Here is a 57,671-nt window from a genome sequence, read left to right as displayed (position 1 = left end):
CTTCAAGCCGACGATCAAGATCGTGCGCCGCTCCAGCTCCAAACTTCGCTAAACCTCAGGCAGGAATTACCGTGCAAACCACCAAGTACGTCATCAAGTACAAGCTCAACGGCGAGCGTCGCTTCGAGTTTGCCCAGTTGCAGTCGGGCTCGGAAGAAGAAGCCCGCGCCGCCCTGGAGAAGATTCACGGCGATGCCGATGATGTGATCACTGAGATCAAGGCCAGCAAGGCGCTGTAACAGTGGACCTGTTCACCGAGCAGGACCTGCAGCAGCCCGCTCGCGTCGAGCGCATCAGCGCCCAGGGGTTTGTGTTGCGCGGGTTTGCCTTGCCCCGGGTCGACGAACTGCTGGCAGCCCTGAGGGGTGTTCTACAGCAATCCCCCTTGCGCCAGATGCAGACCCCGGGCGGCCTTGCCATGTCTGCCCGCTTGAGCAGCTGTGGCACCCTGGGCTGGACCACAGACCGCGACGGTTACCGCTACACCCCCCTCGACCCCCTTAGTACCCGGCCCTGGCCGGCCATGCCCGAGGTCTTCCTGAGCCTGGCAGACGCCGCGGCGAGCGTGGCTGGCTTCAGTGACTTTGTGCCCGATGCCTGCCTGATCAATGCCTATGCCCCGGGCGCCAAAATGTCCCTGCACCAGGACAAGAATGAGCGTTCTTATACCGCTCCCATTGTTTCCGTTTCCCTGGGCCTGCCCGCGATCTTTCAATTTGGCGGCTTCGCGCGCAGCGATCCGACCCAACGTATTTCCTTGTTTCATGGTGATGTGATGGTCTGGGGCGGTGTTGACCGCTTGCGTTTTCACGGCGTAATGCCGATCAAGCCAGGGCGGCACGGGTTGCTGGGCGAGCAGCGAATCAATATCACCTTGCGCCAGGCTGGCTGAGACAACGTTGATCGCTGCCCCCTCCTCAACGGCCACAGGTTTACAAAGCGCTGTAAATATTTATATATAGCGGCTATCTTCCCTGCGCCCGACACACCAATAAAAACGGAGTTTTGCGATGAATTCATGTGCCCGCACCTTTATTCCCACCGCGCTTGCCGCCCTGATCGGTTGTTTCGCGTTCGCTTCGGCCCAGGCCGATGAGGTGCAGGTGGCAGTGGCCGCCAACTTCACCGCCCCCATTCAGGCCATTGCCCGTGATTTTCAACAGGACACCGGGCACAAGCTGATTGCCGCCTACGGGGCTACTGGCCAGTTCTATACCCAAATCAAGAACGGTGCGCCCTTTGAAGTGTTCCTGGCGGCGGATGACAGCACCCCAGAAAAGCTTGAGAAAGAAGGCGATATTGTCCCTGGTTCACGTTTCACCTACGCCATTGGCACCCTGGCACTGTGGTCCGCCAAAGACGGCTATATTGACGGCACTGACAAGGTGTTGCTGGCCAATCAGTTCAAGCACCTGTCCATTGCCAACCCCAAGGCAGCGCCCTACGGGCTGGCGGCCACCCAGGTGCTGGCCAAACTGGGCCTGACCGACAAGGTCAAAGCCAAGATCGTGGAGGGCCAGAATATTACCCAGGCGTACCAGTTTGTTTCCACCGGCAATGCCGAACTGGGTTTTGTGGCCTTGTCGCAGATCTACAAGGACGGCAAAGTCAGCGAGGGTTCGGCCTGGATTGTCCCTGAGGCCATGCACGACCCAATCCGCCAGGATGCAGTGATCCTGAAAAAAGGCGAGCACAACCCTGCTGCCCAGGCCCTGGCCGAGTACCTCAAAGGGCCAAAAGCCACTGCCATTATCAAGTCCTACGGTTATCACCTGTAACCATGCCGCTCACCAGTGCTGACTTCGCTGCCATCTGGCTGACCCTGCAACTGGCGTCACTGACAACAGTGATTCTGCTGATTGTCGGCACTCCCATTGCCCTGTGGCTGGCCCATACGCGTTCGCGGTTGCGTGGGCCGGTCGGGGCGATCGTCGCCCTGCCCCTGGTGCTGCCGCCCACCGTTATCGGTTTTTATTTGCTGCTGGCGATGGGCCCGCACGGTTATATCGGCCAGTTCACCCAGTCTCTGGGCCTGGGCACACTGACCTTCAGTTTTGCCGGGCTGGTGATCGGTTCGGTGATCTATTCCATGCCCTTTGTCGTCCAGCCTTTGCAGAACGCATTTACCGCCATCGGCCCCAGGCCGCTGGAAGTCGCTGCCACCCTGCGGGCAACCCCCTGGGACAGTTTTTTCAGCGTGATTCTGCCCCTGGCCCGGCCCGGGTTTATCACGGCCGCGATTCTCGGCTTTGCCCATACGGTGGGTGAATTTGGGGTGGTGCTGATGATTGGCGGCAATATCCCGGAAAAAACCCGCGTGGTCTCGGTGCAGATCTACGACCACGTCGAGGCGCTGGAGTATGCCCAGGCACACTGGTTGGCGGGGGCAATGGTGGTGTTTTCCTTTCTGGTGTTGCTGGCGTTGTATTCCAGTCGCAAATCGCAAACCAGCTGGAGCTGAAGATGACGTCGCAGATCAACCTTCGCTTGCAGCATCACTATCCAGGTTTTGCCCTGGACCTCGACCTGCAACTGCCAGGCAAAGGGGTGACCGCGCTCTACGGTCATTCGGGCTCGGGCAAGACCACCTGCCTGCGCTGTATCGCCGGGCTCGAACGGGCCAGCCAGGCCTATGTCCAGATCAATGACGAAGTTTGGCAAGACAGCCAGCGTAAGCACTTTGTACCGGTACACCAGCGGGCGCTGGGCTTTATATTCCAGGAAGCAAGCCTGTTCCCGCACCTGTCGGTGCGGACCAACCTGGAGTTCGGCCTCAAGCGCATCGCCCGCCAGGAGCGGCGGGTGGACCTGGCCCATGCCAGCGAGCTGCTGGGCATCACCCACCTGCTGCAACGGGCGCCGCACAACTTGTCCGGCGGTGAACGCCAGCGGGTCGGTATCGCCCGGGCCTTGCTCACCAGCCCCAGGCTGCTGTTGATGGATGAGCCCCTGGCTGCGCTCGACAGCCAGCGCAAGAGCGAGATCTTGCCGTATCTCGAGCGCCTGCACGCCGAGCTGGATATACCGGTGCTCTACGTCAGTCATTCCCAGGACGAGGTGGCGCGGCTGGCGGACCATATAGTGCTGCTGAGTGAAGGCAAAGTAATAGCAAGCGGCCCGATTGGCGAGACCCTGGCCAGGCTAGACCTGCCCCTGGCGCGAGGGGATGACGCCGGGGTGGTGATTGAGGGGCAAGTGGGTGCTTATAACCTCAATTATCAGCTGTTGACCCTGCAGTTGCCTGGCAGCGCCCAGCATCTGAGGGTGACCCATGCCTCAATGGCCATTGGCCGGCCGCTACGCGTCAAGGTACAGGCCCGGGATATCAGCCTGAGCCTGACCCCGGCCGAGCACAGCAGCATCCTCAATAGCTTGCGGGTAGCGGTGGTCAGCGAAACTGTCGCCGACAATCAGGCCCATGTGCTGATACGCCTGGATGCCGACGGCACTCCCCTGCTGGCCCGGATAACCCGCTATTCCCGGGACCAACTGGGCCTGCACCCCGGGCAATGGCTATGGGCACAGATCAAGTCGGTGGCAGTGCTGGCTTGACCCCTTGCTGGCGGCGCTGGATCAGGAAGCGCACGGTCGCAATCGTCAGCCCCAGCAACAGGCCCAGCACCACGCCCAGCCCGACAATCAGTGCCTTTTTCGGCTTGACCGGTTCCGTCGGGGCCTGGGCCTTGCGGTCAATGCTGACCAGGCCAAGATGGCTCATGTCCGTATTGAGCCGGCCAAGGCGTACCACTTCGGCACGCAATGGCTCGATATCCTTGAGGAACACATCTTCGTTCGAGCGCTTACCGAGCATTTCGACCTGGCGATTAACCTCAAGCAACTGCATCTTTTTATGAATCTGCGAAATGCGGTTGTCGGTAAAGTCATCGGTCGTACGCTTGAGCAGGGCTGCGCGCTCGGCTTCCAGGGCCTGGGAGCCCATAAAATACAAGGGCGTGCTTTGCGACGTGATTTCGGTGCGCACCACTCTCGATGAGGCGCCCTGTGCCGCATCGGCCATAGCTGCCGGCGTGGTCGGGCGGGTAATGCCCAGTGACTTGGCAATCGAAATGGCCTCGTTGAGCTGTTGGATTCGCGATTCGCGCTCCATTTTAAGCTGCAGGCGCAACGCCTTCAGCTCATCTTCCAGACGGGCTTTTTGCAGCGTGTCAGCTTCGACCAAAGTTGCGATTTTTCCTTCTTTTTCAGAGTGATAGCTTGATCGCGCAGCATTTATCTGGGTATCCAGTTCCCTGAGCCGGTTACTGATAATAACCTTGAGGTCGGCACTAATTTGCTCACGTTGGTTATTGATCGCGTAGTCAACAAAACCATTGAGAATCGCCACCCCATCAAGCGTGGAAGGGTAAGTAAGTTCCAGCCTTATATAAGGATTGGTTGAATCACCCTTGTTCGCAGCAGGCTGTACCAGGGTAATGGCATCCCGGTTAAACATTTCGAAGCTTTGCTCCAGTGATCTGCCGGGTTGTTCCAGGGGTTTGAATAACTCCGGGTGATCGCGAAAAAAATTCAAGCGGTTTTCATAGGAATCAAGTGCCAGCCCTACTTTACCTAAAGCCTCTGCCGCAGGCAGGGTGTAGACCTCGGAACGATTCAGGGCATCCAGTTCGTTGATGGCTGCAGGGCGCAGCAGGCTGCTGGTTTGATAGATTTTTTGCGCAAAGGAAACATAGCCAATTGCCACTAATCCGGTTATTACCGCAGTGGCTGCAATCAGTTTTTTTTGTCGCCAAAAAGAATGGATCAATTCAAACAAATCGATCTCAGCGTCAACTTTTCGTCCTTTTGGGTACTGATGAATAGTCAAATGAATGCACCTTGTAAATAAAGCTTAGTCAAGCTGGCTGCTGAGGGCGTATCGACCACATGATGACGCAATGTGTTTGACAGGCTATTCCTAGGAAAATTCGCTTCTATATAAATCAAGCACATAGAACAACAAAAGCAAGTAATTAGAAAATGATATCCAACTACTTTATTTAAAATAGGATATCTCCTGCGCTCTAATGAGAATTACCTCACAAAAAACAGGGTAAAGTCACAACGTATTTGCGCCGCTTTCCTGGAAAGCACACGTCACCACGGCACAGTGGCCCGGACTGTGTAATTATTGCCGCCACAAGAAAGCACGCTTACGTGTGGGGTAATAATCAGGATGGATATTTTTCAGGCGATGCGGGTGTTTGTCCGCGTAGTCGAAACCGGCAGCTTCACCGCGGCGGCGCAGGCGCTGGGTTATTCAACGGCGCAAACCTCGCGGCTGCTGTCCGAGCTGGAGTCTTCGCTGCAAGCCCGGCTGTTGCAACGCAGCACACGGCGCCTGGCCCTGACCGAGGTGGGTGCGCGTTATCTGGAACGCTGCCGGATGATTCTGGGCGAGATCGAGGATGCCAATGCCGAAGCGGCGGGTGCGCACCTGATCCCCCGTGGCCATTTGCGTGTGCAGTCCACCACCGGGTTGGGCATCCAGCTGCTGGCACCGTTGGTGGCCCGCTACACCGAGCTGTATCCGCAGGTACATGTCGACCTCACTCTGTCACAACGCCAGCCCGATCTGCTTGAAGAGGGGCATGACCTGGTGATTACCCTGTCGGCCCATCTGCCGGATTCGGAGCTGATCGGCCAGCCGCTGGGCAGCATCTTCAGTGTCATCAGTGCAGCCCCCTCCTACCTCAAGGGCCGGGACATCCCGACGGTACCTGACGATCTGCACCAGCACCGCTGCCTGCACCTGGTCGACCCGTTGTTTACCGACAGCTGGACCTTTCGCGATGATCAGGGCGAACAAGTGATCCGCCCCGGCAACGTGTTCCAGGTCAACGTGGCGGAAGCGATGGCCAAAGCGGCCGAGGCCGGGCTCGGGGTGTGCCTGTTGCCCGATTATGTGGCGGTAGGCTCTTATCAGCGCGGCTCGCTGGTGCGTCTGCTGCCGCATTACCGCCTGCACGAAAAAAGCATCTACGCGCTCTACCCTTCACGGCGGTTTCTGGATGCCAAGGTCAAGACCTGGGTGGAGTTCCTCAAGCAGGAAATCCCCAAGGTGCTTGAAGGGCACCAGGCCATCGTCGATGACCCGGCCCATTGGGCTTAACTGGCTTGCAGCGCGCTGCGCAGTTGCTCGCGCAGGGGCATGGCGGTGCGATCGAACTCCAGTGGTGTGACCGAGATCCCGCCCTGGGTTACCACCTGGGTTTCGGTGTCGATGGCTTCGGCGTGCTGATGGCGGGTGATGCTGAGCCAGTAGTACTTGGCCTCGCGAAAGTCGGTGCGCTCGATGGCTTCCACACCGTCCATGCGCCCGGCCCCCTGGCGGGTGATCTGGATCGGCCCGGCGTCATCGGCAGGTACGTCGGGAAAGTTGATATTCAGGCAGGCCCTTTGTTCCCAGCCCTTGCCGAGCAACTGCCGGATCACGCCGGGGGCCAGGGTGCGGGCGGTATCCCAGCGCACGGCACTGCGACGGGTAAAGTACTGGCTCAAGGCGATGGACGGCACGCCCATCAACAAACCGGTCATGGCCGCGCCTACGGTACCGGAAAACAAGGTTTCAACCCCCAGGTTGGCGCCCTTGTTTATACCTGACAGCAGCAGTTGCGGCGGTTTGTCCAGCAGCTGCTGCAAGGCCATCGCTACACAGTCGGCCGGCGTTCCGGAGACCGAGAAGCGCCTCTCGCCGCGCTGGGTGACGCGCAACGGGTGGTGAATGCTGATGGCTGTAGAGATGCCGCTTTGGTCATGGTCCGGTGCCACTACCCAGACTTCGTCCGCCAGCTCGTGGGCCACTGCCTCAAGTGCGGCCAGACCCGGGGCGTCAATCCCGTCGTCGTTGGTAATCAGGATGCGTTCGAGTCGGGCGTGGGGCATGGAGTTCTCCTTTGGAAGAGGGGCGGCAAGCCAGCACGAGATTGCTTGCCGCCTGCAGCTTAGATGCCCTGCAGCGCCAGATCCATCGCAAAGTAGGTGAGGATCATGTCGGCACCTGCACGCTTGATCGAACCCAGGCTCTCGCGTACCACACGAGCTTCGTCGATGGCGCCGGCCTGGGCGCCGAACTTGATCATTGCGTACTCACCGCTGACCTGGTAAGCCGCCAATGGCAGGTGCGAGGCCTGGCGAATGTCGCGGATGATGTCCAGGTAAGCACCGGCGGGCTTGACCATCAGCACATCTGCGCCTTCCTGCTCGTCCAGCAGCGACTCGCGTATGGCCTCGCGGCGGTTCATCGGGTTCATCTGGTAGGACTTGCGGTCGCCCTTGAGCGCACTGCCGCCCGCTTCACGGAACGGGCCATAGAGAGCCGAGGCGAATTTGGTCGAGTACGCCATGATCGACGTGTCGCTAAAGCCGGCACCGTCCAGGGCGCTGCGAATGGCCTGCACCTGGCCGTCCATTGCTGCCGAAGGCGAGATAAAGTCGGCACCTGCCGCCGCGGCGGCGACCGCCTGCTTGCCCAGATTGATCAGGGTCGCGTCGTTGTCGACACCGTGGTCATGCATCACGCCGCAATGGCCGTGAGAGGTGTACTCGCAGAAGCAGGTATCGCTCATCACCACCATGTCAGGCGCGGCATCCTTGCTGATGCGCACCATACGCGACACCAGGCCGTCTTCGCGCATGGCATCGCTGCCAGTGGCGTCCAGATGATGGGACACGCCGAACAGCATCACCGACTTGAGCCCCGCCCGCGCATAACGCTCGATCTCACCCGCCAGTTTCGACTCAGGTATACGCATCACCCCCGGCATACTGGTGATAGGCACGAAGTCGTCGATTTCTTCTTCGACGAAAATCGGCAGCACCAGGTCGTTGAGGCTGAATTCGGTTTCCTGGAACATGTCGCGAAGGGTCTGGGAACGGCGCAGGCGGCGCGGGCGTACAGCGGGGAACTGGTTAGGCATCATGGTTCCTGATGGGCAGATTCAAAAAACAGACGAGCCTTGGCTCTATGGCGCAACAAATACAGGATTGATCCTGCAATTGCAAAAGATCCGGCCTATCTGCGGCCGCTTGTCACGCCGGGTTTGCGCAGTATGGCCCCGCTTGCCCTGCCCCCGCCTGACACACATCAAAGCCGTGCACTCATACCAACGTTTACGTTAACGTAAGGCATCCTTCATTCCACGGACGATCACGCTATGCCTGAGCTTACCCCTTCGCTACAAGACACCGCTGCGCCGGATGGCGTGTGCTACGGCTGCGGCAGCAGCAACCCCGACGGCCTGCATATCAAGAGCTTCTGGGATGAAGACGGCGTGCATGTGCGCGCCGAGTACCTGCCCGACCCCAAGTACTGCGGCTGGCCCGAGCTGGTGTATGGCGGCCTGGTCGCCATGCTGGTCGACTGCCACTCCAACTGGACGGCAATGGCCTATCACTACCGCATGGAGCACCGCGAAGTGGCCAGCTTGCCACGCATCAGTTGTGTCACGGGAAATCTGGGGATCAAGTTTATCAAGCCGACGCCGATGGGCGTGCCGCTGACCCTGCGGGCCAGGGTCGAGGGCGATGTCGGGCGCAAGACGCGGATCCTCTGCGAAGTGTATGCCGGGGATGTGCTGACAGCGCTGGGCGACTCGATTTTTGTGCGCGTCGATACCGGGCAACTGGCCACTGCTGCCCACGGCCGCGAGGCGGGTTAAGCGCAAACTGGCAGGTACGGCGCGTTCCGGCCATCGCGAGCAAGAACGCGCCGCGCTGTGACTATTTACCCAGTACTTTGCCGTCCCGGGTACGGATTTCCTTGATCACGGCATTGACCCGATTGACCAGCACATAATGCCCGCTGATTTGCACCCATTGTTCATGCTCATCGGGCTGGGGCAGCCCTTTGGCCTTCCAGTCGCTGATCGCAACATCGTCCCGCGTGTATTGATCAGGTGCCTTGTCGCCGTGACCATAGCAACTGCTCAGGTCCATTGATTCGGCCAGGATCTGCCCGGGGTTGCAGTCTGCGGGTTTGGCATCATCGGCCTGCGCGGCATAAGGCGCGACACACAGGAAACCAGCCACTATCGATGCAGAAATCAAGCTGCGCATGTTCACCTCAACGTATGGGAGTACAGGCTCAATGGACAAGCGGGCGCTGCAGTACGTTCCATCGCGATAATCAAAAATATTGATCACCATATCAGCAATGACGATTGGACTGCACCGCCAGCCTGGGGTGAAGTAACCACAGGGCCGGTCAAAATAATAAGCGGCCGTATGTGGAGAACAACATGTCATTCAATATCAGCAGCTTTCAGCTGGAGGGTCGCCGTGCCCTGATTACCGGTTCAGGCCAGGGTATCGGGCTGGAGCTGGCCCGTGGACTAGGCGCTGCGGGCGCTACCGTGGTGATCAACACTCGCAATATCGAAAAATCCCTGGCGGTTGCCGCTCAATTGCGCGATGAAGGCCTGAAGGCTGAATCCGTGGCCTTTGATGTCACCGACCGCGAACAATTGCTGGCTGCGATCAACAGGTTCGAGGCCGATATCGGTGCCATCGATATTCTGGTCAACAACGCCGGTATTCAGCGCCGCGCGCCGCTGGAGGACTTCAGCGCCAGCGACTGGCACGATGTGATGCGCACCAACCTGGACGGGGTCTTCCATGTGTCCCAGGCCGTGGCGCGGCACATGATCGCCCGTGGTCGCGGCAAGATCATTAATATCTGCTCGGTGCAAAGCCAGCTGGCACGCCCCACCATCGCCCCTTATGCCGCCTCCAAAGGGGCGGTAAAGATGCTTACCAAGGGCATGTGCGCCGAATGGGCCCGCCACGGTATTCAAGCCAATGGCCTGGCTCCCGGCTATTTCGCCACCGAAATGAACCGCGCCCTGGTCGATAACCAGGAGTTTTCCGAGTGGCTGTGCAAACGCACGCCGGCAGGTCGCTGGGGACGGGTTGACGAACTGTGCGGCGCAGCAGTGTTTCTGGCCTCCTCTGCCTCTGACTTTATCAACGGTCAAACCCTGTTTGTGGACGGAGGCCTGACCAGCGTTGTTTGACCCGCACCGGCAAAAAAACAATAACAAGGAACACCCATGAGCAACCTTAACGAACAGGCCCTGCCGGCACTCGACCCTGGCAGCGCACAAGCAACGGGCAAGGGCTTCGCGACCAAGCGCTGGCTGTACCTGATCCCGCTGATTTTCATTACCTACAGCCTCGCCTACCTCGACCGGGCCAACTACGGCTTCGCCAGTGCGGCGGGCATCGAGCAGGACCTGGGTATTACCAAGGGCATGTCCTCGCTGATCGGCGCGCTGTTTTTCCTGGGCTACTTTTTCTTCCAGGTCCCGGGGGCGATCTACGCGCAGAAGTACAGCGTGCGCAAACTGGTGTTCTGGAGCCTGATCCTGTGGGGCTTTTGCGCCATGGCCACAGGGTTGGTGACCAATATCCCGATGCTGATGGTTATCCGCGTGTCGCTGGGGATTGTCGAGGCGGCCGTGATGCCGGCCATGCTGATCTTTATCAGCAACTGGTTCACCCGCAAAGAGCGTTCGCGGGCCAATACCTTTCTGGTGCTGGGCAACCCGGTGACCGTGCTGTGGATGTCGGTGGTGTCCGGCTACCTGATCCAGGCCTGGGGCTGGCGCGAGATGTTTGTTATTGAAGGCGCGCCGGCGGTGCTCTGGGCCTTCGTCTGGTGGCGCATGGCGCGGGACAAGCCCGAGCAGGTCAACTGGCTGAGCGCACAGGAAAAAGCCCGGCTGGCTGCCACCCTGGCCGATGAACAGAAAGGCATGAAGCAGGTGCGCAATTACCGCCAGGCCTTCACCAGCCCGGTGGTGGTGCAGTTGTGCTGCGTGCATGCGCTGTGGAGCATCGGCGTGTACGGTTTTATCATGTGGCTGCCGAGCATTATCAAACAGGCGGCCGCTGCGGATATCGTCACCGTTGGCTGGTTGAGTGCGGTGCCTTATGTGGCGGCGGTGGCAGCCATGCTGGTGGTGTCATGGGCCTCCGACAAGACCCAGCAGCGCAAGCATTTTGTATGGCCGCTGCTGGCACTGGGGGCACTGGCGTTCTTTTGCTCGTACCTGCTGGGGTCTTCGCACTTCTGGCTGTCGTTCGCCCTGCTGACCCTGGCAGGGGGCGCGTTGTACGCTCCCTACGGGCCGTTTTTCGCGCTGATCCCGGAGATTTTGCCGGCCAACGTGTTTGGCGGCGCCATCGGCCTGATCAACGCCTGCGGTGCGCTGGGGGCTTTTGTCGGTTCGTGGATCGTGGGCTATCTGATCGGTCTGACCGGCAATCCGGGCGCAGCCTATATCTTTATGACCGCCGGGGTGCTGTCTTCAGCACTGCTGATGGCATGGGTGAAAGTGCGGCACTAGACACCCCGCCGACATTTGCGAATGTTTCTCGAAGGGATGACAGGGCAAAGAGGAATGTTATACAGTATCAATACTATATAACATTCCCTTGCCAGCGATCCCTCAATGACTGCCACTGCCCCTCCCTCACACCAGCGCCTGCTGTCCATCGATGCCCTGCGCGGGCTGGTTATCCTGTTTATGCTGCTGGACCACGTGCGCGAAACGTTTTTCCTGCACCGCCAGGTGGCTGACCCGATGAATATCGAGATCACCGACCCTGCCCTGTTTTTCAGCCGTACCTTGGCCCACCTGTGCGCGCCGGTGTTTGTATTGCTCACTGGCCTGTCGGCTTATCTGTATGGCGAAAAGTATCAGGGCAAACGCGATGTCTCGGCGTTCCTGTTCAAGCGCGGGCTGTTTCTGGTGGTGCTGGAATTCACCCTGGTCAACTTTGCCTGGACTTTCCAGTTGCCGCCGTCGGTGATCTACATGCAGGTGATCTGGGCCATTGGCGTCAGCATGATCGCCCTTGCTGCCCTGGTGTGGCTGCCGAGCCCGGTTCTGCTGGTACTCGGCCTGGTGATCATCGCCGGGCACAACCTGCTCGATACCCTGCATTTTGCCCCGGGGTCAGTGATGCATGTGCCCTGGGCGATTTTGCATGATCGCGGCTGGATTGAAGTGGGTGACAGCTTGCGCATGCGCACCTCCTACCCGGTGTTGCCGTGGATCGGCGTTATCGCACTGGGCTATTGCCTGGGGCCCTGGTTTGCCCGCTCCGCTCCGGCGGCCTTGCGCCAGCGTTATTTATTGCTGGCAGGCAGCGGTGCCCTGCTCGGCTTTGTTGCGCTGCGTTTGCTCAACGGTTACGGCGAGGCGCCCTGGGCCAGCCATGCCGAGACCACACAAACCTTGATGAGTTTTTTCAATATCACCAAGTACCCGCCTTCCCTGCTGTTTCTGGCCCTGACCCTGGGCGTGGGCCTGTTGCTGCTACTGGCTTTTGAGCGGGTACAACAACGCAAGTGGATCAGCACCCTCGCCGTATTTGGCGCGGCGCCGATGTTTTTCTATTTGTTGCATCTGTATGCACTCAAAGTACTGTACCTGGCCTGCGTCGCCCTGTTTGGCCTGAATCAGATCACCTATTTCGGCTTCGACAGCATCGGTGCCGTGTGGCTAACGGCAGTGCTGCTGGCCATTTCGCTGTACTTGCCGGTTCGCTGGTTCGCCAACCTGAAAGCCCGACGCCGGGATATCACCTGGCTTAAGTATTTCTGATTCTGACGGCGGCCCCATTAGCAAACAAGATCGATTATCATCCCGCCGCCGGTCCCCCCACGCGGGGGGTTAAAAGGGAATCCGCAGTGCTGTTACAGCACCCAACGGAACTGCCCCCGCAACTGTAGATGACGAGCCTGCACCAAAATTGCCACTGGGAGCCCCCCGGGAAGGCTGGTGCAGGCGATGACCCATCAGTCAGGAGACCTGCCGGCAAAGTCCAAAAACTAACCGGCGGGGTGTCCGGGGAGGCATCCTGCTTAGTACTGTTGCTGCAGCAGTACCCGATGATGCATTCCCGACCGTGCACCTGTGCCCCGTGTACGATCAAATGGAGATTGCACCATGCTGTTGCACCGTGTTGTTACCCTCATCGCCACCCTGGCGTTGCCGGCACTGGCCCATGCCGCCCCCACACACTACCCCCTGACCCTGCAGAACTGCGCCAGCCCGCTGACATTTCAACATGCCCCGAAAAGCGCGGTAACCATCGGCCAGGCCGGCACCGAAATGTTCTATGCCCTGGGGCTGGGCGACAGGCTGGTGGGCACTTCGCTGTGGTTCAACGATGTCCCCGTGCAATACCAGGCACAGAACGACAAGGTTGAACGCCTGGCCGACAACGACCCGAGCTTTGAAGCCGTCATTGCCAAGCGCCCGGAGCTGGTGGCCGTGCAACTGGAGTGGATGGTGGGGCCGCAGGGGGTTGTGGGTACCCGTGAGCAGTTTCACGAACTGAACATCCCCACCTACCTGATGCCTTCGGATTGCGAAGGCAAGGACAACCTGGTCGGGGCCGACGGCACACGCCTGCAGCCGTTCAGCATAGACAGCGTCTACAAGAGCATCAGCCAGCTGGCCGAGATCTTCGATGTGCAGCAGCGCGGCGAACAACTCAACAATCAGCTCAAGGCCAGCCTGGAAAAATCCATCGCCTCACTCAAGGGCAAGGACCTGAGTTCCACCAGCGCATTGTTCTGGTTCTCCAGTGCGGACATGGATATCGACCCCTACGTTGCCGGGCGCAAAGGCATCCCCGACTTTATGCTCAACACTCTTGGCGTACGCAATGTCGTGGAGTCCGATGAGGAGTGGCCGACCGTTGGCTGGGAAACCCTGGCCAAAGCCAACCCGACGTTTCTGGTGATCGCACGCATGGACCGCCGACGTTTCCCGGCGGATGACGTCGAGAAAAAACTCGAATTCCTGCGCACCGACCCGGTAACCCGCACTATGGATGCCGTAAAAAACAACCGCATCATCGTCCTCGATGCCCATGCGATGCAGGCCAGCCTGCGTCTGTTCGACGGGATCGAAACACTCGCCACTGCCATCCGCCAACACGACTTGCCTAAATGACTGCACGCTTGCTACTGGCCTTGGCAGCCTGTGTTGCACTGTTACTGGCAGTGCTCGCCGGAGTGGCCATCGGTGAAACTCCGATCGCACCCGGGGTCGTGCTGCAGGTACTGGCCAACAAGCTGTGGGCCGCCGGGCATGTGCTGGACCCGATCGACGAAGGGATTGTCTGGAGCTACCGCCTGACCCGAGCCCTGGTGGCTGCGGCCTGCGGTGCGGGGCTGGCCACCTGTGGCGTGGTGTTGCAGTCGTTGCTGCGCAACCCGCTGGCCGACCCTTACCTGTTGGGGATATCCGCCGGTGCTTCGACCGGTGCCGTACTGGTGGCGGTGCTGGGGTTGGGCGCGGGGGCGGTATCACTCTCGGCCGGGGCCTTTGCCGGAGCGATTTGCGCCTTCGCCCTGGTTATTTTGCTGGCACGCGCCAGCGGGCCCACCGGCGCCAGTGCCCAGATCATCCTGGCAGGCATCGCTGGCTCGCAGTTGTTCAACGCAATCACGGCCTTCCTGATCACCAAGTCGGCCAGCTCCGAGCAGGCCCGCGGGATCATGTTCTGGTTGCTCGGCAACCTCAGTGGCGTGCGCTGGCCTGCAGTGTGGCTGGCGGTTCCCGTGGCCGTGGCGGGGCTGGCCGTGTGCCTGTGGCATCGGCGGGCGCTGGATGCCTTCACCTTTGGTGCGGACTCGGCGGCGTCACTGGGCATCCCGGTGCGCCGGGTACAGCTGTTGCTGATCAGTTGTGCGGCGCTGGTCACGGCGGTGATGGTGTCGATTGTCGGCTCCATCGGCTTTGTCGGGCTGGTCATACCCCACGCCGTGCGTTTGCTGGCAGGTACCGGGCATGGTCGCCTGTTGCCCGCCAGCGCACTGGGCGGGGCGTTGTTCCTGATCGCCGCCGATGTACTGTCGCGCACCCTGATAAAAGGCCAGGTGATTCCTGTCGGCGTGGTCACCGCCCTGGTGGGCGCGCCGGTATTTGCACTGATCCTGATCGGCAGGAGACATGCACGATGACGGTACTTAGCTGTAGCGATCTGGGTTACCGCGTGGGTGATGCAAACCTGTTGCAAGGCATCACCCTCAGCGTGCAGCGCGGCGAGACCCTGGGGATTGTCGGACCCAATGGCTCGGGCAAGTCCACATTGCTCAAGTTGCTGGCCAACTTGCGGGTGCCCGGCGAGGGCCTGGTGTTACTGCACGACCAGGCGCTGCGCAAAATAAGCCAGCGCACTATTGCGCAAACACTGGCGGTGGTCGAACAGCATGCCGACACCCATGACGCCATTGGCGTGTTCGATGCTGTTGCCCTGGGCCGGACACCCTGGCTGTCGGCGCTAAGCCCGTGGTCGGCCAAGGACACAGCCATCGTCGAGCAGGCACTGGCCGATGTGGATGCCACTCACCTGCGCGACCGCAGCTGGCGCGGGCTGTCGGGGGGTGAGCGCCAACGCGTGCATATCGCCCGGGCCCTGGCGCAGCGCCCGCAAATACTGTTGCTGGATGAACCCACCAATCACCTGGACATCCAGCATCAGCTGAGCATTTTAAAAACCGTACAGGCCCTGCCCGTGACCACCCTGATTGCCCTGCACGATCTCAACCAGGCCTTGAGTTGTGATCGCCTGGCAATTCTTGAGCGGGGCCGCCTGATGGCGCTTGGCAAACCCCTTGAAGTCCTGACCCCGCAACGGCTGCAGGCCACATTCGGGGTACAGGCGCACTACCTGACTGACCCTTTTGACGGCGCGCAGATCCTGCGCATGCGCGTTTGAACACTATTTAAGAGAGCCCACCATGCGTATTTCATCGCTGACACTGTTGCTGACCAGTGCCCTGCTCTGCACCTCGGCAATGGCACAAACCCACGAAGTCAAAATGCTCACCCGCAGCGCCAATGCCGGAATGGTCTATGAACCGGATTACCTGCGGATTGCCCCCGGCGACACGGTCAAGTTCATCCCCACGCAAAGTGGCCACAATGCTGCGACCCTGCCCGGGCTGCTGCCTGAAGGCGCACAACCGTTCAAGGGCAAGATCAATCAGGAGGTGGAGCAAACCTTCAGCGTGCCCGGCCTCTACGGCATTCAATGTACTCCGCACCTGGCCATGGGCATGGTCATGCTGATCCAGGTGGGCGAGCCTGCTGCCGAGCCCCCGGTACTGCCCGCCACGCTGCCCAAACGCGCACTTGATCGCTTGAATGCGGCACTGCAACAGCAGGTGGCGAAATGAGTGCCGTAAGCACGCGCTCCGCGATCCTGATCGCCCTCGCCAGCCCCCTGGCGTTGGCGGAGTCGGCCCAGGAGCAGGCCAAGGGCTTGATCGAAGACAGTACCTGGAGCCTGGTCAACCGTACAGTTTACGACAACCGTGAGTATCGCCACGGCGCCAGCAACAGCGGCGCTCGCAATGCATACAAACTACGCACCGAACGCAATGGCTATGCCGAAGAATGGGCCTACGGCCTGATGGGCACCTTGCAGTCCGGTTTTACCCAGGGCCTGATCGGTGTCGGTGTGGATGCCCATGCCTATATGGGCCTCAAGCTGGACAGCGGTGGTGGTCGCGCCGGCAAGGCTCGCCTGCTGGGCCTGGATAACGACGGCTACCCCAAGGACAACTACGGCCGCGGCGGCGCGGCCCTCAAGCTGCGGATGTCCAATACGGTGCTGTCCTGGGGCGAACAACGGGTCAAGACCCCGGTGTTCAGTTCATCCGACAGCCGCTTGCTGCCGGAAACCGCCACCGGGGTGTTCCTCACCAGCAACGAGTTCAATGCCCTGAAAATGGTCGGTGGGCATTTCACCGAAAGCACCGACCGCAATGCCAGCAGCCACGACCAGGGGTTCGTGGTCAATTATTCCAATGGCCCCAAGGGCGATGCATTCGACCTGGCCGGGCTGGTGTACACCCCGGGCAAAAACCTCAGCGCCAGCCTCTACACCTCGCGCTACGAGAACACCTGGAACCAGCATTACCTGGGCGCCGTCTTCAGCCACGCGCTGGATGAAAACCGCTCGCTGTCGCTGAACCTCAACCTGTACCGCACCACCGATGAAGGCAAGGCGCTGTCGGGCACTATCGACAACACCACCTGGAGCTTGTTGAGCACCTACGCCCAGGGCCCGCACAGCTTCAGCCTGGGGTATCAGAAAGTGCATGGCGACACGCCATTTGACTATGTGACGCGGGGCGCGATTTTCCTGACCAACGCGGTGCAATTGTCTGACTTCAACGCCCCCAACGAACAATCATGGCAAGCGCGCTACGACCTGGCGATGACCCCCTGGGGCATGCCGGGGCTGGTGTTCAGCGCTGCGTATGTACGAGGCAGCCAGATTGACGGTACGCACGTTGACCCGCGGGGCGGCTATGCGTATCTGGGCTATGGCAAAGGCGGAAAACACTGGGAACGGGACCTGGAAGCGCGCTATGTGGTGCAGAGTGGTGTGGCCAAGGGCACCATCATGTCATTGCGACACAATGTTCATCGTGGCAACACTGCACAGGCCGAACTGGATGCGGACCAGATTCGCCTTGCGGTCGAATACCCGCTGACGGGGCGATTTTGATGATTAACGGCCTATAAAACTGTAGTCGCTGAGGAGCGAAGCGAGGCTGCGACCGGGTGCGCAGCGCCCGTAAGATCGGGCAGTGCGGTACACCGAGTGCTCAGGGTTCACGGGCGCTACACACCCGGTCGCAGCCTTCGTCCCTCGGCAGCGGCTACAGGCTTTTAACCGTGTTTCAGTGCATCGCACCATGGTCGTGGTGCATCGGCATGCTGTTGAGTGCCCGCGCCTCGGCCTTGACCTCAATCAGCTCCTTGACCCCTTTGCTGTCTTCAACAATCAGGGTCAAGGGCACTTGATCACCGGCTTTAACCTGGTTCATCAGGTCAATCAGCATCACATGGTAGCCCTCAGGTTCGATGGCCACGCTCTTGCCTGCAGGCAACGCTACCGCTGCCACCGGCTGCATGCTCATCACATCGTTTTGCATTTTCGACTCGTGGATCTGCACCGTCCTGGCCACCGGCGAGCGGACTTCAACCAGCTTGCTGTCGGTGCTCGAAGTAATGTGCATAAAGGCACCGGTCGAAGGCTGGCCGGCCACGGTGGCGCGTACCCAGGCATCGTCCACAACAGTTTGCGCAGAAACATGCAGACTCATGCCCAGCAGTGACAACAACAGATACTTAACAGGCTTCATAGGTTTGGCTCATTCCAAAGGGCACAGGATCAGCAGACTGACATCACTGTCAGCAGGTCTTCGGCACACTGCTTGGCGGACAGCGAAGGCGACAGGCCAAGGCGCAATACACCACGGGAATCGAACACGAAACTGGTCGCGGTGTGCGACAGGGTGTACGAATCGCCGGTCGGGATTTTCTCGTAAAACACCTTGAATTCCTTGGCCGTGGCCGCGGTTTCTTCCAGGGTGCCGGACAAGGCGATAAAACTCGGGTCGAAGGCTTTTACATAGGCATCAAGCATCGCCGGCTTGTCGCGCTCAGGATCCAGGGTGATAAACACCACCTGCAGGCGGTCACCGTCGGGGCCCATCATTTTCTTCGCCTGGGCGGCACGGGCCAGCGCTGTCGGGCACACGGCCGGGCACTGGGTAAAGCCGAAGAAAATCATCGGCATCATCCCGCGAAAGCTGCCCAGCATCATTTCGTTGCCTTGCGCATCCCTGAGCTTGAACTTGCGCCCGAGGATTTCATTGCTGAGGTCTTTGCCGTATTTGTATGACAAACCGCTGCCGGGGTCGCAACCTGCGATCAACCCCAGGCTGAGCAAGCCAAGACCGGTGACTACGCGGCGGCGAGTCAGTAAATCATTCATGTCAGGTTCCTTTAAGCGGCCTTTTCCAACGAACAAGGCCTTTAACCTGCGCACTGTCAGGCAGGTGTGTACGCTGCCCGATGCCTGGAGTGACCGGCTCGGCGCGCACGATTGCTGTGGGGTAGACGTGTTGCATGGGCATGGAATTTACCACTGTCGCAGGTCTGTCGCACGGCAGCCATGCCCCTCAATGGTGCATGGCCACGCCGCCAGCCCGTAAAACCGCGGGGTACAGCAAGACCTGCGACAAATCGACACAGGCCTGATTTCTGGCGGATTCAGCGCTTTGCGCTATGGGCAATCACCTGCTGTACCGTAACAAACAGCAACGCCGACAACACGGCATACAGGCCAAAGAGCCAGGCGGCAGCACTGGCGGCCCCTGTCACGCCACCTGGCGTGGTTAAACCGGCCATATTGGCAATCATCCCCGCCAATGCTGCACCGATCGCCGTGGCGATCAGTTGCACGGTGGTAATGGACGCACCGGCAATGTCCTTTTCACTGTCTGGCACATTGGCCAGTACGCGAGTGAGCAGATGAGGCCACGCCAGCCCGATACCTGTACCGACCCCCATCATTGCCAGGCACACGCCGGTCAGGCTGAGCAATGAACTGCCGCTTAGCGGTACACAGACAGCTGCCAGCGCCAGCCCCGACACCACAAAGAGCGGGCCGCAACGGATGGCCCGATTCGCCGATGCCGGTGCCAGGCCGCTGCTGTACAGCGCGCCCAAGGTCCAGCCAGCGGCCATCAGGGCTGCAATATAGCCCGCCACCAGCGGCGTTTGCAGATGCAGGACCTGCAAGAAGTACGGAACAAACACTTCGCTGGTCATGCCAATGACCATCAGGCTCATCGACAGATAGATCGGCAACAGGGCACTGCCAGGGGTCAAGCTGTGTTTGGGCAACATGCGATGCCTGTCGCTGCCTTCGACACGGTACACGGCATACAACAGCACCAGCCCGGACATCAGGCCGAGCGCGTTATACAGCGGCGATGGCGTGATGCTGCCCAGGGCAATCGCCAGCACCACGCCGGTCAACAGCACCAGTTGCAGCCAGGGCAGGATCAGACGAGGGGGGGCCTCGACGCTTTTGCCGGGCAACATGGCCCAGGCCAGCAGCATAAACATCAGGGTCACCGGGATCAGCGCCCAGAATGCTGCACGCCAGGCATCGTACTGCGCAAATACCCCGCCCACGGCCGGACCAATCAAGGTCGCGGCGCCCCACATACCTGAAATCAGGGCCATTGCCCTAGGCCACAGGCCTTCGTCGAACACCAGGCGAATCATTGAATACGGCAGGGCAAACAACAGCCCGCCACCCAAGCCTTGTATGGTTCGCCCCAATACCAGCACGGCCATGTCCGGGGCGCTGCTGCACACCGCGCAACCCAACGCAAACACCAGCCCGGCGAGGCTGTACGCGAGCCTGGGGCCAAGGGCCGAGAGGCATTTGGCCGATAATACCGAGCCGATGATCGAGGCCACCACAAACAGCGTGGTGTTCCACGCGTAATAGTCCAGCCCGCCGATATCCTTGACCACCGAGGGCAAAATGGTTGTCACCAGATAGACGTTGATGGCATGCAGCGCCACCCCGCCTGCCAGTGCCGCTGAGCGCAGCCCGTTGCTGCCCCATAGCAATGCCGACCATCCCGATGCCGTTGTCATTTGCCTTCCTTGAATGCCATTTATTGCAATCAGCCTATTATAAAAGGAAAGTCTTTGGTAATTAATTTATCATCCGGGCGGTATGATTCCAGCCCACAAACCTTATGACCCTGGTGGCTTTGTTCTATGCCCGTGACCGACTCCCCTGATGCTGCACGCAACACCGGCGCCACTGCCGAGCGCATCCTGTTTCTGCTCAAAACCCGCGGGCCGCTGAAAACCGCAGATCTTGGGGCCATGCTCAATATCACCCCGGAAGCTGCGCGCCAGCAGGTCCAGAAGCTGGTAGACGGCGCCATGATCGTTGGCTGCCTGATGCCGCCGGTTGGGGCCGGACGCCCTTCGCAAAAATGGGTTTTGACCGATGCCGCTCAAGCCAGATTCCCCAACACCCATGCACAGCTCACGGCGCAGCTGATTGACTCAATCAAGCTGATCTACGGCAATGAAGGGATCGATAAAGTGGTCGAGAGCATGGAGCTGGCCAATACCCGCGAATACGTTGCCGCCTGTGAGCAAGGGCGAACTCTGCAAGAGAAAGTTCAATTACTGGTGGATATACGCGACACCGCCGGGTATATGGCGAGCATGGAAGCTGAAGGCGACAACTGGCTGATCATCGAAAACCACTGCCCGATCTGTGTTGCGGCGCAGCAATGCCAGGGTTTTTGCCGGGCCGAGTTGCAAGTGTTCCAGGCAGCCATCGGTGACTGCGGGCAGGTTGAGCGCACAGAACACATGATCGCCGGCAGTCGCCGTTGCGTGTATCGGGTAACCCCCGCTTGACGCGCATTTTTTTCACATTGGCTTCACCTCCCTGCCACCTCCTCCCGATTAACGTGCCGGCCATAACTTACGTCGATAACAGGCGCGCAGATGGAAAGCATGGCTGGCGTTGTACCTCACACTACCCGCACTCAAGGTCTTGAACGCTGGGCAATACCCGGATTGATCCTGGCGTTTGTGGTGTTTTACCTGTTGCCCCTGATGATCCACGGCTTGTGGATTCCTGACGAAACCCGCTACGCCCAGATCGGCCAGGACATGCTCCATAGCGGCAACTGGGTGGCCCCGCACTTTATGGGTTTGCGCTATTTCGAAAAGCCCATTGCCGGTTACTGGATGATCGCCATCGGACAGGCCGTATTCGGTGACAACCTGTTCGGTGTGCGTATCGCTTCGGCGCTGAGTACCGGGCTGAGCGTGTGGCTGGTCTGGCTGATCGCCGGGCGGTTATGGCGCGACCCGCGCAAGCGTTTCGCCAGTACCCTGATCTATATGAGCTTCGGCCTGGTGGCCGGGCAAGCCGGGTATGCCAACCTCGACCCGCAGTTCACTTTTTGGGTCAACCTCAGCCTGGTGGCCGTGTGGTTCGCCTTCGACAGCAGCACTCGGCGTGCGCGCCTGTGTGCATGGGCCGTACTGGGACTGGCCTGCGGTATGGGCTTTATGACCAAGGGATTTCTGGCCTGGTTACTGCCCGTATTGATCGCCGTGCCCTATGCCTTGTGGCAGCGGCGCATCAAGGAGGTGCTGAGCTATGGCCCGCTGGCGATCCTTGTGGCAGTGGCGATCTGCCTGCCGTGGGCGCTGGCGATCCTTCATCAGGAGCCGGACTTCTGGCAGTTCTTTTTCTGGAACGAACATATCCGTCGTTTTAGCGCGGCCGATGCGCAACACACCCAGCCCTGGTGGTTCTACCTGCCGATCCTGCTGGCCGCCAGCTTGCCCTGGGCTGCCCTGCTACCCAACACGCTGATCGATGCCTGCAAGCAAAGGCGCGAACCGTTGACAGGTTTTCTGTTGCTGTGGCTGCTGCTGCCACTGGCGATCTTCAGCCTGAGCAAGGGCAAGCTGCCCACCTACATCATGCCGTGCCTACTGCCTTTGGCCCTGCTGATGGGCCATGCCGTGGTTTCATGGAGGGAGCAGGCAAAGGGTCGCATCCTGCGTATCAACGGCCTGTTGAATGTGCTGTTGGCGGTGGCCGGGCTGGTGGGGCTGGCTTACCTGCAATTGAGTCGCGCGGTGTATGCGAACACCGAGGTGTTCAGCCTGTCGCTGGCCTATATCGTGTTGCTGGGATGGCTGCTGAGCAATGCCTTGCAAGCTTTGCGCCCGCTGCTGCTGTGGGCTGCACCTGCGGTGGGCATGGGAGTGCTGGTGGCGCTGTTGCCCGCCGCGATGCCCGGGGTGATCGTCAACAGCAAAATGCCCGATCAGTTTATTGCCGAGCATGTGCAGGAGCTGAGCGAGACCAACACGCTGCTAAGCAATGACCTGGGCGCGGCATCGGCCCTGTCCTGGCGCCTGGGCCGGCCTGAAATTACGCTCTATAACACCACCGGCGAGCTTAAATATGGTTTGGGTTATGCCGATTCAGCCGGGCGTCAGGTTGATATGGATACCATCGATCGCTGGATGAAGGAGGCACGTTTACGCGGCTCGGTCGGCGTGGTCATGCGGGTTCATTCAGCGCTGGAAACCCACGAAGTCGAGTTGCTGCCGCAGGGCGGCAAGCGCTACGAACGCGGTGATCTGGCGATTTTTATCTTCCCCAAGGTTCAGCCTGAATGACTCTGATCAAACGCTGGAACAGCGAGCAAAAAGCCTTGCTGGTGTTGTTGGCCGTGTCTGCCCTGCTCTTGTTGCTGGGCCTGGGTTCACGGGAGCTGTGGGGCCCGGAAACCCGCTGGGCCAATATCGCCCTGCAGATGATGCAAAGCGGTGATTACCTGGACCCTTATCTCAAGGGCTCGCCCTACTACGACAAGCCCCTGCCCTCGTACTGGCTGATCACGGCCAGTGCCGGGCTAATGGGCGGGCTGGGGCATTGGTCACTGCGCCTGTCTTCAGTGTTTGCCGCCTGGCTGAGCGTATGGCTGGTGTACCTGATCGGCGAACAGTTGTTTCGCAAGGGTACCGGGCTGATCGCTGGCTGGATGCTGGCCACGACCTTCTACTTTGTATTCTGGGCACGGGTGGCCACGGCTGACATCCTTACCGTGTTCGGCCTGCTTGCGGCCGTCTGGTGGTACTGGCGCGGACCTGATGACACGCGTTTGAGTCGCTACTGTGTGTTTTTCCTGTTGCTGTCCCTGACTTCGCTGCTCAAGGGCCTGATCGGTTTTATCCTGCCAGGGCTGGTGCTGTTGCCTCATCTGCTGAGCGAACAACGCTGGAAACGCCATCTCAACGGGCGGCTGTTGCTGGCCCTGGTCATTGCCGGGGCCGTGTACATGCTGCCCTTCGTGCTGTCGCGCCTATATGGCGCGCCCACCTATGGCGAGAGCGGGCTGGGACTGGTGCTGCGTGAGAACGTGGTGCGTTTCTTCAACCCCTTTGACCATATGGGGCCGATTTATACCTACCTGATTTACCTGCCGGCCTACACCTTGCCGTGGGCGCCCTTCTGGATGATCGGATTGTGGGTTGCCCTGCGTCAGTGGCGCCATATCGAGCCCAATACGCGCTGGCTGGTATGGGGGCTGGGTTTGTTGTTTGTGTTCTTTACCGCCAGCGGCAGTCGGCGCAGTTATTACGTGTTGCCGCTGGTGCCTTTTGCGCAGCTGTTGGCCGCCTGGTGGGTGACCCGGCGCCTGGCGCAAGGCAAAACCAACCCACGCCGCTGGAACATCGGTTTCGGCATGAGTGCGACGTTACTGCTGTTGGTGCTGGGGGTGTTCTATCCGTGGTCCAACGGCGGCGGCGGGATTGTGCAGTTTGGCCAGGACGTGAAGGCGCAGGCCAGCAAGCAGGCGCCCTGGGAGCAATGGCGCATGGTGATGATCGATGTGGACAACAAGCTGCCGATGTATGTGCAGAACGGCGGCGAACCGTTTTTCTATGTCGACCAGAGCCAGGATTACCCCCGCGATGGCGACAGTGCCGGTTTGATGGCCTGGCTGGACAAAACCAGCGGCCAACATTTCAACCCGCAACGCACGCTGATCTTTGCCCAGTATCGCAGTGGCGATCCCCTGCCCCTTGGCTATTTGAGCGTGGATCACCAGACCCTCATCAGCCAGCCGGACAACGGCGACCGGTTATTGCACCAGCGTGAGGGTGGCAGCGTGGTGTATATCCCGCAAACGCCCTGACCCGACTCGGCATACTGTGGGAGCGGGCTTGCTCGCGATGGCATCGACGCGGTTTACCTGACAGACCGCGCCGTTTGAATCGCGAGCAAGCCCGCTCCCACAGATGTTTAGAGAATCCGGTAAAGCAGGCGTTCGATTCGCACCCGGCTTACGCGACGCAGGAACTTGGCCACCGCTGGCGGGTAATCGACCAGGGTTTCCAGGTTCTTGAAGCTGTCGATACGCTGCGTGTGGGCGAAGATCGTTTCCAGCTCCTTGCGGCGCGGTTCCAGCAACTCACGGCGCGGGTCGTCGATCAGCAGGCCGTTTTCCAGATCCAGGCGAAATGCACGCGGGTTGAGGTTATTGCCGGTCAGCAAGGTGTAGCGGTCATCCACCCACATGCCTTTGAGGTGGTAGGTGTTGTCACCTTCGCGCCACAGATGCAGGTTAAGCAGGCCATTGTCGATCATCCGCTGATGGCTCTTGGCAAACCGGCGCAGGCTCATTTCATACAGGTACGGCAACGCCGCGATAACCCGGAACGGCTCGCTCGGCGGGATGTAGAAGTCGTTGGCGGTCTTGTCACCGACCACGATATCAATGCGCACCCCACGCTCCAGGGCGCGATTGATTTCCCGGGTGACCGGCAAGGGCAAGTTGAAATACGGCGTGCAGATGGTCAGCTGTTGCTGGCTGCTGGCAATCAGTTCGCAAATCACCCGGCTCAGTTGATTATTCTTGCCTACCCCCAGCAGCGGGCTGACCGACAGGCCAAAGTGGCCGACCGTTCCGGCGCTGGTGTCGTAGCTGGCTTTTTTCAGGTGGCTGCGAAAATCCCCGATGGCGCTGCGCAGGCTGCGGGTGGTCGGCAATGTGGGCAGGTCGAGACGATGCACGGCCTTGCTGGCGATCAGGTCGTGTTCGACAAAACGCTGCATGGTGTCGGCCAGTTGCTTGTTGTGCAGCAGGTGGTAACGGTCGAAGCGATACTTGTCGAGCTTGTGCAGGTACACGTTGTTCAGGCTGGCGCCGCTGTAGATCACACAGTCGTCGACAATGAAGCCCTTAAGGTGCAACACCCCGAACAGTTCCCGGGTTTGTACCGGCACACCATAAATGGGTACCTGGGTCGGGTGTGCTGCAGTCTGTGCCTGGTACCAGGCCGCGTTGCCGGGCTGTTTGCCGGCACCGATCAGCCCGCGCTGGGCGCGCAGCCAGTCAACCACCACGGCAATCTCCAGCTCGGGGCGTGCAGCCTTGGCCGCGTGCAGGGCATCGAGGATTTCCTGCCCGGCTTCGTCCTGTTGCAGGTACAAGGCCACCAGCGTGATGCGATGGCGTGCACCTGCAATGTGCTCCAGCAGGCAGCGACGAAAGTCCGCAGGGCTGGGCAGGATGCTTAGCGCATCGGCGGACAACGGAAAGCTGCGCAGTTTAGGCAGCAAGGAGCGTTTGAAGAGCGACGGCATAGGGCTCGCTAAGGGTCGAATGCGAAGAGCCGCAAAGCTTACACGATTCTGTGATAAGTGACCTCAATGTGGGAGCTGGCTTGCTTGCGATGCAGGCTACGTGGTCTGTCTGGCAAACCGCAGCGATGCCTTCGCGAGCAAGCCCGCTCCCACAGGGGAATCAGGTCAGCATCAGACCTTGAGTACGCCGCTGAAACTGTGGGAGCTGGCTTGCCTGCGATGCGCGCGACGCGGTCTGTCTGGTAAACCGCAGCGATGCCTTCGCGAGCAAGCCCGCTCCCACAGGGGAATCAGGTCAGCATCAGACCTTGAATACGCCGCTGAAACTGTGGGAGCTGGCTTGCTTGCGATGCAGGCTACGTGGTCTGTCTGGTAAACCGCAGCGATGCCTTCGCGAGCAAGCCCGCTCCCACAGGGGAATCAGGTCAGCATCAGACCTTGAGTACGCCGCTGAAACTGTGGGAGCTGGCTTGCCTGCGATGCGCGCGACGCGGTCTGTCTGGCAAACCGCAGCGATGCCTTCGCGAGCAAGCCCGCTCCCACAGGGGGAGGTGTATTTAACCCCGGGCCAGGATCAGCAACCGGGCAATGTCCCGCGCCCGGTCGGTGAGCAATGGCGCCGCCCGGGTGCAGGCGTCCTGCAGGGTCATCGGGCCGCTGGCAATTGCAAATGCAGCGTTGATCCCGTGCTCGTACAACGCCTGATAACCCTCGCCCAACGTGCCGGCCAATACCACCACCGGGACACCTTCAGCGCGGGCGATGCTCGCCACGCCAAAGGGGGTTTTGCCGCGCAGGGTCTGGGCATCAAAACGGCCCTCCCCGGTGATCACCAGGTCAGCGCCCTTCACCGCTTCTGCCAACCCCACAAGCTCGGCCACTACTTCAACCCCAGCGCGGAACTGCGCGCCAAAAAACGCCTTGGCAGCAAAACCCAAACCTCCGGCAGCGCCCGAACCCGGCTCGTGGCGCACATCCTTGGGCAGCACATTTGCGCAGTGATCGGCAAAGTGCCCAAGCGCCTGATCCAGCAAGCGCACCTGTTCGGCCGATGCGCCCTTTTGCGGGCCGAAAATAGCCGAGGCACCGTGTTCGCCGCACAGCGGGTTGTTAACGTCGGCGGCAATTTCAAAGCGCACTTCGGCCAGGCGCGGGTCCAGGCTCGCCAGTTCGATACGCGCCACATGGGCCAGTGCCAGGCCGCCGCGCGGCAGGCTGTTGCCCTGGGCGTCGAACAAGCCCAGGCCCAGGGCCTGTAGCGCGCCGGCCCCGGCGTCATTGGTGGCACTGCCGCCGATGGCCAGGATCACCCGGCGAGCGCCGGCATCCAGTGCGGCCCTGATCAGTTCGCCGGTGCCAAAGGTGCTGGTGATGCAGGCATTGCGCTGCTCCGGTTTGAGCAGCTGCAGGCCGCTGGCTTCGGCCATTTCGATAATGGCCGTGTGGCTGTCCGGCAACCAGCCCCAATGGGCCTCTACCGGTGCGCCCAGCGGGCCTTGCACATGATTGCGGCGCAACTGGCCATTACCGGCGGCGACAATCGCCTCCACCGTGCCTTCACCACCATCGGCCATCGGGCATTTAACCAACTGCGCGTGGGGCATGACATCAGCCAGCCCTGCGGCGATCGCGTCGGCGACTTTTTCGGCGCTCAGGCTGTCTTTGAACGAGTCGGGGGCAATCACGATTTTCATGGGGCGAATCTCCAGTTCTTATGCCTTCCATGCTGCCAGCAACGGGGCGAAAACACGCCAGTCGGGCGCACAAGCAATCACGGGCTTTGTTGTTCATTTGGACAAGACGCTCAACCCTGGGGCAGCAACTGCACCCCCAGATACAAGGCCAGCATGCCGTTGAGGCTCAACGGATCAACCCCGCTCAGTTCTGCGATACGTTCCATGCGATAACGCAGGCTGTTGCGATGGATCCCCAGCGCATCGGCGCAGGCCTGGCTCTGGCCGTCGTGCTCACACCAGCTGCGCAGCGTGGCGATCAGTTGCCCGTTAGCATCCTTGGCCACCACTTTATGCAGCGGCCCGAGCAGCTCTTCGAGGGCGTCGTCATTACGATGGCGCCACAGCATCACCGGCAAGCGATAGCGATTGAGGGTCAGCAGGCGGGTCTGCGGCAGCACATCACGGCCATAGGCCAACAAGTCACCCACGCGGCGGTAACAGCGGCGCAAGCCCTTCAGGGCATCGGCCTGCCCGCCTGCAGCAATGCGCAGCACCTTCCAGCCTTGTCCGTCGAGCCTCTCCAGCAAACGCAGATCATCCAGTGCAGCCGTTGCAGGCCGACACCACAGCAGGGATCCGGTTGCTGGGCACACACACCAGCTGTCGGGGTAGCGCGATTGCAGCCAGGCACTCAGGGCCTCGGCACTCTGCCCCTGGCCCAATTCAAACAGATAGGGAATGCGCGACAACTGCGGCTTGAGCCCCAATTGCTGCGCTTCATCGATCAGCCGCGGAGAGTCACCGCCCTCGCTAAGCAGCAACGCCACCAGATCATCACAACGCTGGCGGCGCCATTGTTGCTCGGCCTGCTGGAAGCGCTGGCCCACCAGCATTTCAGCAGTCATGCGCACCAGTTCGGCATAGGTGCGCAGCAGCTCGGGCTCGCCGGTCAGGCCCAGCACCCCGATCAGGCGCTGGTCGAGCAGCAACGGTAAATTGATACCCGGCTGCACACCCTTGAGGCACTTGGCGGTTTGCGCGTCGATTTCCACCACCCGTCCATTGGCCAGCACCAATTGCGCCCCTTCGTGCCGGGTATTGATACGCTCAGGTTCACCACTGCCCAGGATCAAGCCCTGGCTGTCCATAACGTTTACGTTGTAAGGCAAGATGGCCATGGCGCGGTCAACGATGTCCTGCGCCAAATCGTGGTCCAGTTCAAACATGGGGTGACTATCCTTGGATACATTTGTTCACGGGCACAGTCGACGGAGCAAAATGCTGTGCGACAGCACAAAGACAGCGGCGTTGTGGTGACCGAGACTCAAGCTGCGGTCAACGTTACCCCTGGATCGTGAAAAAACATAATAAAGAGAGACATAAGATGTCACAGAGCGCCACCGCATCGCTGATCAGCGATGACGATAAAAACGCCATCTACAAGCGCATCACCCTGCGTTTGATCCCGTTTATTTTTATCTGCTATCTGTTCAATTACCTTGACCGGGTAAACGTCGGCTTTGCCAAACTGCAGATGCTCGACGCACTCAAGTTCAGCGAAACCGTCTACGGCCTCGGTGCCGGGATCTTCTTTATCGGCTATGTGCTGTGCGGCGTGCCGAGCAACCTGGCCCTGACCCGGTTCGGTCCGCGGCGCTGGATCGCGCTGATGATGATCGCCTGGGGCACGCTGTCGACCTGCCTGATGTTTGTCACCACCCCCACCGGCTTCTACCTGCTGCGCCTGCTGACCGGCGCCGCCGAGGCGGGGTTTTTCCCGGGTGTGGTGCTGTATCTGTCGCAGTGGTTCCCGACCTTTCGCCGTGGCCGGATCATGGCCCTGTTCATGTGCGCCATTCCGGTTTCAGGCCTGATTGGCGGGCCGTTCTCCGGCTGGATCCTCAGCCATTTCGCTGCCGGCCAGGGCGGTCTTGCCGGCTGGCAGTGGATGTTCCTGCTGCAAGGCGTGCCTACCGTACTGCTGGGCGTGCTGGCGATCTACCTGCTCAGTGACAGTTTTGCCAACGCCAAATGGCTGGGTGCCCACGAGCGGGCGGTACTGGAAGCTGACCACCGGCTGGATGCGGCGAGCAAACCGGCCTCTTCCACTGATTCGCTGCTGGCGGTATTCAAGAACCCGGCCATATGGGCCTTTGGCCTGATTTACTTCTGCATCCAGAGTGGCGTGTATGCGATCAACTTCTGGCTGCCGTCGATCATCAAGAACCTGGGCTTTAGCGACACCCTGGTGATTGGCTGGATCAGCGCCATTCCCTACCTGCTGGCAGCGGTATTCATGCTGCTGGTAGGGCGTTCTGCCGACTTGCACAAGGAACGCCGCTGGCACCTGGTGGTGCCGATGCTGATGGGCGCGCTGGGGCTGGTGATTGCGGTGAACTTCGCCACCCAACCGGCCATTGCGATTCTCGGCCTGACCATTGCCACCATGGGCGCGCTCACCGGTTTGCCGATGTTCTGGCCCGTACCCACAGCGATGCTCAGCGCTGGCGCGGCAGCCGGCGGGCTGGCACTGATCAACTCAATGGGGCAGATGGCCGGTTTTCTCAGCCCGTACCTGGTGGGTTTTGTCAAAGACGCTACAGGCTCCACTGATGTGGCCCTTTACCTGCTGGCGGCGGTGATCGTAGGTGGCAGCCTGCTGGCACTGCGCATGACCCGCGGGATCAAGAACGCTTAATCAAGCACAACCTGTGGGAGCCGGGCTTGCCCGCGATGGCAACACCGCGGTCTGACAGACAGACCGCGGCGTCTGCATCGCAGGCAAGCCAGCTCCCACAGATGCTCTGGCGCCCACAATCAATCAAGGATTTGCCCTACAGCCCGCCGAGCCTCAAGCTACGCACTTCTAATAATCAAAATGCGTGTTTCAACGAGGCTGTTGTGTCCAAAGGTATTGTTCTGTCTGTTCTGGCATCGAGCCTGTTCGGTGTCATGTATTACTTCACATCCCTGCTCTGGCCCTTGAGCGGCGCCGAGATCTTCGGCTGGCGGATGCTCCTGACCCTGCCCTGCATGACCCTGTTCATGTGCTTTTCCGGCGATTGGCGATTGATTCCGGCGATTTTCTCGCGGCTGCGCCAGCAACCCCGGTTCGCTGCAGTGCTGGTGGCATCCAGTGCACTGGTGGGTGTGCAGCTCTGGCTATTCCTCTGGGCGCCACTCAATGGCCACAGCCTTGACGTATCCCTGGGGTATTTCCTGTTGCCGCTGACCATGCTGCTCACCGGGCGCCTGGTGTATGGCGAGCAACTGTCCCACTTGCAAAAAATTGCTGCGGCACTGGCCACTCTCGGGGTCGCCAACGAGGTGTACCGGGTTGGCGGGTTCTCCTGGACGACGTTGGTGGTGGCCATCGGCTATCCCTTGTACTTTGTGCTGCGCAAACGCGCAGGCACCGACAACCTCGGCGGCCTGTGGGTCGACATGTTGCTGCTAATGCCGGTGGCATGGTGGTTTGTGCAAAGCGGTGAGCAAGGCTTTGACGTGGCCAGCCATCGCCCGGCGCTGTATGCGCTGATCCCGATGCTGGGAGGCATCAGTGCCCTGGCACTGATCAGCTACATCCTCGCCAGCCGAATGCTGGCTTTCAGCCTGTTCGGCTTGCTCAGTTACGTTGAGCCGGTGCTGCTGGTACTGGTGGCGCTGCTGCTGGGTGAAAGCATCAGCGCGGGGCAATGGCTGACCTACCTGCCCATCTGGCTGGCGGTGCTGGTACTGATTTATGAGGGGTTCAAGCACCTGGTGCGTCAGCGCCGATCTGTGTAGCGACCCGGTTTCCATGTGGGAGCGGGCTTGCCCGCGATACAGGCAATGGGGTCTGCCTGATGCACCCCGTCGCTCCGATCGCGAGCAAGCCCGCTCCCACAAGCAGCCGCAAAACACACCGTTAATCAGTTTTTTTGAAAAACACGAACGCACGTTTTAAACGACTTTGGCCCAGTAATTGCTTGCGTTTTTTAAACTTAAACATCACCAACAAGAATCACTCCCAAGTAACTGGTTTAAAAGGCGTTTGCCAATGACCTCCAACAGCCTCAAGCTATGTGCCCACTCACATGAGTAACGTTGTAGATCCATTGAGGTTGTTGTGTCTAAAGGCATTGTTCTATCGATTTTGGCTTCTTGCTTGTTTGGCGTTCTGTACTGGTTCACCTCCCTTCTCTGGCCCCTCGATGGCCAGGAAATCTTCGGCTGGCGAATACTGATCTCGCTGCCCTTCATGACCCTGTTTATCTGCCTCTCTGGCGATTGGAAATGGGTTCCGATAATTTTCAAGCGCTTACGCGATAAACCTCTACTAATTCCTTGCGTACTGCTCACCAGTTTCCTGGTGGGTCTGCAGCTTTGGATGTTTATGTGGGGGCCGCTCAACGGGCACGGCCTGGATGTATCGCTGGGTTACTTCCTGTTACCCCTGACGATGATCCTCACCGGGCGCATTGTGTACGGCGAGCACCTGTCGCACCTGCAAAAAATCGCCACGGCCCTGGCCGTGGTCGGCGTGGCCAATGAGCTGTATCGCACCGGCGGGTTTTCCTGGACGACCCTGGTGGTCGCCATCGGTTACCCGATGTACTTCGTGCTGCGCAAAAAGATCGGCATCGACAACCTGGGTGGCCTCTGGCTGGACATGTTGCTGATGGTTCCGGCGTCCCTGTGGTTTGTGCTGGCAGGGCCGCATATCGACCTTGGCGAGCAACGCCAGGCGCTGTATGCGCTGGTCCCGCTGATGGGCATCATCAGTGCTGCCGCCGGCTTCTCGTATATCCTGGCCAGCCGCCTGCTGCCCTTCAGCCTGTTTGGCCTGCTCAGTTATGTCGAACCGGTACTGCTGGTCGCCGTCGCCCTGCTGCTGGGCGACAGCCTGCAAGACGGTCAATGGCTGACCTACGGGCCGATCTGGCTGGCGGTGGTGGTACTGATCATTGAAGGCTTGAAACACGTGAGCCGCCAGCGCCGCTCCATCTAGGCCGCAACATCCCGCTTCAAACCGGTAACCAGAGTTTGAAGCGGGCACCGCCCAGGGGCGATTGCTCGACGTTCAGCGTGCCGCCCTGTGCTTGCAAGGCACGGCGGCTGATTGCCAGGCCCAGGCCAAAGCCGCCGGTCGCCCGATCGCGGCTGCGGTCCAGACGGTAAAACGGCTCGAAGATGCGCTCGCGCTCCTGCTCGGGAATACCGATACCATCGTCATCCACCCACAGTTCGCAGCCCTGCGCAGTGACGTTGACCCCCACCTGAATCCGCCGGTCGCAGTAACGCATGGCATTGCGCAGCAGGTTTTGCAGCGCCCGCGCGGTCAGCCGTGGATCAAGGGCAAAACGCTCCTGAGTACCGTGCAACAGCACATCCAGGACGATTTCCGGGGCCTCCAGCTCCTCATCGAAACTGCCGAGGATGCTGTCGATAAACTCATCCAGCGACACGTCGACCCGTTCCGGCAGCAACGCCGGGTTCTGCAAGCGGCTGAAAGACAACAGCTCAAGCACCAGCTCATCGAGTTCGCGGATATGCCCCACCAGCACTTGCAGGCGTTCACGACTGGCTTCGGGCAAGTCGTCACACAAGACCAGGGCCAGGCCGAAGTCCAGGCGCGTCAAAGGCGTGCGCAGTTCATGGGACACCGCATTGAGCAAGTCTCGCTGCTGGTTGAGCAGATGCTCGACATCCTGCGCCATAGCATCAAACACCGTGGCCAGACCATGAATATTGGAACGCTGGGAGATCTGCGTACGTTCGCTCAACTGCCCCTGGCCAATGCGTGCCGCCGTCAGTTTGAGCCGTTCCAGGTCGCGCCAGTGCGGCCGCAGCCACAACAGCAGGCCACCGAGCATGGCGGCACCGATCAGCACGTTGATGCTCCAGTACAGCACATTCATGTCAAACGGATCAGGCGGCATGACCCATTCGATTGCCACCTGATCGTCCAGCGGTGAAACCACCAGCGTCCGCCAGCCCCACTCGCCAATGCGCAACACGCCCTGCCCCTGCTTCAACTGTTGTTGCTCGCCGGCAGTGAACTTGGCATCGGTGATGGGCAGCAGGTTGACTCTTATCGGCTGGAACTGCGTGTCGATTTCCCGGGCCAGGTCGGGCCATTGTTCAGCGGGCAGATGGTGGAACTGTTTGACCAGCAGGGCCTGCATGCCCCGCGACATGTCGATGTTGTAGTTCATGAAACGCTCGTGAAACAGCGACACGATCACCCCGGGCACCAGATAACTGGCCATGGCAAACGTGACGATGGTCACCAGATAGAGGCGTATCAGGATCTTGAACATGGACTCAGCATTCCCACTCGGAGCGGCTGAACAGATAGCCCTTGCCCCATACGGTCTTGATCTTGCGCGCTTCACCGGCGCAGTCGTCAAACTTGCGCCGCAGCTTGGAAATAGCCACGTCGACCGAGCGGTCCGTGCCATTGAACTCGATACCGCGCAGACGCTGCAAAATCTGGTCGCGGCTGAGCACTTCACCGGCGTGGCGGGCCAGCACCACCAACAGATTGTACTCGCCGCTGGACAGCTCGACGGTCTGCCCGCGCCAGTTGACGGTGCGCTCCGACAGGTCGATGCACAGGTTGCCGATAATGATGCGGTCACTGGCCATCTGCGGCTCGGCCAGGCTGCTGCGACGCAAAAGAGTGCGCACACGGGCCAGCAGGACGCGGGGCTCGCATGGTTTTGTCACATAATCGTCAGCCCCCATCTCTAGCCCCAGCACCTGATCATGGCTATCGTCGCGGGCCGTCAACATCAGGATCGGCAGGCTTGCCGACTCGGTACGGAGCAATCGGCAGACTTGCAGGCCATCGAGGCCCGGCAACATCAGGTCAAGAATGACCAGGTCCGGGGGGTTGCTTCTTGCTCTGTCACATACTTGATCGCCGCGGGCAATCACGCTGACTTGATAGCCATTACGTTCCAGATAGCTGGCAATCAGCTCCGAAAGTGCGGCATCGTCTTCGACCAGCAAAATAGTGGGCATAATAACTGCTTACAACCGGGGGAAACCCGAAGGATATACAACCTGGCAGGGATAGCCGCATAACCTTCACACTTTTTCACACACCCTCTACATAGCTTCACAACGCCCCTTGCGTGCTGCGCTTAGCATGCCAAACAGAAACATCCCGCATATTTCAGAAGGCACGATCGTTGAAAAAGCTCTTCGCCCCTCTATTTCTAACGGCCCTGGCCCTGGCCATCAGCGCCTGTGACAAAAGCCCGGTCGCTGAAACCCGGCCGCCTCTGGCCAAGGTGCGCACCGAAGTCATCGCCACGGCGCCCCTGTCGGTCAATAACGAATTGAGCGGGCGCGTGGTCGCCCCGCGTGTGGCGCAAGTCAGCGCCAGGGTTGCAGGCGTGGTGCTCAAGCGCGTGTACACCGAAGGCAGTGAAGTCAAACAGGGCGATGTCCTGTTCCTGATCGACCCTGCCCCGTTTCAGGCCGATCTGGACAGCGCCAGTGCAGCACTGCGCAAATCCGAGGCAGTGGCCCTGCAGGCAAAACTGCAGGATCAGCGCTATGCCGAACTGATCGGCATCAATGCCATCAGCCGCCAGGACCATGACAACGCGCGCGCGGCAGCGCAGCAAGCCAACGCCGATGTGGCCGCCAACAAGGCCGCCGTGCAGCGCGCAAAACTGAACCTGGGTTATGCCACCGTGACCGCGCCGATTTCCGGGCGCATTGGCCGCGCGCTGGTCACCGAAGGTGCACTGGTCGGCCAGGGCGAAGTCACGCCGATGGCGCGCATCCAGCAACTGAACCCGATCCATGTCGACCTCACCCAATCCACCCGTGACCTGGACAACCTGCGCGAATCCTTCCGCGCCGGCGAACTGCAGCAAGTCGGCAAGCAGCAGGCCAGGGCCACCCTGATTCGCGACAACGGCAGTGCTTACCCGTTGCCGGGCAAGTTACTGTTTACCGATGTGACGGTGGACCCGAGCACCGGGCAGATCATCCTGCGCAGCGAATTCCCCAACCCCGACTATGACTTGCTGCCCGGTAGCTTTGTGCGGGTACGGCTGGAGCAGGCCGTCAACAAGGAAGGCATCAGCGTGCCGCAACGGGCCATCCTGCGCGACAGCGCCGGTATCGCCCAGGTGCTGTTGATCGATGCCGACAACCGCGTGCAGTTGCAACCGGTACAACTGGGCGGCGCGCAAAATGATCGCTGGGCAGTTACGTCCGGGCTCAAGGCCGGTGACCGGATTGTCACTGAAGGCCTGCAACACGCCCGCCCGGGCGAACAAGTCCAAATCGATGACCCGACACTCCCTCTCGCACACTCCACGGATCGGTGAGCATGCCGCAGTTCTTTATCGACCGCCCGGTCTTCGCCTGGGTCGTTGCGTTGTTCATTCTGCTGGCGGGGGCCCTGGCCATCCCGCAGCTGCCTGTCGCCAAATACCCCGATGTGGCGCCGCCGCAAGTCGAGGTGTACGCGATTTACCCGGGGGCCTCGGCGCAAACCCTGGACGAAAGCGTGGTCAGCCTGATTGAGCAGGAGCTCAACGGCACCGACGGCCTGCTGTATTTCGAATCCCAGAGCAGCCTGGGCAGTGCCAGCATTACCGCCACGTTCAAGCCCGGCACTGATCCGGAAATGGCCCAGGTAGATGTGCAGAACCGCCTCAAGGCCGTCGAGTCACGCCTGCCCCAGGCGGTTATCCAGCAAGGCTTGCAGGTGGAGAAAATCTCCTCGGGCTTTTTGATGCTGGTGACCCTGACCGCCGACAGCACCAGCACCCTGGATGAAGTCGCGCTCAGCGACTATCTGGCGCGCAACGTGATGAACGAGGTCAAGCGCATCGACGGCGTGGGCAAGGCCCAGCTGTATGGCGCCGAACGGGCCATGCGCATCTGGATCGACCCGCAAAAGCTTATTGGCTTCAACCTGACGCCAGCGGATGTCAACCAGGCCATTGCCAGCCAGAACGCCCAGGTTTCGGCAGGCAGCATCGGCGACTTGCCGGGCCGTTCCACCCAGGAAATCACCGCCACGGTACTGGTCAAGGGCCAGCTCTCAACCCCGCAAGAGTTTGCCGATATCGTCCTGCGCGCCAACCCCGACGGCTCAACGGTACGCGTCAGCGATGTGGCCCGGGTTGAGATCGGTAGCCAGGAATACCAGTACGGCACCCGCCTGAACGGCAAGTCTGCCAGCGCCTTCAGCGTCAAGCTGGCCCCGGAGGCCAATGCGCTGAACACCGGCAACCTGATTCGCGCCAAAATGGACGAACTCAGCCGCTACTTCCCGGCAGGCGTGTCGTACACCATCCCCTATGACACCACCCCCTTCGTCAAAGTCTCGATCACCAAGGTGATCTACACCCTGGTCGAGGCGATGGTGCTGGTGTTCCTGGTGATGTACCTGTTCCTGCAGAACATTCGCTACACCCTGATCCCGACGCTGGTGGTGCCGGTGGCACTGATGGGCACCTTTGCCACCATGCTGGTACTGGGGTTCTCGATCAACGTACTGACCATGTTCGGCATGGTGCTGGCCATCGGGATTCTGGTGGACGATGCCATTGTGGTGGTGGAGAACGTCGAGCGGATCATGGTCAGCGAGGGGCTGTCACCCCGCGACGCCACACGCAAGGCGATGACCCAGATCAGCGGCGCAATCGTCGGCATCACCCTGGTGCTGGTGGCCGTGTTTATCCCAATGGCCTTTATGCCGGGTTCGGTGGGCGTGATCTACCAGCAGTTTTCGCTGTCGATGGCGACCTCGATTCTGTTCTCGGCATTTTTGGCCCTGTCATTGACCCCGGCGCTGTGCGCAACCCTGCTCAAGCCGATCGCCAAGGGCGAGCATCACACCAAGCGCGGCTTTTTTGGCTGGTTCAACCGCAAGTTCGAGCACCTGAGCGCAGGGTATGAAAACTGGGTGGTGCATCTGATCAAGCGCAGCGGACGCTATCTGCTGCTGTATGGCGCTTTGCTGGTGGTACTGGTGGTGTGCTTTGCACGCCTGCCCTCCTCCTTTTTGCCGGTGGAGGACCAGGGCTACATCATCACCGACATCCAGCTGCCACCGGGTGCCAGCCAGAACCGCACGATCAACGTGGTCGAGCAGATCGAGGCGCACAACGCCAGCGAGCCCGGCGTGGGCAACACCACGATGATTCTGGGTTTCAGTTTCTCGGGCAGCGGGCAAAACGCGGCACTGGCCTTCACCACCCTGAAGGACTGGTCGCAGCGCGGCGCCAAAGATTCGGCAGCAGCGATCGCCGACCGGGCCAACGCGGCCTTCAGTGAACTCAAGGACGCGATTGCCTTTGCCATCTTGCCGCCCCCGGTCAGTGGCCTGGGTACGTCCAGTGGTTTTGAGTTCCGCCTGCAAGACCGCGGCGGGGTTGGCTACGACGCATTGATGCAAGCCCGCAGCGAGCTGCTGGCACTGGCGGAAAAAAGCCCGGTACTGGCCAATGTCCGCGAAGAAGCGCTGGCAGAGAGCCCGCAGGTGCAACTTGAAGTCGATCGCAAGCGCGCCAATGCCCTGGGGGTTTCCTTTGCCGACATTGGTGCCGTGCTGTCGACGGCCGTGGGTTCGGCCTACATCAATGACTTCCCGAACCAGGGGCGCATGCAGCGGGTCGTGGTCCAGGCTGAAGGTGACCAGCGCAGCCAGGTCGAAGACTTGCTGAAAATCAATGTGCGCAACGACCAGGGCAAAATGGTACCCCTGTCGGCCTTTGTCGAAGCCCGCTGGATCCAGGGGCCATCGCAGTTGACGCGCTATAACGGCTACCCGGCCATCAGCATCTCCGGTGAATCGGCTGCCGGTCACAGTACTGGCGAAGCAATGGTAGAAGTGCAGCGCCTGGTCGACCAGTTGCCTGCAGGCATGGGCCTGGAATGGACCGGTCTGTCGTTGCAGGAGCAGGTGTCCGGCGCGCAGGCCCCGGTTCTGCTGGCCTTGTCGCTGCTTATCGTATTCCTGTGCCTGGCGGCACTCTATGAAAGCTGGTCGATACCGACTGCGGTCCTGCTGGTTGTACCGCTGGGCGTGCTGGGCGCCGTGCTGGCGGTAACGCTGCGCGGGATGCCCAACGACGTATTCTTCAAAGTAGGCCTGATCACGATCATTGGTTTGTCAGCGAAGAACGCCATCCTGATCATCGAGTTTGCCAAGACCTTGTACGACGAAGGCCATGACCTGGTGGACGCCACCGTGCAGGCCGCCCGCTTGCGTCTGCGTCCGATTGTCATGACATCGCTGGCATTTATCCTCGGCGTGGTGCCATTGGCCATTGCCACGGGGGCCAGCTCGGCCAGCCAGCAGGCCATCGGTACCGGTGTGATCGGCGGCATGATCGTCGCCACCCTGGCGGTGGTGTTTGTGCCGGTGTTCTTCGTGGTCGTCATGAAACTGACAAGAAGCAAGCCTCGCCAGCGTTAAGCCAGCGCGGTGCGTGCTAAGGTGCTGCATTACTTGGTAACAGGGATTGTTTATGTCGCACCTTGCCCGCACCCATCCTCGCCTCACCGTCGCCACCCTGCTCGGGGTAGCGGTCGGCATTTTCGCCCCCGCCTCCACACTGACCACCAAGTTCCTGCTGGGCTGGAATGCCGGGGTCTGGCTGTACCTGGCAATGACGCTCTGGCTGGTGATCCGCGCCAAAGCCTGTGACGTGAAAAGCACGGCTGAAGTGGAAGATGAAAACGCCAGTATGGTGTTAATCACCGTGTGCATTGCTTCGATTGCCAGCCTGGCGGCAGTGACACTGGAACTGTCAGGCAACAAGCTCAGCGATGGCGATCGCCTGATGCATTACGGTTTTACCGGGCTGACAGTGGTGGGATCGTGGTTGATGATCGGGGTTATTTTCAGCCTGCACTACGCGAGGTTGTTCTATAACAACGAAGGGACCGAGCCGGCGCTGCGCTTCCCTGAGGGAGAGCTGAACCCGGACTACTGGGATTTCATGTACTTCTCTTTCACCCTCAGCGTTGCGGTGCAGACAGCCGATGTGAGTATCGCCACCCGCGAAATGCGCAAGGCGGTGTTGGGGCATTCACTGCTGGGATTTTTGTTCAACACGGCCGTGCTGGGATTTTCGATCAATATTGCGGCGGGATTGTTTTAGGGGGCAACAAAAAGCCCCTCACCCTAACCCTCTCCCGGAGGGAGAGGGGACTGACCGAGTTGATGCAGGATTCAACTCGGCACCATCAGACTGCCACAACCTTGAAATATCCCTCGATCAAGCTCCCTCTCCCTTTGGGAGAGGGCTGGGGTGAGGGGGTTGTGATTCAAGTCGGCTTTTAGTCAGCTAGTCAGCACTCAACACACCACGACGCACCTGGTCGCGTTCGATGGATTCAAACAGCGCTTTGAAGTTGCCTTCACCAAAGCCGTCATCGCCCTTGCGTTGAATAAACTCGAAGAACACCGGCCCCATCAGGGTTTCCGAGAAGATTTGCAACAGCAGACGCTTGTCTTGCGAGTCAGATGAACCGTCCAGCAAAATCCCCCGCGATTGCAGCGCTTCCACCGGCTCGCCGTGGTTTGGCAGGCGGCCTTCGAGCATTTCGTAGTAGGTTTCGGGCGGCGCAGTCATAAAGCGCATGCCGATTTTCTTCAGGGCGTCCCAGGTCTTGATCAGGTCATCGCTGAGGAATGCCACGTGCTGAATGCCTTCGCCATTGAACTGCATAAGGAATTCTTCGATCTGCCCTGCGCCCTTGGACGATTCTTCGTTCAACGGAATGCGGATCATGCCGTCCGGGGCGGTCATGGCCTTGGAGGTCAGGCCGGTGTATTCGCCCTTGATATCGAAATAACGAATTTCACGGAAGTTGAACAGCTTCTCGTAGAAGTTGGCCCAATACGCCATACGGCCGCGGTACACGTTATGGGTCAGGTGATCGATGATCTTCAGCCCCGCCCCCACCGGATGGCGGTCTACGCCTTCGATAAAGACAAAATCAATGTCGTAGATCGAGCTGCCTTCACCGTAGCGGTCAATCAGGTACAGCGGCGCGCCGCCAATGCCTTTGATGGCCGGCAGGTTCAGTTCCATTGGTCCGGTAGGGATATGCACCGGTTGTGCGCCCAGTTCCAGCGCGCGGTTGTAGGCTTGTTGCGCGTTGCGCACGCGAAAAGCCATGCCGCAGACCGAAGGGCCGTGCTCGGCTGCAAAGTAGGACGCAACACTGTGGGGCTCGTTATTGAGGATCAGGTTGATATCGCCCTGACGGTACAGATGGACATCTTTGGAGCGGTGGGTCGCCACCTTGGTGAAGCCCATGATTTCAAACACAGGCTCAAGGATATTGGGAACAGGGGACGCGAATTCGATAAATTCAAAGCCCATCAGGCCCATCGGGTTTTCGTATAGATCTGCCATTTTCGGCGCCTCATCATGGTCATTTTTAGAATTAACAGGGGGTTATTCACTAACAATGCCGAGGCTGGCAGGAGGCGCACAGGAGATCCCGCGTACACTGCGCGCAAGGAAATCTCCGTAGATCAATTGCAACCCGAATCGCTTCATTTCGATCCATCTCTTACGCGGTAGGGCTTCTGGTGGCAGAAGTCGTTATTCTTGTATGCGTAAGCCGATTCTACATGGCGTAATCCGGTTTGTCCTACCCCATGTGAAATACCCGCAGGCAACGCTGGACATTTACTATTGTTCAGTAGCTTGCACCCAAGTCTTCCTAATGTGTACCAGGACTCTGAATGCCACTCACCTTGAAACTGAGCCGTAAATGGACCGACCGTTATGCTTTGATTGTGCTCAGTGGCCTGTTGCCGGTGGTGCTGGGGGTCTTGATCATTATCTGGCAGGCCCACCGCTCGCTTGAACTTGAAGCCACCCGCACTGCCACTGAAGCCGTGCGCCAATTCGACCTGATGCTCGACAATGCAAAACTGGCCGCGGATATCGTCTTGCCGCTGGCAGGCCAGGAGTGCCCTCAGGTTGAACTGGCCCTGCGTGAACAAGTTGTACGGCGCCCGTTTGTACGCTCGGTGATTCTGGTCTGGCACAACCAGGTTTACTGCACCTCCTTGTTTGGCAGTTTTAAAGCGGCGGTCAACCCTGACCTGTATAAGGATGGCGTGCTGTCACTGATGGACGGCACGGACGTAACCCCCGAAGACCCCGTTCTGGTTTACCGGCAAAACAACGGCGAGCGTGGCGTACTGATCGTGTTGTATGGCTCGCATCTGGTTAATCTACTGGCCCTGATCAATCCTAAAACCGAATTGATCATTGAAGTCGGTAACCACTGGATTGACCGCTATGGCCAGGTGCGCAACACGCCCACGCCTCAACCGCCTTCGGCACTAACTGCCGTGTCATCGCCAGCGTTTCCTTACCGGGTTGTCGCCGGGTTTGATAAAGATGAAGTATGGCGCCGCATTATTGTTGAATACCCGGGGTTACTGGGTTTGTTGATCTTCCTGGGGCTGATCTCTGCTGCCACGGTTAACCGGCTTAAAAAACGCTCCTCTTCCCCGACCCATGAAATGCAACGGGCACTGGACGCTGCCGAGTTTATTCCTTACTTCCAGCCCGTTGTTCGCGGCGATACCAAACAATGGGCCGGCGCAGAAGTTTTGATGCGCTGGCAACACCCAAAAGAAGGCCTGGTGCGGCCAGACTTGTTTATCCCGTTTGCCGAACACTCAGGGTTGATTGTGCCCATGACGCGTTCGCTCATGGCCCAAACCGCACAGTGGCTGGCCCCCCATGCCAGCGAACTGGAACCGGGTTTTCACCTGGCATTCAATATTGCCGCCCACCATTGCCAAAACCTTGAGCTGGTTGAGGACTGCCAGCGTTTTCTTGCCGCGTTCCCCCCCGGGCATATCAATCTGGTGCTGGAACTCACCGAGCGTGAATTGATCGTGCCCAGCAGCACCACCCACCACTTGTTCAGCCAACTGCACGCGCTGGGGGTGATGATTGCAATTGATGACTTTGGCACCGGGCATTCAAGCTTGAGTTACTTGCGCGAGTTTAATGTCGACTACTTGAAGATCGATCAGAGTTTTGTCGCCATGATTGGCGCCGATGCATTGTCCAGGCATATTCTGGACAGCATCATCGAGCTGAGTGCCAAGCTGGATTTGGGGATTGTCGCCGAAGGGGTAGAAACACAAGAACAAAGTCAGTACCTGGCTGATCAGGGCGTTGATTTTTTACAAGGTTACCTGTTTGCCCGGCCCATGCCGCCCGCCGAGTTTATTCTGGCTTTGCAGGCACGCTTAACCCCCTCTTAATATAAGGCAGGCGTTGTCCATAAAACTTTTTCCAATAGACCGCCTGCAGCACTTGGCAGCGCAGCAATTAACATCTACAATTTTTTTGTGTCAACATGAACTTTTAAATGTTTGCATCAGCGGGCGCGGCAGCAAGTGAATGGCACTTGCACGTTAGCCCTGTAAATCTTGTGCATTCCAAACATCATTAATTCGCTTCGGTGACATGCCACCGAACCTGTGAATGGAGTAATGACTTTGTCTAGACTTGCTGAGTTTCGCGCTGCTGAAAAAGCGCTACAAGAACAGCTGGCTCAATTGGAAGCCTTGAAAAATGATGCGGGACTGAAAAAAGAAATCGAGTTTGAAGAAAAACTTCAAGCCTTGATGAAAACCTACGGCAAAAACCTGCGGGACATCATCGCCATTCTTGACCCCAACCCTGCTGCGGCAAAAGGGGTTGCTGCCCCCAAACAACGCAAGGCACGAGTGTTGAAGGTCTACCAGAATCCGCACACAGGTGAACTAATTGAAACCAAAGGCGGCAATCACCGCGGCCTGAAAGCCTGGAAAGAAGAGTACGGTGCTGCCACAGTGGACAGCTGGCTGCGCGCTTAAAGCCTGTACACAATCAAGGCCCCGACAAAGCGGCAATGTTGTCACTTAAGCGATTTGTGCATCTGTAGGAGCGGACTTGCTCGCGATGGTCGTGAACGAAGACGCGTATTTACTGAGTAAATGCGGTGCTCTGAAAACCATCGCGAGCAAGCCCGCTCCCACACTTGAACTGCGTGGCTCTTAAGTGAACAGCATTGCACCAGTGCGGGGCTTTTTTTATCGTCAACGCCATTAAAGTTGTTTAATTACAAAGACTCAACTTCATTCAGCTTCGCTCAAGCCCCTACTTATCATCTGGTTGTTTGAGTGCAACACTCGAAAATACCCACCCGTTAAACCCATGCACTATTTCATTCGTTGAACATGTCCGCGTAATTAACTCCCCCATCAGTGCGCCCATAATCAATGCCCTACGTCTAAAGCAGTAATACCTTGTAGGAATTGTCCTGTTGTGCGATCCGTGCGACCAAAAGGCTGAAAACGCGCCGACACTTCACAAATTTTTCACATCGAGGGTCACAGGATAGAGGCTGCTAAAGGATTAGCGCCCCATGCCCGCTTCGGCGGGCTTCTTTTTGCCCGGGATTTGCCCCACACCCTGCTCTGCCCCTTGCCGCAGACCGCCTGCACCGCTGAAAACGGGTTTGGCGCCAGACGTCACATTCCGTATCATTCGCCCATCACGCTCACCGTAGCGACCGATCACCTATGCATCATTTTCGGAGGGTTCATGAGCCTGCAAGACCTGAACAACATCCCCGGTGTCACTGCTGCCCCGGATAGCGCAACGCAAAACTTCGTATTCAACCACACCATGCTGCGCGTCAAGAACATCGAGAAGTCCCTGGATTTCTATACCCGCGTCCTGGGTTTCTCCCTGGTTGAGAAGCGTGACTTCCCCGAAGCCGAATTCAGCCTGTACTTCCTGGCGCTAGTCGACAAGGCACAGATCCCGGCAGATGACGCAGCCCGCACACTGTGGATGAAGTCGATTCCCGGCATTCTGGAGCTGACCCACAACCACGGTTCGGAAACCGACGACAGCGTGGTTTACCACAACGGCAACACCGACCCGCGCGGCTTTGGCCATATCTGCATTTCGGTGCCGGATATTCGCGCCGCCTGCGAGCGTTTTGAAACCCTGGGCGTGGACTTCCAGAAGCGTCTGAACGACGGCCGCATGAAGTCCCTGGCATTCGTCAAGGACCCGGACGGCTACTGGGTCGAGATCATCCAGCCGCAACCGATGTAAAAACCGGACGCAAAAAAAACCCATGATTGCTCATGGGTTTTTTTATGTCTGCGCGCTTAGTCCGGCGCAGATGTGCGGATCAGATGATCAAAGGCACTCAGCGAGGCCTTGGCACCTTCACCTACTGCTATCACGATCTGCTTGTAGGGCACGGTAGTCACGTCACCGGCTGCAAAAATGCCTGGGATGGACGTTTCACCGCGGGCATCGACCACGATTTCGCCGCGAGGCGAAAGCTCGACCGACCCTTTGAGCCAGTCGGTGTTTGGCAGCAAGCCAATCTGCACAAAGATGCCTTCCAGCTCGACCGTGTGGGTTTCACCCGACTGACGATCCTTGTAACGCAAACCGTTAACCTTCTGGCCGTCACCGGTCACCTCGGTGGTTTGTGCGTTGGTGATGACCTTCACGTTCGGCAAACTGTGCAGCTTGCGTTGCAACACGGCATCGGCGCGCAGCTTGGTGTCGAACTCCAGCAACGTCACATGGGCCACAATACCGGCCAGGTCGATGGCTGCTTCAACGCCAGAGTTGCCGCCGCCGATGACTGCAACGCGTTTGCCCTTGAACAGCGGGCCGTCGCAGTGCGGGCAGTACGCCACGCCGCGGCTGCGATATTCCTGCTCGCCCGGCACGTTCATTTCACGCCAGCGCGCACCGGTTGCCAGGATCACGGTCTTGGCCTTGAGCGAAGCGCCGCTGGCAAACTTCACTTCGTGCAACTCCCCTGCCTTGCCGGCAATCAGCTTGTCGGCACGCTGCAGGTTCATGATATCGACGTCGTATTGCTTGACGTGCTCTTCCAGTGCCGTGGCCAGCTTCGGCCCTTCGGTTTCCTGCACCGAGATAAAGTTCTCGATGGCCATGGTGTCCAGCACCTGGCCGCCGAAGCGTTCGGCTGCCACGCCGGTGCGGATGCCTTTGCGCGCAGCATAAATGGCCGCTGCTGCACCTGCCGGGCCACCACCGATCACCAGCACGTCAAAGGCTTCCTTGGCGCTGATTTTCTCGGCCTGACGCTCAATGGCGCTGGTGTCGAGCTTGCCCAGAATCTCTTCCAGGCCCATGCGGCCCTGGCCAAAGTTGACACCGTTAAGGTAGACGCTAGGTACCGCCATCACTTGACGCTCGGTGACTTCGTCCTGGAACAGGGCGCCGTCAATCGCCACATGACGAATGTTCGGGTTCAGCACGGCCATCAGGTTCAGCGCCTGCACAACGTCAGGGCAGTTCTGGCAGGACAGCGAGAAATAGGTCTCGAAGTTGAACTCGCCTTTAAGGGAGCGAATCTGTTCAATCACTTCGGGACTGGCTTTCGATGGGTGGCCGCCGACTTGCAGCAAGGCCAGCACCAGCGAAGTAAATTCGTGGCCCATGGGGATACCTGCAAAACGCAGGCTGATATCGCCGCCCGGGCGGTTCAGCGAGAACGAAGGCTTGCGCGAATCGTTACCGTTGTCCAACAAGGTGATCATGCTGGAAAGGCTGGCGATTTCTTTTAACAGGTCATGCATTTCACGGGATTTCGCACCGTCGTCGAGTGAGGCAACAATCTCGATCGGCTGCGTGACCCGCTCCAGGTATGACTTCAACTGAGCTTTTAGATTGGCGTCCAACATACGGGCGATCTCCTTAATACTGAATTCTGTGTAAAAAAAACGCCCGAGCGAATGTCGCCCGGGCGTTTTGAGGGCGATGCTGCTTGCAACTCAGGTGCGGATCACCGCCCTAGGGTTCATCACAGACTTAGATCTTGCCGACCAGATCCAGCGATGGAGCCAGGGTGGATTCACCTTCTTTCCATTTAGCCGGGCACACTTCGCCTGGGTGGGCAGCAACGTACTGAGCAGCCTTGATTTTGCGCAGCAGCTCGGAAGCGTCACGGCCAACGCCGCCGTCGTTCAGTTCAACGATCTTGATCTGACCTTCAGGGTTGATCACGAACGTGCCGCGGTCAGCCAGGCCTGCTTCTTCGATCAGCACGTCGAAGTTGCGCGAGATGGTCAGCGTAGGGTCGCCGATCATGGTGTACTGGATTTTGCCGATGGCTGGCGAAGTGTTGTGCCAGGCAGCGTGGGCAAAATGGGTATCGGTCGACACGCTGTAGATTTCCACGCCGAGTTTCTTGAACTCTTCGTAGTTGTCAGCCAGGTCTTCGAGTTCGGTTGGGCAAACGAAGGTGAAGTCGGCTGGGTAGAAGAACACGACAGACCACTTGCCTTTCAGGTCAGCGTCCGACACTTCCACGAAGCTGCCGTTTTTGTAGGCAGTTGCTTTGAATGGTTTAACTTGGCTGTTGATGATAGGCATCGTTGACTCTCCGTCAGGGTTGAAAAGTTGATGGGGTGAATCCTAACAACTCATTGCGTATCTGGCTCATTGGCAAAGCTGATGCTGACGATTGGTTTTAGCTATCAGGCGTACCTATAAATAGCCGAAAACTAAATATGATCCACCTGAACAGGTTTCAACTTGATGTCGATCAGTTGCCGATGTTTTTTTGCGCGGTGATCCTCATCCCGGTAAACGGGGTGGCTTCAACATAGCGCATGGCTGACTTGATGTCTTTCCAGCCGACGTAATTCATCAGCGACTTCAGGTCCCAGCCACTTTGATGGGCCCATGTTGCAAAACCGCGACGCAAGGAGTGACTGGTGTACTGCTCGGCCGGGATGCCGGCTCGCTCCAGGGCCTGGCGCAGCAGCGGGATCACGCTGTTGGCGTGCAACCCCTCCTCCCCCAGGTTGCCCCAGCGATCAATCCCGCGGAACACCGGGCCGCGCACCAGGGCTGCCGTGTTGAGCCATTCAATGTAAGCGCGTACCGGACACAGGCGCAGCAGCGCCGGGGTCTGGAAGGTTTTGCCCAGGTTGTCGCGGTCGCTTTTGCTACGCGGCAGGTACAAGGTAATGCCTGCCCCCTCCACTGCCTGCACATGCTCGACTTGCAAGCGGCACAACTCATCACTGCGAAACCCGCGCCAGAAACCGAGCAGGATCAGGGCGCCATCGCGCCTTGCGCGCAACAGCCCTGGCCGATCGCCGCAGGCTTGCGCAGACAGGGCCTCACCCTCCAGCCACTCGACCACTTGTTCAAGATGCTGCAATTGCAACGGTGCGGCCTGCTTCTCCTGTACCGGATGCAAGGCACGTATGCCCTTGAACACCTTGCGCACCACCGGCGCCTTGGTCGGGTCGGCAAACCCCTGGCTATTGTGCCACTGGGCGATGGCTGACAGGCGCAGCTTGAGGGTGTTGATCGACAGTTGCCCGGCATGGGCCACCAGATAGCGCGCCACGCTGTCGCTGGTGGCCGGCAGAAACCCGCCCCAGGTCACTTCGAAGTGCTCGATGGCAGCCCGATAACTGCGGCGGGTGTTGTCGCGGGTCGCAGCATTTAAATAGCGATCCAGCTCGCTCATGGGGCAGCTCTCTTGTCTGGCGTACTGAAAACGGGCCTTAAAAGCAGTTCCAAGGCTCTAGCACGGGATAATACCAGTATATCCCGTGTTATTTTTGACAAAATAAACCAAAAATAATGTGCTAATATAGTATGTAATTACATGATACATACCACAGTACATAATCGTAGGAGATAGCCATGGCCCGTGGCGGTGTAAACAAGGCAGTCGTACAAATTGCACGCACAGCGATCCTGGCCCGCGGCGAGCATCCGAGCATTGATGCGGTACGTATCGAAATGGGCAATACCGGGTCCAAGACCACCATCCACCGCTACCTGAAAGAGCTGGACGAGGTGGATTCGCGCCGTGGCGCGCCCCGCGAGCAGATCGATGACGAACTGACCGAGCTGGTCGCCCGCCTCGCCCAGCGCCTGCAAGAACAGGCGCAAGAGCCCATCGACCGGGCGCAGGCGCATTACGAGCAGCTCAAGGTGCAGTTGCAGGCGCAACTGAGCGAGGCGCAGGACGCTCGCGCTCAGCTGGAACAGCAACTGGAGATCCAGGGCTCGGCGCTGAATCAGGAAACTGCCAACCTCGACGCTACCCGCTCCATGCTGCAGACCGAGCAGACCCGCAATGCCGCCCTGAACCAGGCGTGCAGCGACTTTGACCTGCGCCTCAAGGACCGCGACGAGCAGATCCGTTCGCTGGAAGAGAAGCACCTGCACGCCCGCGACGCCCTTGAGCACTACCGCAGCGCGGTCAAGGAGCAGCGCGAGCAGGATCAGCGCCGCCACGAAGGGCAGCTGCAGCAAGTGCAGATGGAGCTACGCCAGGCACAACAAAGCGCACTGGTGCGTCAGGACGAAATCACCCAGCTGCATCGCGACAACGAGCGCGTATTGAGCGAGAGCCGTGCCCTGAGCAAGGAACTGAAGCAGGCTGGCGACCAGCAGCACAAGCTGGGCAACCTCAATGCACAGCTCACCGCCCAGCTAGGCCAACTGCAGAGTGAGCGCACCCTGCTTCAAGAGCGCCTGCGCGTGGCCGCACAGGAAAGTGAAGGGTTGAAGCAGGCCCACACCCAGATCCAGGAAAGCCACGCGGCCCTTTCCTTGCGCGCCATAAAGGCTGAAACCGCACTGGAAAGCCTGCAGGCGTTAAACAAGGATGCGGAACAAAGCGTGCTCACCAAAGATCAGTAGAACTACCTGACTTGACCCAGCCCCAACCCTGCGGGAGCAGGCTTGCTGTGGGAGCGGGCTTGCTCGCGATTCAGGCACTGCGGTCTCTCAGGCATACCGCGGTAACTCCATCGCGAGCAAGCCCGCTCCCACAAGTAGACCGCTCCCACAAAAGCTTCATAGACACACCCATCTTCGTTCAGCTACCGTTCAGCAAATGCAATCGATTCTTGTTTGGCAATACGTATCAATATGTTACAAATTAGCACCCTATCTAATTTGTGACGCGGTAGCCCACCATGCTGGTTCCATTTCTGATCATGCTGCGCGAAGGGATTGAGGCCGCGCTTATCGTCGGCATCATTGCCAGTTACCTCAAGCAAACCGGCCGTGGGCAATGGATGCCCGCTGTATGGATCGGAGTCTTCCTCGCCGCCGCCCTGTCGTTGCTGGTGGGCGGTGGGCTGGAGTTGATGAGCGCCGAATTCCCGCAAAAGCAGCAGGAACTGTTTGAAGGCATTGTCGGCCTTGTCGCCGTCGGCATTCTCAGCTCGATGGTGTTCTGGATGCGCAAGGTCGCGCGCTCGATCAAACACTCGCTGCACACCTCCCTCGACCACGCCCTCGCCGGCTCCAAACATCAGGTCACGGCCTTGATTGCAATGGTCTTCTTCGCCGTCGCCCGCGAAGGGCTCGAAACCGTGTTTTTTCTGCTCGCTGTTTTCCAGCAAAGCGAAGGCCCCGGCGCACCGGTTGGCGCCCTGCTCGGGCTGATCCTGGCGATTGGCGTGGGCTTTGCCATCTACAGCGGCAGCATGCGACTTAATCTCGGGCTGTTTTTCCGCTGGACCGGGCTGTTTATCCTCGTGGTCGCCGCTGGCATCCTGGCCAATTCGGTGCAGGCCCTGCACGAGGCAGGCTTGTGGAACCACTGGCAAGACGTGGTCTTTGACATCAGTGCCCACCTGCCGATGGATGGCCCGCTGGGCTCGGTGCTCGCCGGGATGTTCGGCTATCAGGACGCCCCCACGGTCAGCGTGCTCGGTGCTTATGTGATTTATCTGGTCGTGACGCTGGTGATGTTCTTTCGCTCGCCGGCACCGCCCAAGACAGCCCACTCTTCTTCAGTCACAACCCCATAAGGTCAAGCATGCCTACCCCTGCAAGCGGTACACCGCCACGCGCCTTGCGCTGGGCGGTGGCCGGCTCGGTGATCGTGATGATCGCGGCCGGCGGGTTGTTCTACTACGCCTCGCAACTGGCTGCGGCCAAGCGCAAGGTTCACGGCAATGAAGTCACCGTGACCATCAACCCCCACAGTTGCGAACCCAACGCACTGACGGTACCTGCCGGCTTTAACAGCTTTCGTATCGTCAATGCCTCCGAACGCGCAGTGGAATGGGAAATTCTCGACGGCGTGCTGGTGGTCGAAGAACGGGAAAATATCGCCCCGGGCCTGAGCCAGGTGATCAACGCCACACTCGCCCCCGGCGACTACGCGATCACCTGCGGCCTGCTCAGCAATCCACGCGGCACCCTGCATGTAACCCCGACCGCAGCGTCCGAAGCCAGCGCCAGGGCACGGCCGGCCATGGTGGCATTTATTGGCCCGCTGTCGGAGTTCCGGGTTTACCTGAGCAGCCAGGGCAATGCCCTGATCAAGGCCGTTGATGCCCTGTCCCAGGCCATTGCCACAGGCGACCTGGCTCAGGCCCAAGCCTTGTATGTACCGGCTCGCGAGGCGTACCAGCGCCTGGCCCCGGCAGCACAGCGCCTGGCCGAACTGGACAACAGCATCAACGCCCGCGCCGACTATTTTGAAAAACGCGAACAGGACCCGGGCTTTATCGGCTTCCACCGCCTTGAGTACGGCCTGTTCGAGCAGCGCAGTACCCAGGGCCTGACGCCCATTGCGCAACAGTTGCAGGCCAATAGCGTACTGCTCAAGCAACAGTTGCTGGCCCAGTCGCTGCCGCCCGAGCAACTGGTCAGCATCGTCGCCCGCACCCTGCACAACCTGGCCGATACCCGTGCCGGCAGCGGTGAAGAGGAACGCTACAGCCATATCGACCTCAATGGCTTTGCCGCCAACCTGCAGGTAACGCACAAAGTGGTCGATCTGCTGCGCCCCCTGTTGACCAAGAACAATGCCGATCTGCTGCGCACCATTGATGACGCCAGTGCAGCGCTGGACGCCGAACTCGACGGTTTGAAAACGGCGCAAGGCTTCAACACCTACGACACGGTCAATGCCGGGCAACGCCAGCAAATCAGTCACAAGGCCAAGGCTCTGGCCGATGCACTCGATGGAATCGATCCCGCCCTCGGCCTTAGCGGCCTGTAATTGCAGACGAGACGCACATGAGCGATTCACAACACACCCCGAACGAGTTCAACCTGCAACGCCGGCGCATTCTCATGGGCATGGGCGTCGCCGGTGCCGCCCTGGCCGGCGGTGCGCTAAGCTGCCCGGCCCTGGCCGCCAGCAACCCCGGCAATGCGCAGGTCGCCCAGGCCCCCAGCAGCGACAAGACCCAGGACCACCACGACTTTTACGGCCTGCACCAGAACGGCATCGTCACCCCGCGCCCGGCCGCAGGCATGCTGGTGGCCTTTGATGTGCTGGCCACAAACCGCGAAGACCTCGAACGCCTGCTGCGCACCCTCAATGAGCGCATCGCCTTTCTGGTAAAAGGCGGGCCGGTCGCCCAGGTCGACCCCAAGCTGCCGCCCGTGGACTCGGGCATCCTGGGCCCGGTGGTCACCCCGGACAACCTGACCATCACCGTATCCGTGGGCAAGTCCCTGTTCGATGAGCGTTTTGGCCTGTCCAAGGTAAAGCCCAAGCGCCTCAGCCGCATGCAAGGCTTCCCCAACGATGCCCTGGATCCAGCCCAGTGCCACGGCGACTTGAGCCTGCAGTTTTGCGCCAATACCGCGGACACCAATATCCACGCCTTGCGCGACATTGTAAAAAACCTCCCTGACCTGCTGCTGGTGCGCTGGAAGCAGGAAGGCACCGTGCCGCCCCAAGCCCCGGCCAAGCCCGGTGAGCCGGCGCAAAGTGCGCGCAACTTCCTGGGTTTTCGTGACGGCTCGGCCAACCCCGACTCCAACGACAACACGGCGATGAACCAGATTGTCTGGGTCCAGCCCGGCAGCGACGAACCACAGTGGGCAGTCAATGGCAGCTATCAGGCGGTGCGCATCATCCGCAATTTCGTTGAACGCTGGGACCGCACCCCGCTGCAGGAACAGGAAAGCATCTTTGGCCGCACCAAGGCCAGCGGCGCGCCTATGGACGGGACCCGGGAAACCGACGTGCCGGATTACAGCAAGGACCCCCACGGCAAGCTCACCAAGCTCGACGCCCATATCCGCCTGGCAAACCCACGCACCGCGCAAACGCGCAACAGCCTGATCCTGCGCCGGCCGTTCAATTACTCCAATGGCGTCAACAAAAACGGCCAGCTGGACATGGGCCTGCTGTTCATTTGCTACCAGCGCGACCTGGAGCAAGGCTTTATCGCCGTGCAAACCCGCCTCAACGGCGAGCCGCTGGAGGAATACCTCAAGCCTGTAGGGGGCGGCTATTTCTTCACCCTGCCGGGTGTACGCGACGGGCAGGATTTTATCGGCCGCTCGCTGCTTGAAGCTGCAACACGCACCTGAACCTCAACCTCACCGGAAAAAGTCCCATGAAGAAGACCCCGCTCGCGCTGTTCCTGGCCCTGGGCTTGCTCCACACCCCGCTCTCGGCATTGGCCGCCACTGCGCCACTGGACCTGGTGCAACCTGTGTCGGACTACAAGATCTACGTCACCGAACAACTGGATGAACTGGCCAGCAACACGCAAAAATTCACCGATGCAGTGAAAAAAGGTGACCTGGCCACGGCGAAGAAACTCTATGCGCCAACCCGGGTGTACTACGAATCGATCGAGCCGATTGCCGAGCTGTTCAGCGACCTTGACGCCTCGATTGACTCACGGGTCGATGACCACGAAAAAGGCGTCACCGCACCCGATTTCACCGGTTTTCACCGCATCGAATACAGTTTGTTCGCGCAGAACAGCACCCAGGGCCTCGACAAGCTCGCGGACGGCCTGAACAGCGACGTCAAGGACCTGCAAGCCCGCGTGGCCGGGCTGACCTTCCCGCCAGAGAAAGTCGTGGGCGGTGCCGCTGCGCTGATGGAAGAAGTGGCCGCTACCAAGATTTCCGGCGAGGAAGACCGTTACAGCCACACCGACCTGTATGACTTCCAGGGCAACGTCGACGGCGCGAAAAAAATCTTTGACCTGTTCCGCACGCAAATCGAGCAAAGCGACAAGGCCTTTGCTGCCAAGGTGGATAAAAACTTCGCCACGGTGAACACCATCCTGGCCAAATACAAAACCGCCGATGGCGGCTTTGAGACCTATGACAAGGTCAAGGAAAACGACCGCAAGGCCCTTGTCGGACCGGTCAATACCCTGGCTGAAGACCTGTCGACCCTGCGCGGCAAGCTTGGCTTGAACTGATTCAAGGCTTTTTACAGCGCCAACCGATGTGACCCGCGTCACATATCCGCAGGTTGGCGCTGTGCCATTATTCCCGTATTTATTACTCACCGAGTTTAAAACCTGCGCCAGGTCACTGTTCAAAATCGTTCAAGCAATGTAAGAATCTTCTGATTCATGAAAACCACTATCGTCCTGTCATGCAAACTTTGGGTACTGTAATTACTTTCCTGAATAGCACCTGTCTAGCGTTTAGAAAGGACGCGCTGTTGATCCAACTTTCATAGGTTTTTCACAAGGAGGCGTTTAACGTATGCAACAGCCCATCAGGCAAAGCCCGAAGAGTTTGCAACAAAATCATGTAGATAACGCTTTAGAACGACTTTACCTTTGTTAAAAACCGGCTTTACTCGTAAAGGGCCAGAGTCTTTGCATTGCCCCGAGTTTGGTCAACAAAGACATGTCGTCTTGTGCCATTGAAACTGACTGGAACGAATACCTTGAAACCCTACCCAATCCAGTGTGTGTCGATCGTCATTCCGGTCTACAACGAAGAAGAAAGCCTGCCCGAACTCTTGCGCCGCACCGAAGCCGCCTGCGCCCAATTGAGCCAGGCCTATGAAATCGTCCTGGTCGACGATGGCAGCCGGGACAAATCGGCGCAAATCCTCGAAGACGCCGCCGCGCGTGAAGGCAGCCCGGTGGTTGCCGTGATCCTCAACCGCAACTACGGCCAGCATGCCGCAATCATGGCCGGCTTTGAGCATTCCAAAGGCGACGTGGTGATCACCCTGGATGCCGACCTGCAAAACCCGCCGGAGGAAATTCCACGGCTGGTGGCACAGGCTGCACTGGGCTACGACGTGGTGGGTACGGTACGTAACAACCGTCAGGACTCTGCCTGGCGCCGCTGGCCTTCGCGCCTGATCAACCTGGCCGTGCAGCGCTCCACCGGGGTTGCCATGAGCGACTACGGCTGCATGCTGCGCGCCTATCGCCGCAGCATCGTCGACGCCATGCTGGCCTGCCGCGAGCGCAGCACCTTTATCCCGATCCTGGCCAACAGCTTTGCCCGCCACACCACCGAGGTGCTGGTCGAGCACGCCGAGCGTGAGCACGGCGACTCCAAGTACAGCGCCATGCGCCTGATCAACCTGATGTTCGACCTGATCACCTGCATGACCACCACCCCCCTGCGCCTGCTGAGCATCATCGGTTTCAGCATGGCTGCACTGGGCGCGCTGTTCGCTGTCGCGCTGATCATGTTGCGGCTGATCTTCGGTGCAAGCTGGGCAGGCGACGGCACTTTCGTGCTGTTTGCGGTGCTCTTCGTGTTTACCGGTGGCCAATTTATCGGCATGGGTCTTCTGGGTGAATACCTGGGCCGCATGTACAGCGATGTTCGCGCACGGCCACGGTTCTTCATCGAGAAAATCGTGCGCGCCGAACCTGCAACTTCTTCGGTTACAACTAGCACCCCGACTTCTTCTACTTCGACACAGGTCCAATCATGAGTTTGAAAGCCGTTGTTTTCGCCTATCACGATATTGGCTGCACAGGCATCGAAGCCTTGCTCAGTGCAGGCTATGAAATTTCTGCTGTGTTCACCCATGCTGACGACCCCAAGGAAAACAACTTCTACGGTTCTGTCGCGCAACTGTGTGCGCGTAAAGGCATCCCGGTCCACGCCCCTGAAGACGCCAACCACCCGTTGTGGATCGAACGTATCCGCAAACTGAACGCCGATTACATTTTCTCGTTCTACTACCGCAACCTGCTGGGCGAAGAACTTCTGGCCAGCGTCAGCAAGGGCGCCTTCAACCTGCACGGTTCGCTGCTGCCGCGCTACCGTGGCCGCGCACCGGCCAACTGGGTGCTGGTCAACGGCGAAACCGAAACCGGCGTCACCCTGCACCGCATGGTCAAGCGCGCCGACGCGGGTGACATCCTGGCCCAGCAGCGCATCAGCATCGAGCGCTCGGATACTGCCCTGACCCTGCACGCCAAGCTGCGCGAAACCGCTGCCCAACTGCTGGCCGAGGCCCTGCCGCTGCTGCCGCAAGGCAAGCTGACCGAAACCCCGCAGGACGAATCCAAGGCCACCTATTTCGGTCGCCGCACTCCGGCTGACGGCCTGCTGCAATGGACCCGCCCGGCTGAAGAACTGTTCAACCTGGTGCGCGCTGTCACTCAACCGTACCCGGGCGCCTTCTGCGCCGTGGGCGAGCACAAGCTGATCGTCTGGGGCGCCGAAGTGGTTGCCGGCAACCAGGGCCATGCACCTGGCCAGGTCATCAGCTGCGACCCGCTGCGCATTGCCTGCGGCACAGACTCGCTGGTCATCACTGCCGGCCAGCGCAATGACAACGGCCTGTACTTGAGCGGCCCGCAACTGGCCCGCGAGCTGGGCCTGGTGGAAGGTTCGCGCCTGCGTGGCGCTGAGTCCGGCCGCCCGGCACGCCGCACCCGCGTACTGATCCTGGGTGTCAACGGCTTTATCGGTAACCACTTGTCCGAGCGCCTGCTGCAGGACGACCAGTACGAAGTGTATGGCCTGGACATCGGCTCCGACGCCATCGACCGCCTGCGCAGCCACCCCAACTTCCACTTCGTGGAAGGCGACATCAGCATCCACACCGAGTGGATCGAATACCACATCAAGAAGTGCGACGTGGTCCTGCCGCTGGTGGCGATCGCCACGCCAATCGAATACACCCGCAACCCGTTGCGCGTATTCGAACTGGACTTCGAGGAAAACCTCAAGCTGGTGCGCTACTGCGTCAAGTACAACAAGCGCGTGATCTTCCCGTCCACATCCGAAGTGTATGGCATGTGCCAGGACAAGAACTTCGACGAAGACACCTCCAACCTGATCGTTGGTCCGATCAACAAGCAACGCTGGATCTACTCGGTCTCCAAGCAGCTGCTGGACCGCGTAATCTGGGCCTACGGCCAGAAAGGCCTGAAGTTCACCCTGTTCCGTCCGTTCAACTGGATGGGCCCGCGTCTTGACCGCCTGGACTCGGCACGGGTTGGCAGCTCGCGCGCCATCACCCAATTGATCCTGCACCTGGTGGAAGGCACCCCGATCCGTCTGGTAGACGGCGGCGAACAAAAACGCTGCTTCACCGACGTGGCCGACGGCATCGAAGCCCTGGCACGCATCATCGACAACAAGGGTGGCAAGTGCGACGGCCAGATCATCAACATCGGCAACCCGGACAACGAAGCCAGCATTCGTCAACTGGGCGAAGAATTGCTGCGTCAGTTCGAAGCGCACCCGCTGCGTGACAACTTCCCGCCGTTTGCCGGTTTCCGTGATGTTGAAAGCCAGTCGTTCTACGGCACTGGCTACCAGGACGTCAGCCATCGCAAGCCAAGCGTGGAAAACGCCCGTCGCCTGATCGACTGGACGCCGACCACTGAACTGAGCGAAACCATTGGCAAGACCCTGGACTTCTTCCTGCGTGAAGCCATGGTAGAAATCGCGGAAAAACGCTGATGCAAGCTGGACTACGCATTGATGTCGACACATACCGCGGAACCCGAGAGGGGGTTCCGCGGCTACTCGAACTGCTCGACGAAGCACAGATCAAGGCCACGTTTTTTTTTAGCGTGGGGCCCGACAATATGGGTCGCCATTTATGGCGGCTGATCAAGCCCCAGTTCTTTTGGAAAATGATGCGCTCCAAGGCCGCCAGCCTTTATGGCTGGGATATTTTGCTCGCCGGCACCGCCTG

At 59.5% G+C, this 57,671-nt stretch carries 52 protein-coding genes and 1 riboswitch (2 of these 53 only partly in view); of the genes, 36 read left to right on the top strand and 16 right to left on the bottom strand.

The genetic code is table 11. The annotated features are described in order from the left end of the window. The 6 genes from AB3G35_RS14785 to modC all read left to right on the top strand — a co-directional run. On the top strand, window positions 1-52 hold the 3' portion of the coding sequence (locus AB3G35_RS14785) for a DUF1883 domain-containing protein (protein ID WP_016780934.1). The gene continues 251 nt to the left of window position 1, outside the view; the window shows 52 of its 303 coding nt (coding positions 252-303); its start codon lies off the left edge, out of view; it ends in the stop codon at window positions 50-52. Window positions 53-71: 19 nt separating this feature from the next. Next, window positions 72-239: a hypothetical protein gene (locus AB3G35_RS14780; protein ID WP_016780933.1), complete on the top strand. Its 168-nt coding sequence runs from the start codon at window positions 72-74 to the stop codon at window positions 237-239. A gap of 2 nt (window positions 240-241) precedes the next feature. Further along, a complete protein-coding gene (gene alkB, locus AB3G35_RS14775) occupies window positions 242-892 on the top strand; it encodes a DNA oxidative demethylase AlkB (RefSeq protein WP_134048481.1) in 651 nt (216 codons plus the stop codon). Between the two features lie 118 nt (window positions 893-1,010). Then, window positions 1,011-1,778, top strand: a complete 768-nt coding sequence (gene modA / locus AB3G35_RS14770; RefSeq protein ID WP_016780931.1) for a molybdate ABC transporter substrate-binding protein — start codon at window positions 1,011-1,013, stop codon at window positions 1,776-1,778. Window positions 1,779-1,780: 2 nt separating this feature from the next. Continuing rightward, window positions 1,781-2,461 carry a molybdate ABC transporter permease subunit gene (modB, locus tag AB3G35_RS14765; RefSeq protein WP_095041167.1) on the top strand — a complete coding sequence of 227 codons (681 nt, stop codon included), beginning with the start codon at window positions 1,781-1,783 and terminating at the stop codon, window positions 2,459-2,461. A 2-nt stretch (window positions 2,462-2,463) separates the two neighbouring features. After that, complete coding sequence (modC, locus tag AB3G35_RS14760) at window positions 2,464-3,552, top strand: molybdenum ABC transporter ATP-binding protein (protein ID WP_369781693.1); 1,089 nt, start codon at window positions 2,464-2,466, stop codon at window positions 3,550-3,552. Here modC and AB3G35_RS14755 read toward each other — a convergent pair. Next, window positions 3,527-4,774 carry a GNVR domain-containing protein gene (locus AB3G35_RS14755; RefSeq protein ID WP_134048477.1) on the bottom strand — a complete coding sequence of 416 codons (1,248 nt, stop codon included), beginning with the start codon at window positions 4,772-4,774 and terminating at the stop codon, window positions 3,527-3,529. The two genes, modC and AB3G35_RS14755, sit on opposite strands and share 26 nt — an antisense overlap. 399 nt (window positions 4,775-5,173) lie before the next feature. Between AB3G35_RS14755 and AB3G35_RS14750 the strand changes: the two genes are divergently transcribed. Continuing rightward, window positions 5,174-6,109 (top strand): LysR family transcriptional regulator, encoded by a 936-nt coding sequence (locus AB3G35_RS14750; RefSeq protein ID WP_083369518.1) that lies wholly within the window; start codon window positions 5,174-5,176, stop codon window positions 6,107-6,109. On the opposite strand, the gene surE is transcribed toward AB3G35_RS14750, so the two are convergent. Then, window positions 6,106-6,882: a 5'/3'-nucleotidase SurE gene (gene surE / locus AB3G35_RS14745; RefSeq protein ID WP_016780926.1), complete on the bottom strand. Its 777-nt coding sequence runs from the start codon at window positions 6,880-6,882 to the stop codon at window positions 6,106-6,108. The genes AB3G35_RS14750 and surE overlap by 4 nt on opposite strands. Window positions 6,883-6,941: 59 nt before the next feature. Continuing rightward, the gene (hemB, locus tag AB3G35_RS14740) at window positions 6,942-7,916 is read right to left on the bottom strand and encodes a porphobilinogen synthase (protein ID WP_016780925.1); all 975 of its coding nucleotides are present in this window, start codon (window positions 7,914-7,916) and stop codon (window positions 6,942-6,944) included. A gap of 237 nt (window positions 7,917-8,153) precedes the next feature. Between hemB and AB3G35_RS14735 the strand changes: the two genes are divergently transcribed. Continuing rightward, window positions 8,154-8,657, top strand: a complete 504-nt coding sequence (locus AB3G35_RS14735) for a PaaI family thioesterase (RefSeq protein WP_016780924.1) — start codon at window positions 8,154-8,156, stop codon at window positions 8,655-8,657. Window positions 8,658-8,718: 61 nt separating this feature from the next. On the opposite strand, the gene AB3G35_RS14730 is transcribed toward AB3G35_RS14735, so the two are convergent. Then, window positions 8,719-9,054: an RcnB family protein gene (locus AB3G35_RS14730; RefSeq protein ID WP_029611411.1), complete on the bottom strand. Its 336-nt coding sequence runs from the start codon at window positions 9,052-9,054 to the stop codon at window positions 8,719-8,721. 182 nt (window positions 9,055-9,236) lie between these two features. Between AB3G35_RS14730 and AB3G35_RS14725 the strand changes: the two genes are divergently transcribed. The 8 genes from AB3G35_RS14725 to AB3G35_RS14690 all read left to right on the top strand — a co-directional run bounded on the left by AB3G35_RS14725 (window position 9,237) and on the right by AB3G35_RS14690 (window position 17,538). Next, window positions 9,237-10,010, top strand: a complete 774-nt coding sequence (locus AB3G35_RS14725) for an SDR family NAD(P)-dependent oxidoreductase (RefSeq protein ID WP_106115902.1) — start codon at window positions 9,237-9,239, stop codon at window positions 10,008-10,010. A 36-nt stretch (window positions 10,011-10,046) separates the two neighbouring features. Beyond that, window positions 10,047-11,345 (top strand): MFS transporter, encoded by a 1,299-nt coding sequence (locus tag AB3G35_RS14720; RefSeq protein ID WP_016780921.1) that lies wholly within the window; start codon window positions 10,047-10,049, stop codon window positions 11,343-11,345. A gap of 105 nt (window positions 11,346-11,450) precedes the next feature. Then, window positions 11,451-12,608, top strand: coding sequence for a DUF1624 domain-containing protein (locus AB3G35_RS14715; RefSeq protein WP_369781692.1), 1,158 nt, complete (start codon window positions 11,451-11,453; stop codon window positions 12,606-12,608). 32 nt (window positions 12,609-12,640) lie between these two features. After that, window positions 12,641-12,838, top strand: a riboswitch (cobalamin riboswitch). A gap of 115 nt (window positions 12,839-12,953) precedes the next feature. Next, window positions 12,954-13,967: an ABC transporter substrate-binding protein gene (locus AB3G35_RS14710; protein WP_169844294.1), complete on the top strand. Its 1,014-nt coding sequence runs from the start codon at window positions 12,954-12,956 to the stop codon at window positions 13,965-13,967. Further along, the gene (locus AB3G35_RS14705; protein WP_095041293.1) at window positions 13,964-14,980 is read left to right on the top strand and encodes an iron ABC transporter permease; all 1,017 of its coding nucleotides are present in this window, start codon (window positions 13,964-13,966) and stop codon (window positions 14,978-14,980) included. Before AB3G35_RS14710 ends, AB3G35_RS14705 begins: the two co-directional genes overlap by 4 nt. Next, window positions 14,977-15,738 carry an ABC transporter ATP-binding protein gene (locus AB3G35_RS14700; protein ID WP_016780917.1) on the top strand — a complete coding sequence of 254 codons (762 nt, stop codon included), beginning with the start codon at window positions 14,977-14,979 and terminating at the stop codon, window positions 15,736-15,738. The genes AB3G35_RS14705 and AB3G35_RS14700 overlap by 4 nt, the downstream gene beginning before the upstream one ends. Before the next feature lie 22 nt (window positions 15,739-15,760). Further along, window positions 15,761-16,198: a pseudoazurin gene (locus tag AB3G35_RS14695; protein ID WP_369781691.1), complete on the top strand. Its 438-nt coding sequence runs from the start codon at window positions 15,761-15,763 to the stop codon at window positions 16,196-16,198. Further along, entirely contained in the window at window positions 16,195-17,538 is a 1,344-nt protein-coding gene (locus AB3G35_RS14690; RefSeq protein WP_369781690.1) for an OprD family porin, read from the top strand. The genes AB3G35_RS14695 and AB3G35_RS14690 overlap by 4 nt, the downstream gene beginning before the upstream one ends. A gap of 175 nt (window positions 17,539-17,713) precedes the next feature. Here AB3G35_RS14690 and AB3G35_RS14685 read toward each other — a convergent pair whose 3' ends face one another. From AB3G35_RS14685 to AB3G35_RS14675, 3 genes are all read right to left on the bottom strand, one after another. Next, window positions 17,714-18,178, bottom strand: coding sequence for a copper chaperone PCu(A)C (locus tag AB3G35_RS14685; protein WP_369781689.1), 465 nt, complete (start codon window positions 18,176-18,178; stop codon window positions 17,714-17,716). Between the two features lie 29 nt (window positions 18,179-18,207). After that, on the bottom strand, window positions 18,208-18,813 hold the full coding sequence (locus AB3G35_RS14680; protein ID WP_016780913.1) for an SCO family protein: 606 nt from the start codon (window positions 18,811-18,813) through the stop codon (window positions 18,208-18,210). Between the two features lie 278 nt (window positions 18,814-19,091). Then, entirely contained in the window at window positions 19,092-20,495 is a 1,404-nt protein-coding gene (locus AB3G35_RS14675) for an MFS transporter (RefSeq protein WP_369781688.1), read from the bottom strand. 126 nt (window positions 20,496-20,621) lie between these two features. Between AB3G35_RS14675 and AB3G35_RS14670 the strand changes: the two genes are divergently transcribed. The 3 genes from AB3G35_RS14670 (at window position 20,622) to AB3G35_RS14660 (ending at window position 24,595) form a co-directional block, all read left to right on the top strand. Then, window positions 20,622-21,281, top strand: a complete 660-nt coding sequence (locus AB3G35_RS14670; protein ID WP_169910233.1) for a metalloregulator ArsR/SmtB family transcription factor — start codon at window positions 20,622-20,624, stop codon at window positions 21,279-21,281. A 90-nt stretch (window positions 21,282-21,371) separates the two neighbouring features. Then, window positions 21,372-23,072: a lipid IV(A) 4-amino-4-deoxy-L-arabinosyltransferase gene (gene arnT / locus AB3G35_RS14665; protein ID WP_369781687.1), complete on the top strand. Its 1,701-nt coding sequence runs from the start codon at window positions 21,372-21,374 to the stop codon at window positions 23,070-23,072. Next, window positions 23,069-24,595, top strand: coding sequence for an ArnT family glycosyltransferase (locus AB3G35_RS14660; protein WP_369781686.1), 1,527 nt, complete (start codon window positions 23,069-23,071; stop codon window positions 24,593-24,595). Before arnT ends, AB3G35_RS14660 begins: the two co-directional genes overlap by 4 nt. A 107-nt stretch (window positions 24,596-24,702) precedes the next feature. Here the strand turns inward: AB3G35_RS14660 and pssA are convergent, their stop codons facing one another. The 3 genes from pssA to AB3G35_RS14645 form a co-directional block, all read right to left on the bottom strand. Then, a complete protein-coding gene (gene pssA / locus AB3G35_RS14655) occupies window positions 24,703-26,046 on the bottom strand; it encodes a CDP-diacylglycerol--serine O-phosphatidyltransferase (RefSeq protein WP_106115911.1) in 1,344 nt (447 codons plus the stop codon). 557 nt (window positions 26,047-26,603) lie between these two features. Then, window positions 26,604-27,740, bottom strand: coding sequence for a glycerate kinase (locus AB3G35_RS14650; RefSeq protein WP_324707921.1), 1,137 nt, complete (start codon window positions 27,738-27,740; stop codon window positions 26,604-26,606). A 110-nt stretch (window positions 27,741-27,850) separates the two neighbouring features. After that, window positions 27,851-28,948 carry a sugar diacid recognition domain-containing protein gene (locus AB3G35_RS14645; protein ID WP_106115913.1) on the bottom strand — a complete coding sequence of 366 codons (1,098 nt, stop codon included), beginning with the start codon at window positions 28,946-28,948 and terminating at the stop codon, window positions 27,851-27,853. A 158-nt stretch (window positions 28,949-29,106) separates the two neighbouring features. Between AB3G35_RS14645 and AB3G35_RS14640 the strand changes: the two genes are divergently transcribed. The 3 genes from AB3G35_RS14640 (at window position 29,107) to rarD (AB3G35_RS14630) (ending at window position 32,712) form a co-directional block, all read left to right on the top strand. After that, on the top strand, window positions 29,107-30,420 hold the full coding sequence (locus AB3G35_RS14640; protein ID WP_016780906.1) for an MFS transporter: 1,314 nt from the start codon (window positions 29,107-29,109) through the stop codon (window positions 30,418-30,420). Between the two features lie 203 nt (window positions 30,421-30,623). Further along, window positions 30,624-31,508 (top strand): EamA family transporter RarD, encoded by an 885-nt coding sequence (gene rarD, locus AB3G35_RS14635; RefSeq protein ID WP_016780905.1) that lies wholly within the window; start codon window positions 30,624-30,626, stop codon window positions 31,506-31,508. A gap of 322 nt (window positions 31,509-31,830) precedes the next feature. After that, window positions 31,831-32,712: an EamA family transporter RarD gene (gene rarD, locus AB3G35_RS14630; RefSeq protein ID WP_029611407.1), complete on the top strand. Its 882-nt coding sequence runs from the start codon at window positions 31,831-31,833 to the stop codon at window positions 32,710-32,712. Between the two features lie 16 nt (window positions 32,713-32,728). Here rarD (AB3G35_RS14630) and AB3G35_RS14625 read toward each other — a convergent pair whose 3' ends face one another. Both AB3G35_RS14625 and AB3G35_RS14620 read right to left on the bottom strand, forming a co-directional pair. Further along, window positions 32,729-34,024: an ATP-binding protein gene (locus AB3G35_RS14625; RefSeq protein ID WP_016780902.1), complete on the bottom strand. Its 1,296-nt coding sequence runs from the start codon at window positions 34,022-34,024 to the stop codon at window positions 32,729-32,731. Between the two features lie 4 nt (window positions 34,025-34,028). Next, window positions 34,029-34,730 carry a response regulator transcription factor gene (locus AB3G35_RS14620; protein WP_016780901.1) on the bottom strand — a complete coding sequence of 234 codons (702 nt, stop codon included), beginning with the start codon at window positions 34,728-34,730 and terminating at the stop codon, window positions 34,029-34,031. A 170-nt stretch (window positions 34,731-34,900) separates the two neighbouring features. Between AB3G35_RS14620 and AB3G35_RS14615 the strand changes: the two genes are divergently transcribed. From AB3G35_RS14615 to AB3G35_RS14605, 3 genes are read left to right on the top strand one after another with little or no spacing between them, the layout of a single operon-like run. Further along, entirely contained in the window at window positions 34,901-36,055 is a 1,155-nt protein-coding gene (locus AB3G35_RS14615) for an efflux RND transporter periplasmic adaptor subunit (protein WP_086797110.1), read from the top strand. A gap of 2 nt (window positions 36,056-36,057) precedes the next feature. Next, window positions 36,058-39,159: a multidrug efflux RND transporter permease subunit gene (locus AB3G35_RS14610; protein ID WP_369781685.1), complete on the top strand. Its 3,102-nt coding sequence runs from the start codon at window positions 36,058-36,060 to the stop codon at window positions 39,157-39,159. A 52-nt stretch (window positions 39,160-39,211) separates the two neighbouring features. Continuing rightward, window positions 39,212-39,847 (top strand): DUF1345 domain-containing protein, encoded by a 636-nt coding sequence (locus AB3G35_RS14605; RefSeq protein WP_095030765.1) that lies wholly within the window; start codon window positions 39,212-39,214, stop codon window positions 39,845-39,847. Between the two features lie 186 nt (window positions 39,848-40,033). Here AB3G35_RS14605 and hppD read toward each other — a convergent pair whose 3' ends face one another. Further along, window positions 40,034-41,110 (bottom strand): 4-hydroxyphenylpyruvate dioxygenase, encoded by a 1,077-nt coding sequence (gene hppD, locus AB3G35_RS14600; protein ID WP_369781684.1) that lies wholly within the window; start codon window positions 41,108-41,110, stop codon window positions 40,034-40,036. A gap of 335 nt (window positions 41,111-41,445) precedes the next feature. On the opposite strand from hppD, the gene AB3G35_RS14595 reads away from it, so the two are divergent. The 3 genes from AB3G35_RS14595 (at window position 41,446) to gloA (ending at window position 44,842) form a co-directional block, all read left to right on the top strand. Next, window positions 41,446-42,993: an EAL domain-containing protein gene (locus AB3G35_RS14595; RefSeq protein ID WP_016780896.1), complete on the top strand. Its 1,548-nt coding sequence runs from the start codon at window positions 41,446-41,448 to the stop codon at window positions 42,991-42,993. A 237-nt stretch (window positions 42,994-43,230) separates the two neighbouring features. Next, window positions 43,231-43,590 (top strand): histone-like nucleoid-structuring protein, MvaT/MvaU family, encoded by a 360-nt coding sequence (locus tag AB3G35_RS14590; RefSeq protein ID WP_029611406.1) that lies wholly within the window; start codon window positions 43,231-43,233, stop codon window positions 43,588-43,590. Window positions 43,591-44,320: 730 nt separating this feature from the next. Beyond that, on the top strand, window positions 44,321-44,842 hold the full coding sequence (gloA, locus tag AB3G35_RS14585; protein WP_016780893.1) for a lactoylglutathione lyase: 522 nt from the start codon (window positions 44,321-44,323) through the stop codon (window positions 44,840-44,842). 56 nt (window positions 44,843-44,898) lie between these two features. Here the strand turns inward: gloA and ahpF are convergent, their stop codons facing one another. From ahpF to AB3G35_RS14570, 3 genes are all read right to left on the bottom strand, one after another. Beyond that, window positions 44,899-46,461 (bottom strand): alkyl hydroperoxide reductase subunit F, encoded by a 1,563-nt coding sequence (gene ahpF, locus AB3G35_RS14580; RefSeq protein WP_016780892.1) that lies wholly within the window; start codon window positions 46,459-46,461, stop codon window positions 44,899-44,901. A 127-nt stretch (window positions 46,462-46,588) separates the two neighbouring features. Further along, the gene (gene ahpC / locus AB3G35_RS14575; RefSeq protein WP_016780891.1) at window positions 46,589-47,152 is read right to left on the bottom strand and encodes an alkyl hydroperoxide reductase subunit C; all 564 of its coding nucleotides are present in this window, start codon (window positions 47,150-47,152) and stop codon (window positions 46,589-46,591) included. Between the two features lie 172 nt (window positions 47,153-47,324). Further along, the gene (locus AB3G35_RS14570; protein WP_369781683.1) at window positions 47,325-48,263 is read right to left on the bottom strand and encodes a site-specific integrase; all 939 of its coding nucleotides are present in this window, start codon (window positions 48,261-48,263) and stop codon (window positions 47,325-47,327) included. A 179-nt stretch (window positions 48,264-48,442) separates the two neighbouring features. Here AB3G35_RS14570 and AB3G35_RS14565 point away from each other — a divergent pair, with 179 nt between their 5' ends. The 8 genes from AB3G35_RS14565 to arnD all read left to right on the top strand — a co-directional run. Continuing rightward, window positions 48,443-49,450: a DNA-binding protein gene (locus tag AB3G35_RS14565; protein ID WP_169904744.1), complete on the top strand. Its 1,008-nt coding sequence runs from the start codon at window positions 48,443-48,445 to the stop codon at window positions 49,448-49,450. A gap of 278 nt (window positions 49,451-49,728) precedes the next feature. Beyond that, window positions 49,729-50,571, top strand: coding sequence for an iron uptake transporter permease EfeU (efeU, locus tag AB3G35_RS14560; RefSeq protein ID WP_369781682.1), 843 nt, complete (start codon window positions 49,729-49,731; stop codon window positions 50,569-50,571). 8 nt (window positions 50,572-50,579) lie between these two features. Further along, window positions 50,580-51,773: an iron uptake system protein EfeO gene (gene efeO / locus AB3G35_RS14555; protein WP_016780887.1), complete on the top strand. Its 1,194-nt coding sequence runs from the start codon at window positions 50,580-50,582 to the stop codon at window positions 51,771-51,773. A gap of 17 nt (window positions 51,774-51,790) precedes the next feature. Further along, window positions 51,791-53,101: an iron uptake transporter deferrochelatase/peroxidase subunit gene (gene efeB, locus AB3G35_RS14550; RefSeq protein WP_369781681.1), complete on the top strand. Its 1,311-nt coding sequence runs from the start codon at window positions 51,791-51,793 to the stop codon at window positions 53,099-53,101. Window positions 53,102-53,127: 26 nt separating this feature from the next. Beyond that, window positions 53,128-53,952, top strand: a complete 825-nt coding sequence (efeO, locus tag AB3G35_RS14545; protein ID WP_086797094.1) for an iron uptake system protein EfeO — start codon at window positions 53,128-53,130, stop codon at window positions 53,950-53,952. A gap of 479 nt (window positions 53,953-54,431) precedes the next feature. Next, window positions 54,432-55,445 carry an undecaprenyl-phosphate 4-deoxy-4-formamido-L-arabinose transferase gene (gene arnC, locus AB3G35_RS14540; protein ID WP_029611405.1) on the top strand — a complete coding sequence of 338 codons (1,014 nt, stop codon included), beginning with the start codon at window positions 54,432-54,434 and terminating at the stop codon, window positions 55,443-55,445. After that, window positions 55,442-57,433: a bifunctional UDP-4-amino-4-deoxy-L-arabinose formyltransferase/UDP-glucuronic acid oxidase ArnA gene (arnA, locus tag AB3G35_RS14535; RefSeq protein WP_016780883.1), complete on the top strand. Its 1,992-nt coding sequence runs from the start codon at window positions 55,442-55,444 to the stop codon at window positions 57,431-57,433. The genes arnC and arnA overlap by 4 nt, the downstream gene beginning before the upstream one ends. After that, window positions 57,433-57,671, top strand: the beginning of a protein-coding gene (gene arnD, locus AB3G35_RS14530) for a 4-deoxy-4-formamido-L-arabinose-phosphoundecaprenol deformylase (protein ID WP_086797092.1). The gene runs 646 nt beyond the window's last position; only the first 239 of its 885 coding nucleotides appear in the window; the start codon lies at window positions 57,433-57,435; the stop codon falls past the right edge of the window. Before arnA ends, arnD begins: the two co-directional genes overlap by 1 nt.

It is taken from the genome of Pseudomonas sp. WC2401 (assembly GCF_041200115.1).
Lineage (GTDB): Bacteria > Pseudomonadota > Gammaproteobacteria > Pseudomonadales > Pseudomonadaceae > Aquipseudomonas > Aquipseudomonas fragi.
This window is presented reverse-complemented; position numbering and strand designations above follow the sequence as displayed.

Coding starts and splice junctions, on each gene's coding strand:
- modA (WP_016780931.1), top strand. CDS start 1,011: ATGAATTCATGTGCCCGCACCTTTATTCCCACCGCGCTTGCCGCCCTG.
- AB3G35_RS14700 (WP_016780917.1), top strand. CDS start 14,977: ATGACGGTACTTAGCTGTAGCGATCTGGGTTACCGCGTGGGTGATGCA.
- AB3G35_RS14685 (WP_369781689.1), bottom strand. CDS start 18,178: ATGAAGCCTGTTAAGTATCTGTTGTTGTCACTGCTGGGCATGAGTCTG.
- pssA (WP_106115911.1), bottom strand. CDS start 26,046: ATGCCGTCGCTCTTCAAACGCTCCTTGCTGCCTAAACTGCGCAGCTTT.
- AB3G35_RS14750 (WP_083369518.1), top strand. CDS start 5,174: ATGGATATTTTTCAGGCGATGCGGGTGTTTGTCCGCGTAGTCGAAACC.
- ahpF (WP_016780892.1), bottom strand. CDS start 46,461: ATGTTGGACGCCAATCTAAAAGCTCAGTTGAAGTCATACCTGGAGCGG.
- AB3G35_RS14715 (WP_369781692.1), top strand. CDS start 11,451: ATGACTGCCACTGCCCCTCCCTCACACCAGCGCCTGCTGTCCATCGAT.
- AB3G35_RS14705 (WP_095041293.1), top strand. CDS start 13,964: ATGACTGCACGCTTGCTACTGGCCTTGGCAGCCTGTGTTGCACTGTTA.
- AB3G35_RS14730 (WP_029611411.1), bottom strand. CDS start 9,054: ATGCGCAGCTTGATTTCTGCATCGATAGTGGCTGGTTTCCTGTGTGTC.
- efeO (WP_016780887.1), top strand. CDS start 50,580: ATGCCTACCCCTGCAAGCGGTACACCGCCACGCGCCTTGCGCTGGGCG.
- gloA (WP_016780893.1), top strand. CDS start 44,321: ATGAGCCTGCAAGACCTGAACAACATCCCCGGTGTCACTGCTGCCCCG.
- AB3G35_RS14595 (WP_016780896.1), top strand. CDS start 41,446: ATGCCACTCACCTTGAAACTGAGCCGTAAATGGACCGACCGTTATGCT.
- AB3G35_RS14735 (WP_016780924.1), top strand. CDS start 8,154: ATGCCTGAGCTTACCCCTTCGCTACAAGACACCGCTGCGCCGGATGGC.
- AB3G35_RS14640 (WP_016780906.1), top strand. CDS start 29,107: ATGTCACAGAGCGCCACCGCATCGCTGATCAGCGATGACGATAAAAAC.
- modC (WP_369781693.1), top strand. CDS start 2,464: ATGACGTCGCAGATCAACCTTCGCTTGCAGCATCACTATCCAGGTTTT.
- ahpC (WP_016780891.1), bottom strand. CDS start 47,152: ATGCCTATCATCAACAGCCAAGTTAAACCATTCAAAGCAACTGCCTAC.
- AB3G35_RS14680 (WP_016780913.1), bottom strand. CDS start 18,813: ATGAATGATTTACTGACTCGCCGCCGCGTAGTCACCGGTCTTGGCTTG.
- modB (WP_095041167.1), top strand. CDS start 1,781: ATGCCGCTCACCAGTGCTGACTTCGCTGCCATCTGGCTGACCCTGCAA.
- AB3G35_RS14695 (WP_369781691.1), top strand. CDS start 15,761: ATGCGTATTTCATCGCTGACACTGTTGCTGACCAGTGCCCTGCTCTGC.
- AB3G35_RS14670 (WP_169910233.1), top strand. CDS start 20,622: ATGCCCGTGACCGACTCCCCTGATGCTGCACGCAACACCGGCGCCACT.
- AB3G35_RS14570 (WP_369781683.1), bottom strand. CDS start 48,263: ATGAGCGAGCTGGATCGCTATTTAAATGCTGCGACCCGCGACAACACC.
- efeB (WP_369781681.1), top strand. CDS start 51,791: ATGAGCGATTCACAACACACCCCGAACGAGTTCAACCTGCAACGCCGG.
- AB3G35_RS14720 (WP_016780921.1), top strand. CDS start 10,047: ATGAGCAACCTTAACGAACAGGCCCTGCCGGCACTCGACCCTGGCAGC.
- AB3G35_RS14650 (WP_324707921.1), bottom strand. CDS start 27,740: ATGAAAATCGTGATTGCCCCCGACTCGTTCAAAGACAGCCTGAGCGCC.
- AB3G35_RS14660 (WP_369781686.1), top strand. CDS start 23,069: ATGACTCTGATCAAACGCTGGAACAGCGAGCAAAAAGCCTTGCTGGTG.
- AB3G35_RS14610 (WP_369781685.1), top strand. CDS start 36,058: ATGCCGCAGTTCTTTATCGACCGCCCGGTCTTCGCCTGGGTCGTTGCG.
- AB3G35_RS14725 (WP_106115902.1), top strand. CDS start 9,237: ATGTCATTCAATATCAGCAGCTTTCAGCTGGAGGGTCGCCGTGCCCTG.
- AB3G35_RS14675 (WP_369781688.1), bottom strand. CDS start 20,495: ATGACAACGGCATCGGGATGGTCGGCATTGCTATGGGGCAGCAACGGG.
- hppD (WP_369781684.1), bottom strand. CDS start 41,110: ATGGCAGATCTATACGAAAACCCGATGGGCCTGATGGGCTTTGAATTT.
- AB3G35_RS14625 (WP_016780902.1), bottom strand. CDS start 34,024: ATGTTCAAGATCCTGATACGCCTCTATCTGGTGACCATCGTCACGTTT.
- AB3G35_RS14710 (WP_169844294.1), top strand. CDS start 12,954: ATGCTGTTGCACCGTGTTGTTACCCTCATCGCCACCCTGGCGTTGCCG.
- arnT (WP_369781687.1), top strand. CDS start 21,372: ATGGAAAGCATGGCTGGCGTTGTACCTCACACTACCCGCACTCAAGGT.
- AB3G35_RS14690 (WP_369781690.1), top strand. CDS start 16,195: ATGAGTGCCGTAAGCACGCGCTCCGCGATCCTGATCGCCCTCGCCAGC.
- AB3G35_RS14645 (WP_106115913.1), bottom strand. CDS start 28,948: ATGTTTGAACTGGACCACGATTTGGCGCAGGACATCGTTGACCGCGCC.
- AB3G35_RS14620 (WP_016780901.1), bottom strand. CDS start 34,730: ATGCCCACTATTTTGCTGGTCGAAGACGATGCCGCACTTTCGGAGCTG.
- efeO (WP_086797094.1), top strand. CDS start 53,128: ATGAAGAAGACCCCGCTCGCGCTGTTCCTGGCCCTGGGCTTGCTCCAC.
- surE (WP_016780926.1), bottom strand. CDS start 6,882: ATGCCCCACGCCCGACTCGAACGCATCCTGATTACCAACGACGACGGG.
- hemB (WP_016780925.1), bottom strand. CDS start 7,916: ATGCCTAACCAGTTCCCCGCTGTACGCCCGCGCCGCCTGCGCCGTTCC.
- arnA (WP_016780883.1), top strand. CDS start 55,442: ATGAGTTTGAAAGCCGTTGTTTTCGCCTATCACGATATTGGCTGCACA.
- AB3G35_RS14565 (WP_169904744.1), top strand. CDS start 48,443: ATGGCCCGTGGCGGTGTAAACAAGGCAGTCGTACAAATTGCACGCACA.
- AB3G35_RS14605 (WP_095030765.1), top strand. CDS start 39,212: ATGTCGCACCTTGCCCGCACCCATCCTCGCCTCACCGTCGCCACCCTG.
- efeU (WP_369781682.1), top strand. CDS start 49,729: ATGCTGGTTCCATTTCTGATCATGCTGCGCGAAGGGATTGAGGCCGCG.